This is a genomic window from uncultured Roseobacter sp. (assembly GCF_947493125.1).
GTDB lineage: Bacteria > Pseudomonadota > Alphaproteobacteria > Rhodobacterales > Rhodobacteraceae > Roseobacter.
In genome coordinates this window covers 113435-168332 of record NZ_CANLQB010000006.1, presented here as the reverse complement: position 1 = coordinate 168332, position 54898 = coordinate 113435, and the positions used below count along the sequence as shown (strand labels likewise).

Annotated in this window: 57 protein-coding genes, 1 tRNA gene and 2 riboswitches (2 of these 60 cut by a window edge); of the genes, 39 read left to right on the top strand and 19 right to left on the bottom strand. The window is 63.5% G+C overall.

The genetic code is table 11. The features are described from left to right. The 7 genes from Q1A71_RS14485 to Q1A71_RS14455 form a co-directional block, all read right to left on the bottom strand. Window positions 1-316, bottom strand: partial view of a 5-oxoprolinase subunit PxpA gene (locus Q1A71_RS14485; protein WP_299677519.1) — the 5' end (the start) only. The gene continues 455 nt to the left of window position 1, outside the view; 316 of the gene's 771 nt are visible here — the first part of the coding sequence; its start codon is at window positions 314-316; its stop codon lies off the left edge, out of view. Further along, on the bottom strand, window positions 313-1347 hold the full coding sequence (locus Q1A71_RS14480) for a biotin-dependent carboxyltransferase family protein (RefSeq protein ID WP_299677516.1): 1035 nt from the start codon (window positions 1345-1347) through the stop codon (window positions 313-315). The genes Q1A71_RS14485 and Q1A71_RS14480 overlap by 4 nt, the downstream gene beginning before the upstream one ends. Beyond that, on the bottom strand, window positions 1344-2075 hold the full coding sequence (locus Q1A71_RS14475; protein WP_299677513.1) for a carboxyltransferase domain-containing protein: 732 nt from the start codon (window positions 2073-2075) through the stop codon (window positions 1344-1346). Before Q1A71_RS14475 ends, Q1A71_RS14480 begins: the two co-directional genes overlap by 4 nt. 1 nt (window position 2076) lies before the next feature. Further along, window positions 2077-3003, bottom strand: coding sequence for a hypothetical protein (locus Q1A71_RS14470; RefSeq protein ID WP_299677510.1), 927 nt, complete (start codon window positions 3001-3003; stop codon window positions 2077-2079). Beyond that, window positions 3004-4311, bottom strand: a complete 1308-nt coding sequence (locus tag Q1A71_RS14465) for a TRAP transporter large permease subunit (RefSeq protein ID WP_299677507.1) — start codon at window positions 4309-4311, stop codon at window positions 3004-3006. 4 nt (window positions 4312-4315) lie between these two features. Next, window positions 4316-4840, bottom strand: coding sequence for a TRAP transporter small permease (locus Q1A71_RS14460; protein WP_299677503.1), 525 nt, complete (start codon window positions 4838-4840; stop codon window positions 4316-4318). 62 nt (window positions 4841-4902) lie between these two features. Continuing rightward, a complete protein-coding gene (locus Q1A71_RS14455; RefSeq protein WP_299677500.1) occupies window positions 4903-5883 on the bottom strand; it encodes a TRAP transporter substrate-binding protein in 981 nt (326 codons plus the stop codon). A 183-nt stretch (window positions 5884-6066) separates the two neighbouring features. On the opposite strand from Q1A71_RS14455, the gene Q1A71_RS14450 reads away from it, so the two are divergent. Further along, window positions 6067-6582 (top strand): winged helix DNA-binding protein, encoded by a 516-nt coding sequence (locus Q1A71_RS14450; protein WP_299677497.1) that lies wholly within the window; start codon window positions 6067-6069, stop codon window positions 6580-6582. A gap of 574 nt (window positions 6583-7156) precedes the next feature. Here Q1A71_RS14450 and Q1A71_RS14445 read toward each other — a convergent pair. The 7 genes from Q1A71_RS14445 to Q1A71_RS14415 are packed head-to-tail and all read right to left on the bottom strand — an operon-like array spanning window position 7157 to window position 13247. Continuing rightward, entirely contained in the window at window positions 7157-8419 is a 1263-nt protein-coding gene (locus tag Q1A71_RS14445) for an ABC transporter substrate-binding protein (protein WP_299677494.1), read from the bottom strand. 17 nt (window positions 8420-8436) lie between these two features. Continuing rightward, window positions 8437-9387, bottom strand: coding sequence for a branched-chain amino acid ABC transporter permease (locus Q1A71_RS14440; RefSeq protein WP_299677491.1), 951 nt, complete (start codon window positions 9385-9387; stop codon window positions 8437-8439). Continuing rightward, window positions 9384-10298, bottom strand: a complete 915-nt coding sequence (locus Q1A71_RS14435) for a branched-chain amino acid ABC transporter permease (RefSeq protein ID WP_299677488.1) — start codon at window positions 10296-10298, stop codon at window positions 9384-9386. The genes Q1A71_RS14440 and Q1A71_RS14435 overlap by 4 nt, the downstream gene beginning before the upstream one ends. Continuing rightward, window positions 10295-11026, bottom strand: a complete 732-nt coding sequence (locus tag Q1A71_RS14430) for an ABC transporter ATP-binding protein (RefSeq protein ID WP_299677485.1) — start codon at window positions 11024-11026, stop codon at window positions 10295-10297. The genes Q1A71_RS14435 and Q1A71_RS14430 overlap by 4 nt, the downstream gene beginning before the upstream one ends. Continuing rightward, a complete protein-coding gene (locus Q1A71_RS14425) occupies window positions 11019-11792 on the bottom strand; it encodes an ABC transporter ATP-binding protein (RefSeq protein WP_299677483.1) in 774 nt (257 codons plus the stop codon). The genes Q1A71_RS14430 and Q1A71_RS14425 overlap by 8 nt, the downstream gene beginning before the upstream one ends. After that, window positions 11785-12867, bottom strand: a complete 1083-nt coding sequence (locus Q1A71_RS14420) for an aldo/keto reductase (protein WP_299677481.1) — start codon at window positions 12865-12867, stop codon at window positions 11785-11787. Before Q1A71_RS14420 ends, Q1A71_RS14425 begins: the two co-directional genes overlap by 8 nt. Next, entirely contained in the window at window positions 12864-13247 is a 384-nt protein-coding gene (locus tag Q1A71_RS14415; RefSeq protein ID WP_299677478.1) for a TIGR04076 family protein, read from the bottom strand. Before Q1A71_RS14415 ends, Q1A71_RS14420 begins: the two co-directional genes overlap by 4 nt. A 108-nt stretch (window positions 13248-13355) precedes the next feature. Between Q1A71_RS14415 and Q1A71_RS14410 the strand changes: the two genes are divergently transcribed. From Q1A71_RS14410 to Q1A71_RS14360, 11 genes are all read left to right on the top strand, one after another. Then, window positions 13356-14831: an aldo/keto reductase gene (locus Q1A71_RS14410; protein ID WP_299677475.1), complete on the top strand. Its 1476-nt coding sequence runs from the start codon at window positions 13356-13358 to the stop codon at window positions 14829-14831. 695 nt (window positions 14832-15526) lie between these two features. Then, window positions 15527-15877: a hypothetical protein gene (locus Q1A71_RS14405; protein WP_299677470.1), complete on the top strand. Its 351-nt coding sequence runs from the start codon at window positions 15527-15529 to the stop codon at window positions 15875-15877. Continuing rightward, window positions 15874-16422 (top strand): hypothetical protein, encoded by a 549-nt coding sequence (locus Q1A71_RS14400; RefSeq protein WP_299677467.1) that lies wholly within the window; start codon window positions 15874-15876, stop codon window positions 16420-16422. The genes Q1A71_RS14405 and Q1A71_RS14400 overlap by 4 nt, the downstream gene beginning before the upstream one ends. Beyond that, entirely contained in the window at window positions 16419-16649 is a 231-nt protein-coding gene (locus Q1A71_RS14395; RefSeq protein WP_299677464.1) for a hypothetical protein, read from the top strand. Before Q1A71_RS14400 ends, Q1A71_RS14395 begins: the two co-directional genes overlap by 4 nt. A gap of 388 nt (window positions 16650-17037) precedes the next feature. After that, on the top strand, window positions 17038-18741 hold the full coding sequence (locus tag Q1A71_RS14390) for a terminase TerL endonuclease subunit (RefSeq protein ID WP_299677462.1): 1704 nt from the start codon (window positions 17038-17040) through the stop codon (window positions 18739-18741). Next, window positions 18732-19073, top strand: coding sequence for a head-tail adaptor protein (locus Q1A71_RS14385; RefSeq protein ID WP_299677460.1), 342 nt, complete (start codon window positions 18732-18734; stop codon window positions 19071-19073). The genes Q1A71_RS14390 and Q1A71_RS14385 overlap by 10 nt, the downstream gene beginning before the upstream one ends. Next, window positions 19070-19408 carry an HNH endonuclease signature motif containing protein gene (locus Q1A71_RS14380; RefSeq protein ID WP_299677457.1) on the top strand — a complete coding sequence of 113 codons (339 nt, stop codon included), beginning with the start codon at window positions 19070-19072 and terminating at the stop codon, window positions 19406-19408. Before Q1A71_RS14385 ends, Q1A71_RS14380 begins: the two co-directional genes overlap by 4 nt. Before the next feature lie 3 nt (window positions 19409-19411). Continuing rightward, window positions 19412-20665, top strand: coding sequence for a phage major capsid protein (locus Q1A71_RS14375; protein WP_299677454.1), 1254 nt, complete (start codon window positions 19412-19414; stop codon window positions 20663-20665). Beyond that, complete coding sequence (locus Q1A71_RS14370; RefSeq protein WP_299677451.1) at window positions 20665-21276, top strand: HK97 family phage prohead protease; 612 nt, start codon at window positions 20665-20667, stop codon at window positions 21274-21276. Before Q1A71_RS14375 ends, Q1A71_RS14370 begins: the two co-directional genes overlap by 1 nt. A 2-nt stretch (window positions 21277-21278) precedes the next feature. Continuing rightward, window positions 21279-22343, top strand: a complete 1065-nt coding sequence (locus Q1A71_RS14365; RefSeq protein ID WP_299677448.1) for a phage portal protein — start codon at window positions 21279-21281, stop codon at window positions 22341-22343. Between the two features lie 2 nt (window positions 22344-22345). Beyond that, window positions 22346-22675: a hypothetical protein gene (locus Q1A71_RS14360; protein WP_299677445.1), complete on the top strand. Its 330-nt coding sequence runs from the start codon at window positions 22346-22348 to the stop codon at window positions 22673-22675. Window positions 22676-22937: 262 nt separating this feature from the next. On the opposite strand, the gene Q1A71_RS14355 is transcribed toward Q1A71_RS14360, so the two are convergent. Continuing rightward, entirely contained in the window at window positions 22938-23165 is a 228-nt protein-coding gene (locus tag Q1A71_RS14355; RefSeq protein ID WP_299677442.1) for a helix-turn-helix domain-containing protein, read from the bottom strand. A 72-nt stretch (window positions 23166-23237) separates the two neighbouring features. Between Q1A71_RS14355 and Q1A71_RS14350 the strand changes: the two genes are divergently transcribed. The 3 genes from Q1A71_RS14350 (at window position 23238) to Q1A71_RS14340 (ending at window position 25434) form a co-directional block, all read left to right on the top strand. Then, entirely contained in the window at window positions 23238-23681 is a 444-nt protein-coding gene (locus tag Q1A71_RS14350) for a hypothetical protein (protein ID WP_299677439.1), read from the top strand. A 65-nt stretch (window positions 23682-23746) separates the two neighbouring features. Beyond that, window positions 23747-24214 carry a hypothetical protein gene (locus tag Q1A71_RS14345; protein ID WP_299677436.1) on the top strand — a complete coding sequence of 156 codons (468 nt, stop codon included), beginning with the start codon at window positions 23747-23749 and terminating at the stop codon, window positions 24212-24214. A gap of 191 nt (window positions 24215-24405) precedes the next feature. After that, on the top strand, window positions 24406-25434 hold the full coding sequence (locus Q1A71_RS14340) for a tyrosine-type recombinase/integrase (protein WP_299677433.1): 1029 nt from the start codon (window positions 24406-24408) through the stop codon (window positions 25432-25434). 82 nt (window positions 25435-25516) lie between these two features. Here the strand turns inward: Q1A71_RS14340 and Q1A71_RS14335 are convergent. Next, window positions 25517-25593: transfer RNA gene (locus tag Q1A71_RS14335), tRNA-Arg, on the bottom strand. A gap of 122 nt (window positions 25594-25715) precedes the next feature. On the opposite strand from Q1A71_RS14335, the gene Q1A71_RS14330 reads away from it, so the two are divergent. The 3 genes from Q1A71_RS14330 to Q1A71_RS14320 all read left to right on the top strand — a co-directional run bounded on the left by Q1A71_RS14330 (window position 25716) and on the right by Q1A71_RS14320 (window position 30760). Further along, entirely contained in the window at window positions 25716-26759 is a 1044-nt protein-coding gene (locus Q1A71_RS14330; RefSeq protein WP_299677430.1) for a LacI family DNA-binding transcriptional regulator, read from the top strand. Continuing rightward, entirely contained in the window at window positions 26756-27976 is a 1221-nt protein-coding gene (locus Q1A71_RS14325) for a crosslink repair DNA glycosylase YcaQ family protein (RefSeq protein ID WP_299677427.1), read from the top strand. Before Q1A71_RS14330 ends, Q1A71_RS14325 begins: the two co-directional genes overlap by 4 nt. A gap of 351 nt (window positions 27977-28327) precedes the next feature. Then, window positions 28328-30760 carry a hypothetical protein gene (locus tag Q1A71_RS14320; RefSeq protein WP_299677424.1) on the top strand — a complete coding sequence of 811 codons (2433 nt, stop codon included), beginning with the start codon at window positions 28328-28330 and terminating at the stop codon, window positions 30758-30760. Between the two features lie 108 nt (window positions 30761-30868). Here Q1A71_RS14320 and Q1A71_RS14315 read toward each other — a convergent pair whose 3' ends face one another. Continuing rightward, entirely contained in the window at window positions 30869-31954 is a 1086-nt protein-coding gene (locus Q1A71_RS14315; protein ID WP_299677421.1) for a zinc ABC transporter substrate-binding protein, read from the bottom strand. A gap of 57 nt (window positions 31955-32011) precedes the next feature. On the opposite strand from Q1A71_RS14315, the gene Q1A71_RS14310 reads away from it, so the two are divergent. The 3 genes from Q1A71_RS14310 to Q1A71_RS14300 are packed head-to-tail and all read left to right on the top strand — an operon-like array spanning window position 32012 to window position 34076. Continuing rightward, window positions 32012-32530, top strand: a complete 519-nt coding sequence (locus tag Q1A71_RS14310) for a transcriptional repressor (protein WP_299677418.1) — start codon at window positions 32012-32014, stop codon at window positions 32528-32530. Then, window positions 32527-33279, top strand: coding sequence for a metal ABC transporter ATP-binding protein (locus tag Q1A71_RS14305; RefSeq protein ID WP_299677416.1), 753 nt, complete (start codon window positions 32527-32529; stop codon window positions 33277-33279). The genes Q1A71_RS14310 and Q1A71_RS14305 overlap by 4 nt, the downstream gene beginning before the upstream one ends. Beyond that, a complete protein-coding gene (locus tag Q1A71_RS14300) occupies window positions 33279-34076 on the top strand; it encodes a metal ABC transporter permease (RefSeq protein WP_299677413.1) in 798 nt (265 codons plus the stop codon). Before Q1A71_RS14305 ends, Q1A71_RS14300 begins: the two co-directional genes overlap by 1 nt. Here Q1A71_RS14300 and Q1A71_RS14295 read toward each other — a convergent pair. Further along, window positions 34073-35038, bottom strand: coding sequence for a LysR family transcriptional regulator (locus Q1A71_RS14295; RefSeq protein ID WP_299677410.1), 966 nt, complete (start codon window positions 35036-35038; stop codon window positions 34073-34075). The genes Q1A71_RS14300 and Q1A71_RS14295 overlap by 4 nt on opposite strands. A gap of 104 nt (window positions 35039-35142) precedes the next feature. Between Q1A71_RS14295 and Q1A71_RS14290 the strand changes: the two genes are divergently transcribed. The 9 genes from Q1A71_RS14290 (at window position 35143) to cobJ (ending at window position 46824) form a co-directional block, all read left to right on the top strand. After that, window positions 35143-36120, top strand: a complete 978-nt coding sequence (locus tag Q1A71_RS14290) for a sterol desaturase family protein (protein WP_299677408.1) — start codon at window positions 35143-35145, stop codon at window positions 36118-36120. Between the two features lie 215 nt (window positions 36121-36335). After that, entirely contained in the window at window positions 36336-38291 is a 1956-nt protein-coding gene (locus tag Q1A71_RS14285) for a methyl-accepting chemotaxis protein (RefSeq protein ID WP_299677406.1), read from the top strand. Window positions 38292-38546: 255 nt separating this feature from the next. Continuing rightward, window positions 38547-38756: riboswitch (cobalamin riboswitch) on the top strand. A gap of 87 nt (window positions 38757-38843) precedes the next feature. Further along, window positions 38844-39239: a DUF1636 domain-containing protein gene (locus Q1A71_RS14280; RefSeq protein WP_299677404.1), complete on the top strand. Its 396-nt coding sequence runs from the start codon at window positions 38844-38846 to the stop codon at window positions 39237-39239. Then, window positions 39236-40294, top strand: a complete 1059-nt coding sequence (cobW, locus tag Q1A71_RS14275) for a cobalamin biosynthesis protein CobW (protein WP_299677402.1) — start codon at window positions 39236-39238, stop codon at window positions 40292-40294. The genes Q1A71_RS14280 and cobW overlap by 4 nt, the downstream gene beginning before the upstream one ends. 3 nt (window positions 40295-40297) lie before the next feature. Then, the gene (gene cobN, locus Q1A71_RS14270) at window positions 40298-43591 is read left to right on the top strand and encodes a cobaltochelatase subunit CobN (RefSeq protein ID WP_299677400.1); all 3294 of its coding nucleotides are present in this window, start codon (window positions 40298-40300) and stop codon (window positions 43589-43591) included. Next, window positions 43588-44724 carry a precorrin-3B synthase gene (gene cobG / locus Q1A71_RS14265; RefSeq protein ID WP_299677398.1) on the top strand — a complete coding sequence of 379 codons (1137 nt, stop codon included), beginning with the start codon at window positions 43588-43590 and terminating at the stop codon, window positions 44722-44724. The genes cobN and cobG overlap by 4 nt, the downstream gene beginning before the upstream one ends. After that, window positions 44721-45350, top strand: coding sequence for a precorrin-8X methylmutase (locus Q1A71_RS14260; RefSeq protein WP_299677396.1), 630 nt, complete (start codon window positions 44721-44723; stop codon window positions 45348-45350). Before cobG ends, Q1A71_RS14260 begins: the two co-directional genes overlap by 4 nt. Next, a complete protein-coding gene (gene cobI / locus Q1A71_RS14255; RefSeq protein ID WP_299677394.1) occupies window positions 45347-46075 on the top strand; it encodes a precorrin-2 C(20)-methyltransferase in 729 nt (242 codons plus the stop codon). The genes Q1A71_RS14260 and cobI overlap by 4 nt, the downstream gene beginning before the upstream one ends. Beyond that, the gene (cobJ, locus tag Q1A71_RS14250) at window positions 46072-46824 is read left to right on the top strand and encodes a precorrin-3B C(17)-methyltransferase (RefSeq protein WP_299677392.1); all 753 of its coding nucleotides are present in this window, start codon (window positions 46072-46074) and stop codon (window positions 46822-46824) included. Before cobI ends, cobJ begins: the two co-directional genes overlap by 4 nt. Here the strand turns inward: cobJ and Q1A71_RS14245 are convergent. Next, on the bottom strand, window positions 46797-47552 hold the full coding sequence (locus Q1A71_RS14245) for a cobalt-precorrin-6A reductase (protein ID WP_299677390.1): 756 nt from the start codon (window positions 47550-47552) through the stop codon (window positions 46797-46799). The genes cobJ and Q1A71_RS14245 overlap by 28 nt on opposite strands. Between Q1A71_RS14245 and cbiE the strand changes: the two genes are divergently transcribed. The 9 genes from cbiE to Q1A71_RS14200 form a co-directional block, all read left to right on the top strand. Continuing rightward, on the top strand, window positions 47551-48750 hold the full coding sequence (cbiE, locus tag Q1A71_RS14240) for a precorrin-6y C5,15-methyltransferase (decarboxylating) subunit CbiE (protein ID WP_299677388.1): 1200 nt from the start codon (window positions 47551-47553) through the stop codon (window positions 48748-48750). The two genes, Q1A71_RS14245 and cbiE, sit on opposite strands and share 2 nt — an antisense overlap. Next, a complete protein-coding gene (locus Q1A71_RS14235) occupies window positions 48741-49115 on the top strand; it encodes a cobalamin biosynthesis protein (RefSeq protein WP_366140264.1) in 375 nt (124 codons plus the stop codon). Before cbiE ends, Q1A71_RS14235 begins: the two co-directional genes overlap by 10 nt. Then, window positions 49112-49906 (top strand): precorrin-4 C(11)-methyltransferase, encoded by a 795-nt coding sequence (gene cobM / locus Q1A71_RS14230; RefSeq protein ID WP_299677386.1) that lies wholly within the window; start codon window positions 49112-49114, stop codon window positions 49904-49906. The genes Q1A71_RS14235 and cobM overlap by 4 nt, the downstream gene beginning before the upstream one ends. Then, window positions 49899-51218 carry a cobyrinate a,c-diamide synthase gene (locus Q1A71_RS14225; protein WP_299677384.1) on the top strand — a complete coding sequence of 440 codons (1320 nt, stop codon included), beginning with the start codon at window positions 49899-49901 and terminating at the stop codon, window positions 51216-51218. Before cobM ends, Q1A71_RS14225 begins: the two co-directional genes overlap by 8 nt. Beyond that, window positions 51215-51934: a uroporphyrinogen-III C-methyltransferase gene (cobA, locus tag Q1A71_RS14220; protein WP_299677382.1), complete on the top strand. Its 720-nt coding sequence runs from the start codon at window positions 51215-51217 to the stop codon at window positions 51932-51934. Before Q1A71_RS14225 ends, cobA begins: the two co-directional genes overlap by 4 nt. A 35-nt stretch (window positions 51935-51969) precedes the next feature. Further along, window positions 51970-52152, top strand: a riboswitch (cobalamin riboswitch). Window positions 52153-52201: 49 nt separating this feature from the next. After that, on the top strand, window positions 52202-52879 hold the full coding sequence (locus tag Q1A71_RS14215) for an energy-coupling factor ABC transporter permease (protein WP_299677380.1): 678 nt from the start codon (window positions 52202-52204) through the stop codon (window positions 52877-52879). 62 nt (window positions 52880-52941) lie between these two features. Then, a complete protein-coding gene (gene cobF / locus Q1A71_RS14210) occupies window positions 52942-53685 on the top strand; it encodes a precorrin-6A synthase (deacetylating) (RefSeq protein ID WP_299677379.1) in 744 nt (247 codons plus the stop codon). A gap of 108 nt (window positions 53686-53793) precedes the next feature. Then, window positions 53794-54696: a metal ABC transporter substrate-binding protein gene (locus tag Q1A71_RS14205; protein WP_299677378.1), complete on the top strand. Its 903-nt coding sequence runs from the start codon at window positions 53794-53796 to the stop codon at window positions 54694-54696. Between the two features lie 91 nt (window positions 54697-54787). Continuing rightward, window positions 54788-54898, top strand: partial view of a manganese/iron ABC transporter ATP-binding protein gene (locus tag Q1A71_RS14200; protein ID WP_299677376.1) — the beginning only. The gene runs 795 nt beyond the window's last position; the window shows 111 of its 906 coding nt (coding positions 1-111); it begins with the start codon at window positions 54788-54790; the stop codon falls past the right edge of the window.

Genomic DNA, 54898 nt, shown 5'->3' with positions numbered 1-54898 from the left:
CCTTGGCCCCCATTGATCGGGCGACACCGACCGACGCGGCGACCTGAAAGCGGATCAGATCCTGCAGTTCAGCACGCGGCAGCGTCAGCCGTCGCCGCCCGAACCCTTGTAGGTCGGCAAAGCCCGGATGCGCGCCGATCCCCACGCCGTTCTCAAGCGCGATGCGCATGGTCTGCGCCATGACACTGGGGTCGCCCGCATGGGCTCCGCAGGCGATGTTGGCTGAGGTGACGGTCTGCAGCAGCGCCGCATCGTCGCCCATGGTCCAGGGGCCAAAGCTCTCGCCCATATCGGCGTTCAGATCGACGCGGGTCATGTGGTGTCTCCCATAGTGTCAAAGGGGTCGGCGGTGGCGGATATGACGCCGCTCACCAGTTGGTAGCTGAGCAAATCGGCGATGTCATGCGGGTCGCGCACCAGGGGTGTGACGCGGGAGGGCAGGGATTTGATCTCCGCGCGGGCACGGGTCTCGATCGCGATGGCGTCCTCCAGCGAGATGAGCTCGAAGCGCAGCTCCGCCCCCACGGGCGCCTGTGCCACTTTCGGCAGATCGGAGGGGATCACTGTCCCGATACGAGGATAGCCGCCGGTGGTCTGGCTTTCACACATGAGCACATAAGGCGCACCGTCCCCGGTGACCTGTATGTCGCCGGGTGTGATGACCTCGGACACAATGCTGAGGCCGCCGTCGGCGTGAAAGCCGTCGCCTTCCATGTCCAGCCGGACGCCCTGACGGTTGGCCCGTGGATCTCGCCGGAAGCGCGTGTCGCAGAAGCGGGCCCGCGTCTCTTCAGAAAAGAGAGCGGACTGGAAAGACGGGACCATGCGGATATCCCCTCCGGCCAAACGGGTCTCTGGTACGAGCAGCAGACCGGGGCGAGCATGACCGGCAGTGATGGGCAGGCTGTCACCGGCCTGCAGCAACGCGCCAATGCCGGCGGTCAGATGCGCCGACCGTCCGCACATATTGATCGGCGTGTCAAAACCGCCCGCCACATGCAGATACCCGTAGGTGCCCGTGCGGACCCCACCGATGACCAGTTTGGCACCCGCGGGCAGCGCATGGCTCGCATTCCAGATCAGCGGCGCGCCATCCAGCGTTGCCATCATCTCGGCGCCGGTGAGCGCAACCACCGTATCGGCGTCTGTCTCGAAGGTACCGCCGAAACCCATCATCTCGACAGCTGTACGGTCGGCAGTTTGCCCCAGCAGCGCCGCACCTTCATGCAGGGCGCGCAGGTCCGCTGCCCCGCCGCGCGTCAGCCCCTTGGCCAGATAACCGCTGCGTCCGAGGTCCTGCAGGCTCAGCGCGGGCCCGGCGCTCAGGATGTTCATCGTGCCGCTCATGGCAGAGCCTCGCGGTCTGCGGCGCCATAGCTCTCGCTGGCCGAAAGTTGGTCGAACTCGGCCCGCCCGATGGCTGGAAAGACCAGCTCATCCCCGGGCGAAAGCGCAAAAGGGGCCTCCGCCTGTTGATTGAAATTGCGAAATGCCGTCTGACCCACATGCCGCCACCCCGTCGGTGTCGGCCCGGTGAAGATGATGAGCTGTCGGATCGCGGTCACCAGCGCGCCGCCCGGCACGCTCTTGGTCAACCCCTGCTGGCGTGGAATATCCCAGACCTCGGGCAGTTCACCCAGGTACGGCTGGCCCGGCGCGAAGCCCAGCGTCAGTACACGCACCCGCGCGTTGGACAGCTGCCGGATCGCCTCATCTGGGTCGAGGCCCGCGACCTCTGCCGCCTCCTCCAGTTGCGGCGCGAGGTCCGTTCCGTAGACCGTCGGCACATGCCAGAGGGTGCGCCCGCCGGGCAGGGGGGCTGCGTACCAGTCCTGTCGTCCGAGCAGATCCTGCAGCCGCGTCTCGATATCTTCGGTGGGCACGGTGACCAGATCGACGGCCACGAAGACCGAGACGAGCGTCATCATCGTTTCGCTGACCTCCGGCCAGTCTTCGGCCTCGACAGCGGTGCGGAAGGCGAGGGCGGCGCGGTTGGCAGGCTCGCTCATGGCGCTGCCGAAGCTGACCAGCAGACCGGTCAGGCCCACTCGGGCGATGGTGGGGGCGCCGCTCATCTCAAGGTGCCAGTCGATAGAGCGGCGGCAGCAGGATCGGCGTGAGATACATGGGCAGCTGCCAGCACGCGACGAAGATCATCACCGGCGCCATGACCTCGGGCGGCAGCGTGACGAGAAACAGCGCGATGTTGCGATTGCCGGCCGCAAGCGCCAGGGGCCCGCTCACATGCGCCAGGCCCGTGCCCCGCAGGATCAACAGCGCCACCAGTTGCAGCCCGAACGAGAGCCCGAACGCCGCGGCCGCCCAGAGCATCGCGGACATAGGATCGCTCCGCAGCACGGGGCCGAGGGCAGACATCAGCCCCACGACGATCACCGCAAAGAACAACACCGACGCCCCATCCATCGCTTTGATCTGCTCTGGGGCTGCCACCGGTAGGAGCCAGCGCCGCAACACGAACCCGAGACCCGCCGCACCCAGGATGATAAACAGCGCGCGCAGGCCGACGCCGAGCAGGACAGGCACGTCGACCACCACGGGCACCGCCACCAGCACTGGCAGGAGCGTTAGCGGAAAGAGTGCTGTCCCCAGCACCAGAAACTGCATCATCCGCCCCGGATCCTGCCGCAGGATGATCGCCAGCGATGCCCCGCCCGCGATCGTCGGTGCGGCGCAGGCCAGCACCAGCGCCAAGGCCAGCGGTGTGCCGCCAAGCCCCGCCAGATGCCCGAGCCCGGCAACGGCCAGCGGCACCAAGAGCTGCAGGACCAACACGGCAGGAAGGCTCCACCGCAGATCGCTCAGCGCGCCAAAAGCCGCGCGATGCCCGATCCTGAAGGCGGTGATCACCAGCAGGATGGCGACCATCTCGGGCAGCCACGGCGCCATACCCGCAGCAAGCCCTGGCAGGCCCACTCCGGCCAACAGGCCAAGGATCAAGAGGGTACGAGAGTAAGTTGCGCATAGGCTTAAGGCCCAGATCATCTACGGTGTGTTTCGGATATTGTCCGGCAGCCATGTGGCAATCCCCGGGAACCAGATCAGCACGAAGACCATGAGCACCATGATCAGGAACATCGGCAGCGCAGCGCGGGTGATGTAGCCCATCTCGTGCCGGGTCATGCCCTGCAGGACGAAGAGGTTGAAGCCGATGGGCGGGGTGATCTGCGCCATCTCGACCACGACCACGACGAAGATGCCGAACCAGATGAGGTCGATACCCGCCTCGCGCACCATCGGCTCCACAATGGCCATGGTCAGAACCACCGCTGAAATCCCGTCGAGGAACATGCCGAGGATGATGTAGAAGACCAGCAGCGCCATCAGCAGCTCGAACCGCCCCAGCTCCATCGCCGCGATATTGTCGGCCAGCGCGCGGGGCAGGCCGGTGAAGCCCATCGACAGCTTCAGGAAGGCCGCGCCCGCGAGGATCAGCGCGATCATGGCGGAGGTGCGCATGGCTCCCATCAGGCTCGCGCGGAACGACGTGGGCGTCAGGGACCCCTGCGCTGCTGCCAGCGCCAGCGCGCCGATCACCCCAATCGCCGCCGCCTCGGTCGCCGTGGCATAGCCGCCGTACATAGACCCGATCACCACCGTGATCAGCACCAACACCGGCAACAGGAACCGCGAGTTTCGCAGCTTCTCGCCGAAGTTCAGCCCCGTATCCATCTTCGGGTTCCAAGAGGGCGAAACCTTGGAGACGATGGCCACATAGGCCATGAACATCGCCGCGAGGATCAACCCCGGAAAGACTCCGGCAAAGAAGAGTTTGGTGATCGATTCATTCACTGTCACGCCATAGACAATCAGCGCAATCGACGGCGGGATCATCAGCCCCAGCGTCGCGGCGCCGGCCAGCGTGCCGATCACCATCTTCTCGGGATACTCCCGCGCCCGCAGCTCCGGGATGGCCATCTTGCCCACCGTGGTCAGCGTCGCCGCGGACGACCCCGAGACAGCGGCAAAGATCGTGCAGGAGACGATATTCGTATGCACCAGACCACCGGGCATCCGCGCAAGCCAGGGTGACAGGCCCTTGAACATGTCCTCAGAGAGCCGTGTGCGATAGAGAATTTCCCCCATCCAGATGAACAGCGGCAGCGCGGTGAGCGTCCAGCTCGACGAGGACGCCCAGATCGTGGTGATCATCGTGTCGCCTACAGGCCGCGTGGTGAACAGCTCCATCCCCACCCAGGCCACGCCCATCAACGCAAGGCCGACCCAGACGCCGGTGCCCAGCAGCAGGAAGAGAACAACGAGAAAGAGAATAATCGCGTAGAGCTCGGTCATGACATCAGGCCTCGAAGCTCTCGTCGACCGTCTCGCGGACGATCCGGTGCTCGCCCTTGAAGATCACGGCAAACAGGTTGTCCGTGAGCGCAATCGCCATCAACCCGCCGCCGATCACCATGACCGACTGGGGAATCCACAACGCCGTGGCGTCCTGCCCCTGGCTCACCTCGTTGAACTTCCACGACCAATAAACGAACCAATAGGCGTAGTAGGTGAAGTACCACGCCACCGCCGCGGCGATGGCGAAGCACCAGATCTCCAGCACCCGACGGGTTTTCGAAGTAACCGCATTCAGCAGGATCGACACGCGAATATGCGCCCCGCGGTTCAGCGCATTGGCGAAGGCAAGAAAACTCGCTGCCGCCATGGCGTAGCCTGCGTAATCCGGCGCGCCGGGGAAAATCTCACCGGTCCAGCGCGCCACCATCTGCGCCACGATCAGCCCCAGAATGGCGATCAGGCAGAGCGCCGCCGCCACCCCGGAGGCCAGATACAGAAAATCAAGCGTCTTGCGGATCGCAGTCACGGGCCCACCCTCTCACGCTGTCAGAAAGACGGGCGGTGCGTCATGCACCGCCCGAAGATCGCTTACTGCGCGGCTTTGAAGGCATCGACGAGGGCCGCACCCTCTTCACCTGCCGCTTCCAGCCACTCGGCGGTCATGGTGGCCCCGATCTCGCGCAGCTCGCCCATCAGGGTGTCACCCGCCGGTTGCACGGTCATGCCGCCCTCGGCCAGCCCGTCCATGGTGAACTGTGTGTAGTCCTTGGAGGCCTGCAGTCCGCGCGCCTCAGCCTCGGCGGCACAGGTGCGGATCGCCTCCTTGTTGGCGTCCGACACATCCGCCCAGACGTGCTGATTGACCATCACATAGTTGCGCGGCAGCCAGGCGTCGACTTCGTAGAAATGCGTGAGGCTCTCCCAGACCTTGCGGTCATAGCCGGTCGCCCCTGAGGACACCATCGACTCCGCCACGCCCGTCGCAAAGGCCTGGCTGATCTCAGCCGCCTCCACGGTCACCGGCAACATGCCCGTCAGCTCCGCCAGACGGCTCGTGGTGTTGTTGTAGGAGCGGAACTTGATGCCCGCCATATCCGCCACGCTGTTCACTTCTTTCTTGAAGTAGAGGCCCTGCGGCGGCCATGGCACGGCATAGAGCAGCTCGAGATTCTGCTCATCAAGCAGTGCCTCGATCTGCGGTTTCGCCGCTTCATAAAGCTTCTCGCTGTCCTCAAAAGAGGGCGCGAGGAAAGGGACGGAGTCAAACCCGAAGACCGCGCTTTCGTTCTGGTGGCCGGAGAGCAACCGCTCGCCGATCTGCACTTGGCCGGTCTGGATCGCGCGCTTGATATCCGCGCCTGCGAAAAGCGAGCCGCCCGGGTGCACTTCGATGGTGATCTCGCCGTTGGTCCCTGCGCCGACACATTCGGCAAAGGCGACGCCGTTCTCCGAATGGAAGTTCGACGCCGAATACGCCATCGGCATGTCCCATTTCTCCGCCGCCAGGCCCGCGCCTGCGCTCAGTGCCAGCGTGGCCGTCCCGGCCATCAGTGCTCTTGTGAATGTCATGTGATTTTCCCTTGTTGGTCGTCTGTTGTTCCGCGCGCAGAGGTTGGCCTCTGTCACACGGGCAATCCATCTCGCGGACAGCCAGCACCGTTGCGCGATGATTCCCTAGCGTCAATACTGACAAACTTTTACAACACGTCAACAAAATGTTGACAAAATGTCTGCGTTGCGGAGAATTCGGATATGTCTGATGGATTTCTGGGCCCCGTCGTCTCCTCCGCGCATCTTGCTGCCGGGTCGTTTGCCGAAATCTCCGAATTGGAGTTCGGTCTGACGCTGGCCAACAACGCCTTTCACCGCTGGATGGTGCGCGCGATCGCCATGGCAGGCTATCCCGAACTCGGCGCGCTCGACGTGCTGGTGCTGCATTCGGTCTATCACCGGGATCGGCCCAAAAAGCTCGCCGACATCTGCCTCGTCTTAAACGTCGAGGACACGCATACGGTCAACTATGCGGTGAAAAAGCTGATCAAGGCGGGTCTGGTCAAGGATGGCCGGCAAGGCAAGGAAAAGACCGTCGCAGCCACCGAAAAGGGCGCGCAGACCTGTGTGCGGTATCGCGAGATCCGCGAAGGCTTGCTGCTGCGCGCTGTGGGCGAGCTGGGGCTGGAGCCCGAGCAGGTGAGCCACGCCGCCTCGCTCCTGCGCCTGATGTCGGGGCAATACGATCAGGCGGCGCGCGCAGCGACGACCTACTGATCTTCGCGAGGCAGTGAACGGCTTGATCCGGGAGCATGCGTTGGCCATGGACCCGCACCGCCGCGTCCGAGCGGCAGGGAAGTGCCGAAGACACCTCATCTAAGGACGGCACAGTGAAAACCCCGCCGTGCCAGTCATCTGCTCCGGAAACTGAAACGGACGACGCTGTGTGCGACTTGGAAGCGAATGCTTTGAGAGACCACCGTCGAGTGCGCGATAATATGGCAAAGCCAGTGAGTATTTGCGGACGCCGCCCTGGACAGGCCTCTGATCCATCGTTCAAGGCATTGCCATGACGATCAATATATTTCTGCGTACGCCGATCACGCCAAAACGCAGCAAAGACGACGCGCAGTATCCGGAGGAACGACCCTGCCGGAGATTGGCCAACGTTAAGCACCAGAACCTGTGCCGCCCTTTTCAGAAACACTGAGGCCAAGGCGGCAACGGGTATGTCTCCCGGGGTGAGGCAGAACCTCATTGGCCGACACTCCCCTCGAGCCACACAACCAGACGTGCCGCAGCGGCCCACCGACCCGAAGGGACAGGCCGTTGGGCTGCTGCTGATCACCGCTCAGTTCAGCGACGCAATGAAACTGTCAACGTCTTCGAGAGACAGATATTCGACCTCTTCGGTGCCGCTCTCGGTAAAGGCCCAGATCACCGCGGGGGCGGAGACATCGCCATTTGCATCGAAGCGCACATTGCCTGTCGCGCCCTGATACATCACCGTCCCACCGCCTGCGAGGATGTCCTTCGCCTTTGTGAAGCCTGCCGTATCCGCAGTCACCGCCGTGCCGTTGGGGTCGGTGACCTTGCTCACGGCGGCGGCGATATCAGCGCCCGTGGCGTCCTTGCCCGCCGCTTCCATCGCCAGCAGCGCGATCATGGTGGCGTCATAGCTGTTTCCAAGGCCGGGGCCGTTGGGCTCGCTCTCGAATCGCTCGACATAGGCCGTGCGGAAGGCATCAGCGCTCTCGGAGCGCGGCGACGCGGTGTCGGTTCCGACGGTCTCGCCGAGGTACTGCAGGCCGACATTTTCGCGGAACTCGTCGGATTTGAGCGAATTGGCCAGGATCATCTTCTGCGTCCCGCCCAGTGAAATCCACTCGCGGACGGCGGCTGTGCCCTCAGCCGGATAAAGCGCGAGATAGAGCGCATCGGGCTGTGTGCCGAGTGCCTCGGTCACCTCGGCGCGATAGGAGGGCTGGCCGTCGTTGATGGCAACGGAGGCCGTGACGGCGACGCCCACAGCCTCGAAGTCAGCCGCGATCAGGCGCGCCATGTCCTGGCCCCAGTCATCGTTCTTGTAGAGGATCGCCACGGAGCCATAGCCCTTGTCCTGCGCGACCTTGGCGCCCATGGCGGACTGCACGGCCGTGGTGGCGAAGGTGCGGAACCACAGGCCCTCGGTCTTGCCCTCTTCGGCCAGGTTCGTGAAGGCGGTCGAGGAGGAGCAGCACGACATCTGCATCACACCACCGGGCACGGTGACGGAGGTGAGGATCGGCATGGACACACCGGAGGACACGGCACCCAAGAGCACCTTCACGCCTTCGAGATCGACCAGCGCCTTGGCAGCATCGACACCGACTTTCGGGTCCACCTGGGTGTCGCGCAGCACCATCTCGATGGTGCAGCCTGCCGCCCCGCCCGCCGCATTGACCTGATCAACGGCGAATTGCGCCGTCTCGGCAATCGGGCGCCCCCAGTCAACCGAGGTGGGCAGCACCGTGCCGATCTTTGTGGTGCACTCCTGCGCATGCGCTGCACCCGCAATCACCATCAGCCCAAAGACCGCGCCGATCCCGCGCACAAGATGTCTCTGCAATGTCATATTCATACTCCCTGTCCTTATTCTTTTGATCCCCGCTGCGAGACCACCAGCCGTTCCGGCAGCAGCCCCTGAGGGCGCCACATCAGCATGCCGACGATCACCACACCGATCAACACAAACTGCATCGACCCGGTGTAGAGCTGCGCTTCGATAGGCGCGAACCGCGACAGTGCCCAGCCGGACGCCGTCCAGGCGCCCCAGATCAGGAAGGCCCCGAAGACCGCGCCGCGATTGTTGCCTGCACCACCGACAATGAGCATCGCCCAGATCTGAAAGGTGAGCGTCGGCAGCACATCCTGCGGGCTGACGAAGGCATAGAAGGTGCCGTAAAGCCCGCCAGCGAGGCCGAGAATAACCGAGCCGGTGATGAAGGCCGTCAGCCGGATCCGGCTGGGGGTTTTCCCAAGCGATGCGGCGGCCTCCTCGTCTTCGCGTATCGCGCGCAGCAGGCGGCCAAAGGGCGACGCGACGAGGCGCTCGAGGAAGAGATAGACGGCAATCAGGATGATCAGGACGGTGAAGAAAAAGGCGATGTTGTAGAGGAACCCGTCACCCAACGCGTCGCGCAAGGGTCGCTCGAACCCGCGCACGCCCTTCGCACCGCCTGCGAGCCATTCGGCGTTGCGCATCAGGTTCTCGAAGGCCACGGCAACACCAAAGGTGGCGATGGCCAGATAGTCATGCCTCAACCGAAGCGTCAGCAACCCGACGACCCAGGCCATGAGGCCGGCGGCGATCATCCCGCCCAGCAGTGCGAGCGGGTAGAACAGCCCGTAACCGCCCAGATGTCCGTCTTGCGGCGTGCCGCCCAGGATCAGCGTGCCGTAGGCGCCTGCGCCGAAGAAGGCCACGACACCTCCGTTGAAAAGCCCGGTGTTGCCCCATTGCAGGTTCAGCCCCAGCACCGCGATGGCGAGGATCGACGCAGTGGTCGCGAAGAACACCAGATAGGAGATCGTGCCGATCATGCCCGCGCTTCCCCGAAAAGCCCATGCGGGCGGATCATCAGCACGATCAGGATCAGCATGAAGGGGATCGAGGGTGTATACCCCGAGGGCAGCACCACCAGCGCCAGATTGCCCGCGATGCCAACGATGAACCCCCCCAGCACCGCGCCATAGACGCTGCCGATGCCGCCGACGATGGTTGCCGCAAAGATGGGCAGGACAAGGTCGCGCCCCATGACCGGGATCACCTGATGGCTGAGCCCGTAGAAGACGCCCGCCACGGCTGCCAGCCCGCCGCCGATCAGCCAGACCGCCGTGACGGTGCGGGCGAGGTTCACGCCGTTGACCTGCGCCAGCGACGGGTTTTCCGCCACCGCGCGCAGGGCGTAACCGAAGGTGGTCCGCGACAGGATCAGGTGCAGGACGAACATCAGCGCAAGGGCTGCGATCAGCACGAACACCTGATCTGGCTTCACGAGGATCAGCGGATCGCGGCTCAGGATCATCGCGAAAGCGATGTCCTTGGAATAAAGCTCAGGCGAGAGGCCGAAGATCAGCCCGATCACATTCCGAATGATCAGCGCCATGCCGAAGCTGGCGAAGACCATCGACAGCTCCCATCCTTTCTCGCGCACCCTCTTGAAGACCAGCCGGTCGATGAGCACGGCGGAAATCCCCGTCAGCACCATGGAGATGAGGATGGCGATCAGGAGCGCATAGGTCAGGGAAAGCGGCCCCAGCTTCGCGGCCAGCACAGGCACCAGCGCGGTGACCAGCGCATCGAACACCAGTGCCGCGTAAGCGCCGAGCGACAGCAACTCCGCATGTGAGAAATTGGCAAAGCGCAGGATGTGCATGACCAGGGTGAGGCCAATCGCCCCCAGCGACAGGTAGGACCCCGTCAGCACCCCGTCGATCAGGTTCTGGATCATGCGGCCCCCATGCGCCGCCCGCCAAGGTAGATCTCGCCCACCACCTTGTCGCCCATCAGCTCAGCCGCCGGGCCGTCCACCTGGTTGCGCCCTTCGGCGAGGATGTAACAGTGATCAGCCAGCTTCATCGCCTGGCTCACGTTCTGCTCGACCAGCAGAATCGACACCCCATCGGCGGTGAGCCTGCGCGCGTGGTCCAGCACTTCCGCCGTCGCCTTGGGCGACAGCCCGGCGGAGGGTTCATCCATCAGGATAAGCCGCGGTGCCGTGGCCAGCGCCATGGCAATAGCGAGGAATTGGCGCTGCCCGCCGGACAATGTGCCGGCCTTGTCGCGCTGCTTTTCATCCAACGCCGGGAACTGCGCGAGCAGGCGGTCGCGTCGAGCCGTCGCATCCCCACCCGCCCGGCGCAGCGCCAGATCGAGGTTCTGGCGGATCGTCAGGCTGCGAAAGATGTTGTCGTTCTGCGGCACGTAGGCGATGCCATGGGCCGCAAGCTGATCCGGACGAATGTGCGTAACGTCCTGTTGCTCCAGCGCGATGCGACCGGCGCTCACCGGTATGAGGCCGGCAATCGCCTTGATGAGCGTCGACTTTCCGGCACCATTCGGGCCAATGATAAGCGTGATCTGCCCCCGTTCCGCGGTCAGTGACACACCGTGCAGGATCGGCAGATCCGGCACGTAGCCCGCCGTAACACCCGTGACCTGCAGCAGCGGATCAGGCATCGACCGGTGCGCCCAGATAGGCATCGAGCAGCTCGGCGTCGTTCATCGCCTCCTCTGCGGTCCCCTGGAAGACAATGCGGCCCTCGGCCAGCGCAATGATGGGCGCGCAATGGCGCATCACCAGGTCCATGTCGTGCTCGATGATGACAAAGGTCGTGCCCTGGCGGTTCAGCTCTTCGATCTTGCCGATCAGCGTCTCGGTCAGCACCGGGTTCACTCCCGCTGCCGGTTCATCTAGCAGAATGAGCTCCGGATCCCCCATCAGGACGCGGGCCAGTTCCAGAAGCTTCATCTGCCCGCCCGATATCTTGCCCGCTGGGTGATCGGCCAGCGCACCAAGGGTCACGAAGTCCAGCACCTCCATCGCCTTGTCTCTGATCCGCCGCTCCTGATCCCGCATCTTTCTGCGCGACAGGAATGGCCCGCGGACCGTCTCTCCCACCTGACCCGTCGGCGCCAGCATGACGTTTTCCAGCACGCTCATGCGCGCGAAGGGGCGCGGGATCTGGAAGGTGCGGCCCATACCAAGCTCGAAGAGCCGCGACGGAGGCAGCCCCGTGATGTCCTTGCCACCGAGTGTGACCGTGCCCGCATCCGGTGCCAGCGCGCCGGTCAGCAGGTTGAAAAACGTGGATTTGCCCGCCCCATTGGGACCAATGAGCCCCGTGATCGTGCCGTGTGCAATCTCCAGTGACACGCCGTCCACCGCCTTGAACGGACCGAAGCTGCGGCTCAGCCCTTCGGTGGACAGCAGCGTCTCAGCCATTGGCGTCGCCCAACACCGTGTCGTCGGGCCGGGTATTGAGATTGTACTTCATAATGCGCCCATGCCGCCCGGTGCGGTCCCGTTCCAGTCCGAAGACAGGCCCCTGCGGCCCGGGTGAACCGTCGAGAATGCCGTGGATCGCAGCCCGGTCTTCCTGGTCGAGCGCGAAGCGGAACACCTCCAGCGTCATCGGCAGATGGCGCGCCGTGCGCGCGCCTACGATGGCGGCCCCGACCTGCGGCTGGTCCAGCACCCAGCGCGTCGCCACGGACGAGAGCGAGACGCCGTGCTTGTCTCCAATCTCTTGCAGGGTGCGCAGCAATTCCTGAAACCGCTCCCACGGTCCGAATTCGTCGATGATCAGCCGGTATTTGACAAGGCTGCGGTTCTCGAAAGCAAAGCCTGGATCAGGCTCGCCCAGCCACGCCTTCGTCAGGAACCCGCCCGCCAGCGTGCCATAGCACAGAAGCTGCATGTCGTTGGCCCCGGCCCAGCCCGCCAGCCCGGCTGCGGGGCGCCGGTCCAGCACCGAATACTGGACCTGCGTCGACACAAGATCAAAGCCCGCGTCGACAAAGGGACGGGTCTCGGCCACATCCCAGTTCGTGGTGCCGAGGTAGGCGATCTTGCCTTTCTGCTGACAGTCTTTGAGCACCTCGAACCCCTCCTGCGCGTTGCCTTGCGACAGGTCCCACCAGTAGAATTGCACCAGATGCAGTTGCTCGATCTGAAGCCGCTTCAGCGAGCGGTCGATGATCGCCTCCACATCCGCAGCCTCGATATGCGCAAGCAGCCCCAGATCCGGCACTAGCTTCGTATGCACCTTCACGCGTCCTGCCACCTCGGTCCCGCGCCGCTGCCGCACATCCGCTATGAACGCGCCGATCATCTCCTCGACACCTGTGTAGATGTCGGCGCAGTCGAAGGTCGTGATGCCCGCGTCCAGAAAGACCTCCATATCGCGGATGGACGTGGCGCGGTCGACGGGTCCGTGATCACCGGCCAACTGCCAGCCCCCCTTGATCACGCGCGACATGTCATAGCCGGGGCGCAGCGCCGTGGTTTCAACGCTCATGTGCTGTCTCCGTCCTGCCAGTAAGGTGCCCCGCGCGCATCCGGCAGGCCAGTGGTCGACGCGTGAGAGAACCAGCGCCTGTCCGGCAATCGCGTGATCCGGAAGCGGCCGCCACAGTGCGGATCCGGGCAGGCAATCTCCGCGTCGGTGCTTATCCAGTCGTCCGGGTCGGTCATGCGCTGCTTTGCCGGCAGCAGCGGCAGCAGAGCGGCTATCGCATACATGGACACACGCGTTCCGGCGTCGAAAACAAGGGTCTCCCCCTCGACCGTGAAGCTCTCGCCCTCGATATGGCGGCAGACAGGCGTGCGGCCGTCGAGAACCGTCTCGACCCTCAGATCATAGAGCCAGAAGCCCCTCTCGCCGCCGTCGTTCCGCATCCCACCCCTTCTGCTGGACGGCATTGGTCGTCCAGCGTAACGATACGCATGTTACCCAAAGTGGCGCGGCCCTCAAGGACTATCGCGCGCAATGAAGGATGCCCCGCGATGCCGATCCCCGACCGCCCCGACCGTATGCGATTGTCTGACAGACTGGAGATTTCACGTGTGCTCACCGGGCTTTGGCAGGTCGCGGACATCGAGAAAGACGGTGACGTGATCGACCCGGAGACCGGGGCCGGATGGCTTGCCGCCTATGCCGAGCAGGGGTTCGATACCTTTGACATGGCTGACCACTACGGCACCGCCGAGATCATCACCGGCCAGCTCCTGGCGCGCTCCCCGAGCCCCCGCCCGCTGGCCTTTACCAAATGGTGCCCGCCCCCCGGCCCCATGACCCGTGAGGTCGTGCGCGCAGGCGTGCAGGAGAGACTGGACCGGCTGGGCGTCGACCGGGTGGACCTTCTGCAGTTCCACTGGTGGGCCTTCCAGCACTCCGCCTGGCTCGACGCGCTGCACGAACTCTCAGCCCTGCGTGATGAGGGGCTGATCGCCGAGATCGGCGTCACGAACTTCGACGCGGCACATTTGGCCCTGGCCCATGCCGATGGGGTGCCGCTCCTGACCAATCAGGTGTCCTTTTCTCTCGTTGACCGGCGGGCGGGGGGCGCGCTCTCGGCGCTGTGCGGTCAGACCGGGATGAAGCTGCTGGCCTACGGCACCCTGTGCGGCGGGTTTCTGTCGGAGCGCTGGCTGGGACAGCCCGAGCCCGTCGAGATCGCCGACTGGTCCAAGATGAAATACAAGCGGTTCATTGATACGGCCGGTGGCTGGGACGCGTTTCATCGCATCCTCGGGGCGGCGGACGAGATTGCGCGCAAAAACGCTGTGTCCATCGCCAATGTCGCGACGCGCTGGGTGCTTGAGCATGAGGCCGTGGCGGGCGTGATCGTCGGGGCCCGTCTGGGCGAGCGGGTGCATACGGACGACAATCTGAAGCTCTTCTCCTTCGCGTTGGACACCGAGGACCGCGCGCGCCTCGCCGACGCCTTCTCCGGGGCGCAGCCCGTCCCCGGCGACTGTGGCGATGAATACCGCAAACCGCCCTTTCTGACGGCGTCGGGAGATCTGAGCCACCACCTCGATACGATGCCGTTGCCATTCGAGGCCGAGCCCAACCCGGTCCGCGCAGGCGGGTCCCGCGTGATGAGCGGATCGAGATGGGAAGACATTGCCGGCTATGCCCGCGCACAACAGACAGGCCGGCGCATCCTGGTCTCAGGCACCACGGCGACTGCTGGCGAGGACAGGATCGTCGCCCCCGCTGACGCAGGCGCGCAAACAACCTTCGTCATCGACAAGATCCTTGCCGCTCTGGCCGCCTTCGGTGGTGCCGCCGAAGACGTGGTCCGCACCCGGATCTACATCACCGACGAGACAGACGTCGACGCCGTCTCCCGCGCCCACGGGCGGGTTTTCGGGTCGGTGAAACCTGCAAACACCCTGGTCGTCGTGGCGGGCCTGATTGGCGGTTACCGGGTCGAGATCGAAGCAGAGGCCCGTTTGGGTGAGGACGTGTCATAGCGGTTCGAGGGTGACCAGAACGGCGTCTGCGCGCCCCCTGAAACGGCATCGCCGCTTTGGCCGGGCGCCTTCCCGCATCTGTTGATCGGCGCCCGCACCGCCCGGGTCGGTGTGGAACCTCGCAGACCTTTGACCCAATGCGTCGCAACTTCTGAATCCGATCAACGAGCGGCGTGTCGCAGTACTGACCCAAACGTCAAGAATCTCTAACCTAGACCGGACCGTCACTGCGCCTTACGCCAAGATCGACGGAGTGGAGCAAACCCGCCGTTGGCGATAGGTTGTCCGCCAGAAACATAATGATCCGCTTGCGCGCCGCACTCCCGCTCCGCACACGCATTGGCCACCCGCCAGCTCACCGGAGGGTCCCAAACGCCGCATGGACGCTCGAATTTTGCACAGGTTTTGTAGGAAATTTCGCCCTTTTCAGGCGAGTTCCGCGTTAAAACTCTCGAGACTGTCCGCGCGCTTCTGCGCAACAGGCTGAAGATAAGCCATATTTTTCAGGCGTTTTTGGCGACCCCGGCAGAACTGCCCGAACTACCAAAAAGGCCAATAAAAGCAACGCTGCCTTGCGGGACACACACAGTGTTTGCGGAGCGTTAGAGGTCAATAGGTTAGGAAAGCGAGCGGGACACGCGAATCCTGCAAGACCCTCGACCTTATCCAAGTACATAAAGCCCCAGCACAAACGCATGGCGCGCGCTGTCGGCTATGCGCTGGCTGTGGGCAGTTCTGAAGCCTGGCTTAAACTCTCCCGAATTGCTGCAATTCGACTGGACGCGCGAGAGCGGGCTGGGTTGGCGTACGCTGCACTGTCTACGCTCTCCGACGAAGATGCCCGAGCAGTCGCCGAGACAGCTTTGACGGCGGCGGGCTACCCGCTGCCTCCGCTCCTGACACCGATGAACGACGCGCGTTGGTGGGCCAGCATTGCCAGCCGGGCCGAATGCAAGGCGTACGCCCTCGCGGCCTACGAAGCTCTTTCGCCCGCAGAGCAGATGGCCTTCCGCAATCACATCAGCGAAGTGGAGATTTCGGCATGAAGATGCTTGTTCACCGGATAGAGGAAAGCGCTGCACTTCCGTTTGATCTTGAGCAGCTCAAGTTGCATTTGCGTATTTCCGATGACGCTGAAGACGCTGCAATCCAGACCATCGGACTGACGGCGGCGGCAGAACTTGAGCAGTTTGCCCAGATTGCTTTGATCACGCAGACGATCCGGGTCACGATCTTCAGTCCTACCAAAGAGTACGGATTGCGGCTTCCCATTGGGCCGGTGGCTTTCGACCATGTACCGACCGTAGCCATTGATGGCGCGGCATTCACGGGCTTCGATTTTGACGGCGGAAATCGACCCTACATCAGATGGCTGGCCAGCTATCACGATTTGACGCCGGACCGTATCAACATCGAGTACCAGGCGGGGTTCGGCTTGGCCGAGTCCAGCGTGCCTCCCGATCTTTCCCAAGCCCTCTTGGATCAGGCCGCACTTCATTACGATGGTAGATCTCCGATGGACGCCAAGTCGCTGACCACCTCGCCGCACATGGCGCGGGTAGGGGCGCGGTATCGCGGGGTGCAGGCATGACCGACCTCGAACTGGATGAGATCCTGACCACGCGGTGGCTGCTCGTCATGCGCCGCGTCATGGCCGATGGGTCAGACGACTGGATCAAGGGCTTTGTCAAATCCATCGCGCGCCAGGGCAAGCGTTCATCTTGGCACCCCACGGTGAAGCAGGCGCAGATCATGCGACGTCTGGTGTCTGAGCTGGGCGCCACCGCCCCGTGCATTGGGGAACTGATTGAGAGGTGAGAGGAAAAGCAAAGCCCGCCGTTGCAGCGGCGGGCCTATGCGTCTGCTGGCTTTCACGGGTTAGCCGGGGCTGACGCATCACAGTGCTACCGGGAAACGGGCCACAGCACAAGGGCAGCTATTCCGCGTCACGCGGTCTCTCCACGCCCGAAGGCCCCACTGCCACCCTCTAAGGCGGTGAACATGGGAGAGCGGACCGAGCCGAGGGAAAGGCAGGTCTGGCCGCAAGCGGGGGCTCGTCCGAGTTGGCAAGCAACATCGCTGAGGTCGGGGCGGGAGGCGGGTTTGATCCCACGCCACGGTAACCCGCTTTCCGACCTCTTCGAGGGTCTGAACCGGTTGGCAATAGCATGAAGAACAACGGCTGAGCAGAGAGATAGGCAAGACGATGACGAAGAAGCAGGCGAGACGGTGGAGAAAGGCGGACGGCTCGAAGCTCGAACCGAAGCCCGAACCCGTGCGCGCCGTCGATCATCAGGATGACCTCTTTGGGAATGGTCCCAATGCCGCGACTTTGGCTGGTGGTGGTAACCGCGCTCTTGAGTTTTCAATTTTCGCGCCCGGCGGTGAGATGGAAAATTCGACGCCCGCAGAAAGAGCTATGCGCTTCATGCATGGGCTAGCTATCCCAGAGGGCCCAAACGCCGGAAAGCCGGTCGAGCTTGCCCCGTTTCAGCGCCAATTCATCGAAGGTGCCATGGCCGAAGATACGGCCAACGCCGTGTTGAGCATCGGACGTGGCAACGGCAAGTCGGCGATCACTGCAGGTCTGGCGCTCGGTGGTCTCGTCGGGATCTGGGACCGCCAGCCCAGGCGGGAAATCATCGCAGCCGCCCGGACGCGCGATCAGGGCCGTATCATCTGGGATTTCGTGGCCGGGTTCGCCGCCACGCTGCCTCTGGAAGTGCAGCGCCACCTGATCTACCGGCGCGCCCCTCGGCTAGAAATCGAATTTGGCGGTGACGGCGGCGGGCATGTGCTGCGGGTGATCGCAGCGGACGGTAAGTCGGCCCTGGGTGGCGCACCGACGATGGCCATCCTCGATGAGCGAGGGCACTGGGCATTGGACCGGGGCGATGAGCTGGAGCACGCCTTGTTATCCGGTCTCGGCAAGCGAGGTGGCCGAGCCTTCCTAATCAGCACCTCGGCCAGCGACGACACGCACCCGTTTTCACAATGGATCGATGACCCGGCCCCAGGCTGCTACGTGCAGGAACATCGCCCAGCACCGGGCTTGCCCGCCGATGACTCCGAAAGCCTGTTGATCGCGAACCCAGGCGCGCCGCACGGCATCGGCAGCTCACTCGAATGGCTCGAAGCCCAAGCGAAGCGGGCGATAGCACGTGGCGGATCGAGCCTCACAAGCTTCCGTCTCTACAATCGAAACGAACGCGTGTCCGGTGAGGCCCGCGATCTGCTGATCACGCTGGATGAGTGGTTGAGCTGCGAAACCGACGCCCTGCCACCGCGTCAGGGCGGGGTGGTGATCGGGATCGACCTGGGCGGCTCGGCCTCGATGACGGCGGCGGCATTCTACTGGCCCGAGACCGGCAGACTCGAATGCCTCGGCACCTTCCCCTCAATGCCCAGCCTTCTGGATCGCGGTCAGTCTGATGGCGTGGCCGGGCGTTACGTGGAGATGCAGGACCGAGGCGAGCTGACGGTCCTGGGCGACAAGACGGTGCCGGTCGCGCCCTGGCTCGTCGAGGTGATGCGGCAGGTCGAGGATCAGCCCGTCATCGCGATCACCATGGACCGCTACAAGCAGGCCGAGCTGGGCGAGGCCATCAGCAGGGCGGGCATTCGCGCGCCGCTGGTCTGGCGCGGTCAGGGCTTCCGCGACGGCGGCGAGGATGCGGAGCGGTTCCGGCGCGCGGCCTTCGATGGGCTGGTGAAAGCCAAACCGTCCCTGCTGCTGCGATCCGCCTTTGCTGACACGGTCTGCCTGCGAGACCCCGCCAACAATATCAAGATCGCCAAGGCGCGCTCCACCGGTCGGATCGACGCGGCGGCGGCATCGGTTCTGGCTGTCGCCCAAGGCGCCCGGATCGCAGCTCAACCAAAGTCGAAAGCGAGGATGGCATGGTTCTGAACGCCGGAAGCCTCACCAGGCGCATTCAAATACAGCGCGCATTGATGACCGACACTGCAAGCGGAGTTGTCGAATACGCCTGGACGGACCTCGGCCAGCCGATCTTCGCGCGGAGGCGAGACATATCCGACTCGGAACGACTGAGCGCCGGGCGGTGGGAGAACAAGCTGGTCTCTCGGTTCGTCATCCGGGCGACTGCCTTCGGACGCAGCATCCGCCGCACTGATCGGCTGGTGCACGAAGGGATCATCTTCGAAATCGATGGGATCAAGGAAGTCCCTGACAGCCGCGCTTTTCTCGAAATCACCGCAGAGACAGAGGAAACGCCGTGAGCATACGCAAGGAACATCATCGGCATTCCCGGACGGTCACGCGCACCAAGCGATGGAAGGTCCTGCGCGCCGAAATCCTCGAACGGGACGGATATCGCTGCCGGTCCTGCGGTTGCGGTGGCCGTCTCGAAGTCGATCACATCAAGCCGGTCAGAACGCACCCCGAGCTGTCATATGCCTCCGGCAACCTGCAGGCGCTCTGCCCAGGCTGCCACTCCCGAAAAACCCGGATCGAGTGCGGGCACCCCCCGCCCCGACAAGACCGCCTGGACTGGCGGAACGCAGTCGAGTCGCTTGAGCGGCCCGGCAAAACCCCTATTGAGCAGAAAGGATAAATCATGCTCGACAGTGTGAAAATCTCCCGGCGGCAAAGTGAGATCCGCCAAGCTCTGGCCGAGCTGGCCGGAAAAGAAACCCCGACCGAGGACGAAGTCCGCAACATGGACGAATTGGATCGCGAGTATCGGTCGAACGAAACCCGTTATCGTGCGGCTCTGATCGCAGAAGACACCGAGCGCCGGGATGCGGGGAGTGAGCTGGAGACCCGTTCCGACCAGGAATGGACCGAGATGATGGCCGGGTTCGAGTTGCGCCAGGTCGCGCTGGCCCTCGATGAAGGGCGGCAACTGGATGGCCAGACCGCCGAGATCGTGAACGAGCTGCGAGAGCAGGGCGGTTACCGTGGCGTCCCGGTTCCTTGGGAAGCGCTGGAGGTTCGCGCCGGTGAAACCGTCTCCGCCAATCTCGCGAACCCGACCCAACAGGCCCCGATCATCGACCGCCTTTTTGCCGATGGCATGGCGATGCGGATGGGAGGCCGGATGATCAACGTGGGCATTGGTGACCGGGAAATCCCGGTGACAAACTCCAACGTGACGGCGGGCTGGGCGCAGAGCGAAACCGGCAACGTGGCCGATCCGATCCCTTTCACCACCATCGAACGGATGCTGGAGCCGGATCACACCTTGGGCGTACAGATGAAGATCAGCCGGAAAGCTCTGAAGCAGACCGGTGCGGCCCTTGAGCAAGCGGTGCGGCGCGACATGAACGGGGCCATGTCGGTCGAGATCGACCGGGCAGTGTTCCTTGGGTCAGGGGCATCCGGCGAGCCCACCGGCATCATCCCAGGCGCTGCCGGATTTGGCATTGCGAGTACACCGATTGACGCCGAGGCGAACTATTCGAGGTTTGTTCCGGTGGTGACGGAATTCATCAACGCCAACGCCGCCGCAGGTCCCGGTTCGGTCAATCTCATGCTGCGCTCGGAAGTCTGGGCGTCCATGGATGACCAGTTCTTCGGCGGTACCGCTGAAACCCACTGGGACTTGCTCACCAAGCGCATGGGTAGCGTGCAGATCGCGACCAACGCGCTGGCAGCCCCGAGCGGCGATCCTGCCGAGACCACCGCGCTGATGACCACCACGGCCCGCGGGGTGCCGCCGTTCATGGTCGGGACATGGGGTGCCGTGGATCTGATCCGCGACCCTTACTCGGACGCGGCATCCGGCGGGCTGCGCCTGACGGCTCTGGCGACGATGGATGTGACGGTCTCGCGCTCGGTGCAGACACACATCCTGACAGGCATCCAGTGATGCTCTGGGGCGCGCACAGCGGGCGCTTGGAATTGCGCAATGATGGTGACGGCAACGTCACCATCGCAGGCCGCTTTCCATATAACCGGCCCGCTGTCCTGACCGATGGCGGCCGGCGTGGTCGGCCTCGCAAGGAAAAGATCGCAGCTCGGGCCTTCGGCTACCGTGTCGAGCGGCCCGAGGAAGACATTCACTTTTTGGTTGGCCACGACTATGACCGCCCCATCGCATCGCGAGGGGCAGGGAGTCTCACCCTCGAAGACAGCGACGATGCGCTGTCCTTCACCGCCTCGATCTCGCCAGAGTTGCAGAGAGCGTCCTACGTGGCGGACTTCCTGTCGGGTGTCGCGGCGGGGCTGATCTTGGGCCTTTCGCCAGGTTTCAGGATACCGCCAGAACGGGTCTCACCGAAGGCCGAGACGGTTGAAGAGGAAGATCCGCGCGAAGGCATGGCGCTCATTCGGACGGTCAATGATGCGCTTCTCTACGAGCTGTCTGCGGTGACCCGGCCAGCTTATCCAGAAGCACAGATCGAGGCCCGGAATTGGCAAACCGTTGGCAATTTGGCAAAGCGGATCACGCAGCGCCATGCCTCAAACCGTTGGAGGTGACGATGCTCGAATGGATCATGAACAAGCTGCGCCCGATCGAACAACGGTCCAGCGGATCAGGTTACACCGCCCAGGTGATGGCGGCGCGGGACAGCTACATCAGCGGGCGGCGCGGAGTGGCCGAGCTGACGGCGACGGTGCAAAGCTGCGTCAGTCTTTGGGAAGGTGGCTTCGCAATGGCGGACGTCTCAGGCACGGACTTGCTGACCCGCCAGACCATGGCGATGATTGCCCGCGCAGTCGCACTGAACGGCGAGGCGGTCTACCTCATCACCGACATGGGCCTCGTCCCGGCGACAGACTGGGACGTGACCACCCGCAGTGGCCGACCAAGCGCATACCGCCTGTCTCTTCCCGAGGCCGGCGGGGGGCGCACGATCACCGCGCTTGCGGCTGAGGTGCTGCATCTGCGGATCGGATCGGACAACCAAACGCCGTGGATCGGAACCGCGCCCCTGCGGCGATCCAGTCTTACCGGGGCCATGCTGCACGCGGTCGAGGCCGCTCTGAGCGAAACCTTCGAGAACGCACCGCTGGGAAGCCAGATTGTCCCCCTGCCTGACGCCGGTGCAGAGGATATGGAAAGCATGAGGCATGCATTCTCTGGACGGCGCGGCAAGACGCTGGTGATCGAAGGCGTAGCCCAGGCGACGGCAGCGGGCATGAACCCTCAGATCGGCCAGAAACCGGATCAATTGTCGCCCGACCTCTCGAAGAGCATGACTGCCGAGACCCTTTCGGCGGCGCGAGAGGCTGTCGCGATGGCCTACGGAGTGCTGCCATCGCTTTTGAACAGGGCCGCGACCGGGCCGGTCGTACGAGAGGCACAGCGCCAGCTTGCAATCTGGACCCTTCAACCCATCGCTACACTGTTGGCCGACGAGGCGTCAAATAAGCTGGGAGCTGAAATCGAGATCGACACGATCCGACCTCTACAGGCCTTCGACGCTGGTGGGCGTGCCAGAGCGCTATCAGCGATCATCAAGGCGATGGCCGAGGCAAAAGAGGCGGATATCCCGCCGGCCGACCTGTCCGGCGCAATGCGCATGGTGGATTGGAAGGAATAGAAATGACAGAGTTTGTAGCAATCACCGGATTGAGCCGTGTAGCCAATCCAAAACCGAACCGAGGTGGATCAATCATCATCGCCTATTTCGATTGCACCGTGCGAGGCGTGGAGCTTAAAGGCTGCGCCCTCGTGCGCACAAAGGCAAAGGGGCTCGTGGCATGGCCTCCAAATCTTGAGACTGCTGACAACCGGCGCGCCGTAAGGATCGCAGACGATTCATTGCGACATGGGATGATGATGCATGCCCGCGAGGCCTATCGCGCCCTTGGCGGCACCGACGCAGAGCAGATTGGAAAGTCCATTCCCATGCGCCCAAGAGCAGTCAGCTAAGCCATCATAGCGACATGCGAGGCCTAGAATGATCTAGGGAGATAGCCTTCGCTGTTCCTCGCTGGTATCTGAATTTGGTTTTGGCGCAGATGCTCCAGCAGTTTGCCTTCGAACATCGGCGACCAACCATCCCAGTTGCCATCGTAGCAGCTTTTACACGCCATCACTTGGTAACCGTGAACCATTTTTCCGTCATATCGATGGGGGCCGAATTGGAAGGTTGAACCACAGAGAAAGCACTGTTCTTGAAAAGAGTATTCGCTCATTTTTTCAATCTCACACCCGCACCGCCGCCGTTCTCTTCTATGAACTCGATTCCTGCTCTTTCGAGCGCTTCACGCATTGATCTAACAGCTTGCTCCGATGCAGTTGCTACCGCTGATCCCTCAGCCCTTTTGATGGTTGGCACGGAAAGCGATGCTGCATCTGCCAGCTGTCTTTGGGTCCAACCCTTGAGAGATCTCGCGGCTTTAAGTTGATTGCCTGTCATTTTCCCTTGATCCCTAAGGATCAATTTGCTTACTGATCCTTAGGGATCATATCACAAATGGAGACCATGACAATGACCAATGAACGCGCCTGCGCGAATAATAGAACTCGGCCCAAGCCAGTCACTCGCCGCGAGAACGCGAGCGTCCAAGGCCAAGCGCTCTGCGCCGACTACATCTTTCGAGAGAATATCGAGAAAGCCGAGCGTCTTCGCTCTCAGCAAGCCAACTACCTCGATAGTCTACCCGCCGAACCTTCCGACGCGATCCGTGCTGCACTCGGTTTAATGAACGGTGGCGGGCTGGGCTATCCTGAGGGCGCTGAAGAAGTGTTGCATTTTTCGGTTGCTCTCGAAGCCATGATCCAAAATGGACATATCGACGAAGAAGGTCCCGTTAGAGACGCTGCTCTCTATATGGCGGATCGGGTAGCAATGGCGGCTTGGAAGATGTCAACTCAGCTCGATCTAATATCAGACCTTCTTCAAAACCCTGGGCGTATCGAAAGAGATCGATAAACCTATTGACACTCCCAATAGGCTAAGGTTATTACCTATGGCAATTGCCAATAGGAGAACGTGCGGTGGATCTCAAGTTTCGTACGAAAGCAGCCTGCCGGATTGCAAGAATTGACCCTCAACGCTTCAATGAAGATGTTGCCTCGGGCGAGTATCACTGTGCACCAGAAACGCGCGCAGGTGTATCTCGGGTCTTTGATGAAGCTGACATTGCGGGTTTGCTGGTTTATCGGCATTTGATGGACGTGTTTGGTGACCGCGGCTTCAGCAAGAAGACTGCAGCCATGTATGCTTGCGGTGTTATCAGATCCATCCGCGAGATGAAGAGGTATCCCGATCAGACTCGGGCCGACTTTCCTGTGGATGGTTTCAACGATACTCCGATGTTGTGCAGGCCTGAAGAAGGCGCGTACTTCGGCGCGCATCAGCACCGCGCTTTGGCTGCGACCGTTTGTTTTGACCTTAGTAACATCTTGAAAGCTGTACGGCACGGAATGTCAGAAGAAGCAAAAATCCTGGGCGAAGAGGACTAGGTTTTGCCAAAGCATCCCGCCCCTTCAATGCCGACCCAGCGCCAGGTGATCGAGGCACACAAGACGGTGACCGCTTTGCATCCCAAGGCGCGCATCAAGAGCTTGGGGCCCGATGGCGTTCAATTCGATTATCCTGACCAGTCTGAAGCTGTGTCGAGTTGGCAAGATCGTCCGTTTTCCGGGGATGGGGCGTGAAGAAAGTTCCTCATCTCAAGAGCCGTCGCCGCCGCAAGACGGGCCGGTGGGCGCATTATTATCGGCGCTTAGATCGCGCGAAAGGCAAAGAGGTTGAAATCAGTCTCGGTGTTCATGGTTTGCACCCCAGTGATCCGAGAGTGCTGGCGGCTTGGGCTGCAGAACATGCGCGTTGGCAAGACATGCCACCGGGCATTGAAACCCCAAAGGCAGAGACCTTTAGCTGGGCGCTCGATCTTTACATATCTGGCAATGACAAGTGGGCCAAATACTCGGAAGAAACTAAGAAGTCCCGGCTGGCAATCTTCACCCGTTACCGGAAAGCGCAGGGCGAACGCCCGATCAAGACGATCACGAGCGATGCCATTGAACGCGCGCTGTATGCCAAGGGCGGTCACGCCGCCGTAAACGAGTACAAGGCGCTTAAGCCGGTCTTTGAGCACCTGCGTCGCCTGGGCTTCATTGCCAAAAATCCGATGGCTGGAATCGAATTGGACAGACCGAAAATCCAAGGGTTCCCGGTCGCAGATGCGGAGGATATTGCAGCTTTTCAGCAGCGATGGCCCGTCGAAACGCTTGAGAGGCTGGTGTTTGATCTTGCGCTCTACACGGGAGCTGCGCGTGGCGACCTCGCCAAGCTGGGGCGCAAGAATATCAGGGGCGATCTGCTTGTGTATCAGCGCCACAAAAGCAGGGTGAAAGCCCGCGTTCCATTGACCCGCGAACTGCGCGCGGTGATTGCTCGTACCCCGGACATCGCTCCGGCCTTCATTACAAACAGTTTTGGCCGCCCTTTCGCAAAGGAAAGTCTCGGCAACCTGTTTGGCGAGGCAGCACGGGAAGCTGGAATGTCCGCGCGCCTTCACGGTCTTCGCAAAGCATTCTGCATCTACTGGGCCGAAAACGACGCGACAACACACCAGATCGCCGCGATGGCAGGTCATATGAGCCTTTCCGAAGTGGAGCGTTATACGCGCGCTGCAGATCGGGAGCGCATGGTCAAACTTCTTGTGGGGGTCGCATGAAACGGGACACGCAAACCCAAAAACGGGACACGCTGACGCAAAGGTCTGATCTGAAAGGCGAAAAATCTACGATTTGCAGACGTGGCGACCCCGGCAGGATTCGAACCTGCAACCTGCCCCTTAGGAGGGGGCTGCTCTATCCAGTTGAGCCACGGGGCCACCGCGTCCGGGTGTAGAGCATGTTTTCCCCTTTGTCATCGCCGGAAAACCACGCGCGCAACCGCGCTTGCGGCAGGGGCTTCTCCTGCGGTACGAAGGTGCAACAATACAGGACACATGCAGTGACACGACCCAAGCAGCGCCCGTTGACCCTTCGTGATGTATCGGAAGCCTGCGGGGTGTCGGAGATGACGGTCAGCCGGGTGCTGCGCAACCGTGGCGATGTCTCCGAAGCGACGCGCACCAAGGTCCTCGAGGCGGCGAAATCACTTGGATACGTGCCGAACCAGATCGCGGGCTCGCTTGCCTCGCAGCGGGTCAACCTCGTCGCCGTGATCATTCCCTCGCTGTCGAACATGGTCTTTCCCGAGGTGCTGACGGGGATCAACCGCACCTTCGACGGCACGCCCCTGCAACCCGTGGTCGGCGTCACGGATTACCTGCCCGAAAAAGAGGAGCAGGTGCTCTACGAGATGCTGTCCTGGCGACCCTCGGGTGTGATCATCGCGGGGCTCGAGCACTCCGACCCGACGCGCGCCATGCTGCAGAACGCGGGCATCCCGGTGGTGGAGATCATGGATACCGACGGCAATCCCGTCGATGCGATGGTGGGCATTTCGCACCGCCGCGCCGGGCGGATGATGGCCGCCGCGATCCTCAAGGAAGGCTACACCCGCATCGGGTTCATGGGCACGAAGATGCCTCTGGACCATCGCGCCCGGAAGCGGTTCGAAGGGTTCACGGAAGGTCTCACAAAGGCCGGGATCGAGATCGAGGCCCGGGATTTCTACTCCGGTGGCTCCGCACTCGCCAAGGGGCGCGAGATGACGCAATCCATGCTTGAGCGCGCGCCGGATCTCGATTTTCTGTATTATTCCAATGATATGATCGGGGCAGGCGGGCTGCTCTACCTGCTCGATCAGAAGATCGACGTGCCCGGGCAGATCGGTCTCGCGGGCTTCAACGGGGTGGAGCTGCTGCAGGGCCTGCCGCGCAAGCTGGCGACCATGGATGCCTGCCGGTCCGAGATCGGGGCCGCGGCGGCGCAGATCATCCTCGACCGCAGCGCGCTCCCGGATGACGCGGATCCCGGCGCGCCCGAGCGTATCGCCCTGACGCCCACCATCACCTATGGGGACACCCTGCGCCGCAATCAACGCGGATGAAGACGGCCCAGCTCGACAATATCGCCGCGCGGCGGCTGTTTCTGGACCGCCATGCGCTGAGCGAGCCCCCTGCGGGACCTGCCAAAGGCGCGGACCTTCTTGCCCTCATCGAACGGCTGGGCTTCGTGCAACTGGACAGCATCAACACGCTGGCGCGGGCGCATGATCTGATCCTGTTTTCCCGCCGCCCGACCTATCGCCCCAAGGCGCTGAAATTGCTTTACGAGCGTGACCGGGCACTCTTTGAACATTGGACCCATGATGCCGCCGTGATCCCCATGGGCTACTACCGTCACTGGCAACTGCGGCGCGAGCGGGATGCCGCGCGGCTGCGCGAGAAGTGGAGCGCGTGGCGCCGCGACGGCTTCGAGGCACAGTTCCAGCCCGTGCTCGACCAGATCCGCGAGGAGGGGCCGCTGTGTTCGTCGGATGTGGGACTGGATGAAAAGCGCGGCTCCGGCGGCTGGTGGGACTGGCACCCGTCAAAGACGGCGCTGGAGTACCTGTGGCGCAGCGGCGCGCTCTGCGTCGTGGGGCGGGACGGGTTTCGCAAACGCTATGATCTGACCGAGCGAGTCATCGACGCCGCACTCTGTCATCCGCTGGACCCGGACGAGCGGGCGCAGATCGTGGACTGGTGCTGCGCGGGCGCGCTGGACCGTTTGGGCTTTGCCACCCCGGCCGAGCTTGCCGCGTTCTGGGATCACGTGACGCTCGAGGAGGCCAAGACGTGGTGCGCCGATGCGCGCGCGCGCGGAGATCTGCAGCCCATGTCGATCAGCTGCGCCGATGGGAAACCGCACCAATGCTACGCGCGCCCCGACGTGATGGCAGACCCCGCCCTGAGGGTCGAGCCGACATCGCGCTTGCGGGTGCTCAGCCCCTTTGACCCGGCGCTGCGCGACCGCAAGCGCGCGGCGCGGCTCTTCGGGTTCGACTACCGCATCGAGATTTTCGTGCCCGAAGCCAAGCGCACCTACGGCTATTACGTCTTCCCGATCCTGGAAGGGGATCGGCTGGTGGGCCGCGTGGACATGAAAGCCTTTCGTGACCGCGACAGGCTGCAGGTGCGCGCGCTTTGGCCCGAACCCAAGGTGCGCTGGGGCAAGGGCCGCGTTGCCGCCTTCGAGGCCGAGCTTGGGCGCCTCACCCGGCTGGCTGGTGTCAGCTCCTACGGCTTTGACGACGGCTGGCTCAGGATGCCTCGACGCGCCTAGCTGTCTCCGCGGCTGTGGATGCAAAACAAGGGCGATGCGGCCACCAGAGCCAAGCCGCGGCCCCGTTCTGAAGCCATGCCGCCACCGCGCCGAACCGTCGCCGCTTGCCCCGCTGACCAGCGGTGCGCCTCCCCATCGGTCATGGCCGAGGGCCGTTCACGGGCGCGCGCTCCAGCCACGAAAGACATGATCCGAACCCTGCCGCGTCGCCCGCCGTCCCGCCCGGGGGGGCTTGGCCCCGCCGAACGCACCGCCCAAACCTTAACTGGACAGATGCAGGGCGCGCGTGAGACGCTCCTGCCCAATTTGATAGACGTTCGGATTTTTGAAAAAGCGATAGGAGCACGGCATATGGGACAGAGCACAACACTCGGACAGCTCATCAAGGACAGATTTGGCGGAACGCTGGTCGCCACATCCGTTGGCGATATGAGCATCATCATCACCAATGACCCGGACTATGACGCAAAGACCTGGACCGTGACGGCAACCGGCGCTCCAAAGTCCTATCCCTATATGCTCTTCGGAAACGAGGCGCTGTCGCTCACGGACATATCGGTCAGCCTGACCTTCAACGGCCCGAAAAAGGCAGCGACCGGGGTGATCCGGGCGGATCTCGACTTTGGCGGCATCGACTTCGATGTCGACATCGCGCTGTCCCGGCAGGTCGAAACCTTCAGCCTGACCTCGCAGCTCGGCGCACCCGTCTCGCTGGCATCCGTTGTCAAGAAGCTGGGCGCGCGCACCGCACCGAGCGACATGAAAACCACGCTGATCGACCTGATTGCCATGTCCATCGCCTATGACGGCAAAGCCGGCTGGACGCTCTCCTCCAAGGCCCGGTTGAGCCAGACGGAGTTTCTACCCTTCGCAAGCGGCACCACCGATGCGGCGCTGATGCTGGAGTACCGGGGCCAGAAAAAGCTCAAGCGCACGACATTTGAACTGGCCGTGCAAACCCGGATCGGCCAGACCGGCCATCTCGCCCTGAGCTACGACTTCGCCGCCAAGCCAACCGCTGCGACCTCTGTCCTGAAAGGCTCGCTGCAAACCGACGCCGGCGCGCCCATCGTGTTTGAGGACATGCTCCGCGCCGTTGGTCTGAAGGCCCAGACGAAAGGCGCGACCACGGTCTCCGCTCCCAAGGGGCTCGACATTGCCGCAGGCCAGGTGGTGCTGGATTTCGCAAACCACACGCTGCTGGTCTCCGGGCAGAACTCGCTCAAGGAAGATGCCTTCGTCTATCTCGAACGCGATGCCGAAAGCCGCAATCTGGCGCTGGGCGTGGCCACGGAGAAGGGCTGGAAGATGGCCGATCTGTCGCCCGAGTTTGCGGTGGTCGACGAGGTGCTCACCTTCCGCCAATCCTTTCTCGCCGTCGCAACCGGCCATGTCTCCATCGCGAACGAGATTTTTCCCAAACTCGGCAAACATGCCTTCACGCTCGAAAAGGGTCTGAACGTCGGGTTGGATCTGGCGATGGACCGGTCGCAGACGTCGCTCCTCGGCAAGGCGGTCTCCGGCCTTCTGGGTGGCACACCCGAACTTCTGCTCCAGGCCACCCTGGGCCCCTCGGCCAAGGACACCGAGTTTTCCGCCACACTGGGCAATCTGGATCTCAGCCTCGACGTCCCCGGCGCCCGCAAACCGGCGACGATGGAAATCCGAAATGCGAGGCTGATCCTGTCTCTGCAGCCCAGCTTCGAAGTCGTGGGCGACGTGCTGTTTCCCGCTCCGCAGGGCCAGCACGTCGAGGTCTCCGGCGCGGTCCGGGTCGAGGAGACCACCGCAGGCCCCGTGCTGAGCTTCTCCGGGAACGCCAAGGATCCGTCGACAAGCCTCACGCCGCCCAAGAATGCGTCGGGCGTGAAGCTCACCGAAATCGGCGCCAGTTTTTCCGTTGAACCCGAAGCCTTCGTCATGGGCCTGCACGGCGCGATGTGGATCGGCAAGGAGAATGCGTCCTTCGGATTTGCCTTCGCGCTGCCAGAGCTTGCGCCCACATTCGTCAGCGCCACCTACAGCCATCTGGACCTGGCTCCGATGTTCAAGGCCCTGTGCCACGAGGCCAAGCTTCCCAAAGAACTCAGAAGCGGGATCAGCTTCCGAAACCTTGAGATCTGGAGCTGCACCGACCCGTCGGGCACCTGCCGGATCTCCAAGGATGTCTGCTATCGCGACGGGTTCAGGTTCACCGGCGATGCGACGGTCTTCAGGTTCCCCGCCCATGCGGATCTGAAGGTCACAACCGCGGGCATGTCCGGAAGCTTGCAAATGGGCAAGGCGCTCTCCGTGCCCGGGATCTTCACAATCGCCGACGCGAAAGACCAAGCCAAAGGGCCGCAATTCGCCTTCGACACAGATCGCTCACCCCATCTGCTCGCCGATTACTATGTCAACGTCCTTGGGGTCTCGGACACCACCACGCTGACCCTGACCAACAGCGGCTTCTGGCTCAAGACGAAGATCGACTTCAAGGGAGAGTCGATCACGCTGAAGTGCGGTCTCGGCGCTGACAGCCGCGGTCGCTTCACGGCGGCAATCTCCGCACATGCCGATTTTGGAAAAAAGCCCATCAAGCTTACTGGCAAGCTCAAGCTCAGCACGCTGGATATCTCCATGTCGTCCAAAACCGGCGTGTTCACCGTTGGGGCGACGGCGCACTACGGGCTCCTCCCGAAATCCACAACGGTCACGATCTCGCTCAAAGACATCGCGCACAAGCTGGTGCATCTGGGCAAGGAAATCGAGAAAGAGCTGCAGAAGATGCGCAACTGGTTCTGACCGTCCTTACCGCAAGCTCACGAGGGGGCGAACGCCCGCAATTGCGAGCCTCCGCCGCCCCCAAACGCCCTGGTTTCGCGCGGCGACCACGCGAGAGCGCCGCATCCGTTACGACAAACAGTCCACCAGCGCGGCGGCCAGGTTCCGCAGCAGCTGCGGGTAAAGCTCCGCACCCGGCGCGATGTCGGAGCCCAGAGGGTCGAGCACCGCGGTCTTGGCTGCGGTTCCGTCCATCACCGTGGTGACAAGGCCGGCGTTGAACTGCGGTTCGGAGAGCACGCAGGCGATGCTTTCGTCTTTCACACGGGCCTGGATTTCGGCGACGCGCGCCGGGCTGGGATCTGAGGCATCGCTCAGCGAAATGGCACCCGACGCGGGCAGGTCAAAGGCTGTCTCGAAGTACTGATAGGCATCGTGGAACGCGATGAAGTTGCCCCCGCGCACCGCTGCCAGCTGCGCGTCGATGTCCTCGGCCAGACCGGCCAGCTCCTCGCGCGCAGCCGCCGCATTGGCAAAGTAGGTGCCCGCATTGTCCGGATCCGCGCCAGAAAGCTGTGCGGCGATCAGGTTGAGCCAGGTGGCGGCGTTCTCCGGCGAGAGCCACGCGTGCGGATCACGCGCGCCGTGGTCGTGTCCGTCGTGATCGTGCCCCGCATGCGCCTCCTCGGCGTGCGTGTCCGCACCGTGGTCGTCATGGTCATGTGCCTCCTCGTGCTCCTCATGTGCGTGCTCTTCGGTCTCGCCATGATCGTGCGCGTGGTCTTCTGCATGATCGTCATGCGCATGGTCTTTCTCGTCACCGTGATGCTCGTCCTCGCCATGGGCATGCGCCTCGAAGAGCGCGCCTTCCCGGAAGTCCAGCAGCACGGTGCCATCCGCCTCCAACAGCGTGATGACACTTGCATCCGCGGCCAGGGTCTCCACCGCCTCTTCCATCCAGGGTGTGAGATCCTCGCCCATCCACACCACCAGATCCGCGTCTTGCAAGGCTGCCGCTTCGGAGGGGCGCAGGCTGTATTCATGCGGCGAGGCGCCCGGTTGCACGATCAGCTGCGGTGTCCCGATACCCTCCATGACCCGGGCCACAAGCGAATGGACCGGTGCGATGTCAACGGCCACGGTCGGGACGTCTGCGATGGCGGTGCCGCCCATCAATACGGCGGCGGCTGATGAAAAAATTAGCTTTCTGGACATTGGAGGACTCATGTGATTTTATAACATTGCGTTTTCGAGTACCCGATATGGACGATCATGACAAGTGAGACAAAACCGGGGCCGGATGATCCGAAGGCGTCTGTCGGGTTCTCGATCCATGACCATGACACCTGCGTTGCGCAGGCCCTCTCGGCGGTCGAGGCGCGCTGTGCGGAGGAGGGTCTGCGCCTGACGCCGGTCCGCCGCAAGGTGCTTGAGCTGCTGTTGCAGGAGCACAAGGCGCTGGGGGCCTATGCGATCCTCGATCTGCTGCGCGAGGCCGGGTTCGGCTCGCAGCCGCCCGTGGCCTATCGCGCATTGGATTTTCTGGCCGAGCACGGATTTGTGCACAAGATCGAGCGGCTGAATGCCTTTGTCGCCTGTACCCATCCCGGAGAGACCCATTCTCCGGCCTTCATGATCTGTCGGCTCTGCGATGCCGTGGCCGAGGCGCAGTCCGCGCCTGCGCGCGGGGCCCTGGGGGCGGCGGCGCGCGCCGCCGGGTTCCAGATTGAGCGCACCGTGCTCGAAGCCGAAGGCGTCTGCCCGGCCTGTGTCGACAAGGCCGCCCCATGACCTTGGTGTCAGTCAAGAACCTCAGCGTCAAATACGGCGCGCATACCGTGCTGCGTCACGTGGCGCTCGCCGTCCAGCCCGGAGAGATCGTGACCATCGTGGGACCGAACGGGTCGGGCAAGACCAGCCTGCTGCGCGCGATCATCGGAGCGACCCGCCCGGCCGCCGGTGAGATCACCTTGAAACCCGGCCTGCGCGTCGGCTACGTGCCGCAGAAGCTGCACATCGACCCGACGCTGCCGATCACCGTAGAGCGGTTCATGACGCTGACCGACCGTGTCCCGCGCGGCGCCTGCCATGCCGCGCTCGCCCGGGCCGGTGTGCCGGATCTCCTGAAACGACAGATGTCGCAGCTCTCCGGTGGGCAGTTCCAGCGGGTGCTGCTGGCCCGGGCGCTGATCAACCAGCCTGACATTCTATTGCTGGACGAGGCCACCCAGGGCCTCGATCAGCGGGGCTCCGCGGCCTTCTACCGTCAGATCGAGACCGTGTGCCGCGAGACCGGTTGCGCGGTGCTGATGATCAGCCACGAGCTGCACGTGGTGATGAGCGCCTCCGACCGGGTGATCTGCCTCAACGGCCACGTCTGCTGCGAAGGCTCGCCCGCAGTCGTGGCGTCCGCGCCGGAGTACCGCGCCCTCTTCGGCACCGGCACCGGCGGCGCGCTGGCACTCTACCGGCACGATCACGACCACAGCCACGACCATGATCACGACCACGGGCCGTCGGCGCATGAGGCGGCAGAGTAATGCTCGATGATTTCATGACGCGCGCGACGCTAGCGGGCATCGGCGTGGCGATTGCCGCGGCACCACTGGGCTGCTTTGTCGTCTGGCGTCGCATGGCCTATTTCGGCGATGCCACAGCCCATGCGGCGATCCTTGGCGTGGCCCTGTCGCTGGCCTTCCAGATGTCGATATTCATCGGCGCCATGGCCGTCGCCCTGATCATGGCGATGACGGTGACCCTGCTGGCCGGACGCGGCTATGCGATGGATACGCTGCTGGGCGTGCTCGCCCATTCCTCGCTCGCCTTCGGTCTCGTGGCGGTCTCCTTCCTGTCCGGCATCCGGATCGACCTCATGGCCTATCTCTTCGGCGACATCCTTGCGGTGTCGCGTCTGGATCTCGCGGTGATCTGGGGCGGTGCGGCGCTGGTCGTGGCGCTGATCGCCTGGCGGTGGTCGGCCCTGCTGACCTCGACCTTGAGCGATGAGCTGGCCTATGCCAGTGGGCGTGACCCCCGGCGCGAGCAGTTGATCCTGACCCTGTCTCTCGCCGTCACGGTGGCTGTTGCGATCAAGGTGGTCGGTGTGCTTCTGATCGCCGCCATGCTGGTGATCCCCGCCGCCGCCGCCCGTGGCCTCGCGCGCACGCCCGAAGCGATGGCCGTCACCGCAGGGGTGATCGGCGCGGTCTCCGCCGCCGCCGGGCTGCGCGCCGCCTATGTCTTCGACACGCCCGCCGGGCCCTCCATCGTCTGCGTGGCCGCGGTGCTCTTCGCGGCGCTCAACCTCGTCGGGTGGCGCAGCCAGCGTGGCGCCTAGACCCCGGAGCCTCCCCGCTCTACGACCGACCCTGTATCGGTATCTGCAACCACACAGCGTGCTGCGTCAGAGGTCGCGAAATAGGCCTTGCAGGCGTCGACAAAGCATTGCGTGATCCGCCGCGGGCGCGAGCTGTCATACCCTACCGCAAGGCTCAAGACCGGCAAGGGATCGGAAATCGGCACCGCCACAACCTCCGACCCACTATAGCTCTCCGACGTCAGCGGCCGCATGTTGAGAAGGGCACAGCCCCGCCCGGCGGCCACCAGGCTGCGCACCATCTCGGTCGAATTCGCATAGGCCACAATGGGCGCCTGCCGGACATGGCTGTCGAAGAGCCGCGCGTAATAGGCCGCAACCACGGGCCGGTTCAGCACGACGAGCGGCTCCCGGGCGATCTCGGCCATCGACACCACGGGCCGCGCCGCCAGCGGATGCGCGGCAGGCAGCAGACAATAGGGCGGGGCGGAGATCAGCACCTCGAACGCCATCGACGGGCGCACGTCTTCCGAAACGAACAGGATCGCATCGTAGCGACCGCTCAGCAGCCCGTCCTGCGCCGCATCGTTGTCACACTCTTCCAGTTGCAGATCGACGCCGCCGTCCCCAGGCAGGAAAGTCTCCAGGATCTGCGGCAGAAACGCGGGCGCGATGGGCGCGTAATACCCGACGCGAAACGTTCCGCTCAGCGCCTGCCTCAGATCCGCTCCTTCGGCCAGCACACTGCGATAGTCGTCCAGCAACCGCTCACACTTCCGGGCAACCACCCGGCCGCTGGCGGTCGCCTGAATGCCCCGCGCGCGGTGTCGTGTGACCAGGGTGAGGTCAAACGCGGCTTCGACCTGATCAATCGCAGCCGAGACCGCAGAGGCGGCGATGTTCAACTCCACCGCCGCTTTCGCGATATTTCCGTGCCGCAGGGCGGTGGTGAAGTAGTCCATGGCCTTCAGGGTCAGCGCCATCATAACCTCTGTATTTCAGATGAACTTCTTCGAGTTATACTGTTTTTCCTGTGAATGGATATATGCCACTCTCCGCTCAAACTGCAGCTTTGAAGAGGTCAATCATGTCCGACGCCCCCCTGAAAGGCTGGAACCACGTCCCCGATGTGCCCTTGCAGGTCTCGCCGTTCTTCACCTGGCCGCTGCGCCCACAGCGCATGCTGGCCTGGATCTGGAAGTCCTGGTTTCTCGTGACCGAACGGCTGATCATCGTCGGTATCGCGTTCATGTCGGTGACGTTTTTCCAGCCCCCGCTGGAAGAAGCGACATCCTTCGCGTTTGGCTGGATCGCCGAGATGTTCCTGCGCAACCTCGCGCTGATGACGCTCGTTGCGGGCGGGCTGCACCTCTATTTCTACACATTCACCAAACAGGGCCAGAGGCTGAAGTACGATTCGCGCCCTCTGATGAAAAACGGCAGGCAGTTTACGCTGGGCGGTCAGATTCGCGACAACATGTTTTGGACCCTCGCCAGCGGCGTCACCATCTGGACGGCTTATGAGGTGCTGATGATCTGGGCGCTTGCCAATGGCTATGCGCCGATGCTCACCTGGGCGGCGCATCCCGTCTGGTTCATCGCGCTCTTCTTCCTCATTCCGATCTGGGAGAGCTTCTATTTCTACTGGATCCACCGGTTTCTGCACATTCCGTTCTTCTACAAACATGTGCACGCGCTGCATCACCGCAACATCAACGTCGGTCCGTGGTCGGGCATGTCAATGCACCCGGTCGAGCATCTGATCTTTCTGGGCTCGGTGCTGATCCACTTCATCGTGCCGGCCAATCCGGTCCATATCCTGTTTCATCTGCAATACTATGCGCTCACCGCGGCGACGACGCACACCGGCTTCGAAGGGCTGCTGGTGAAGGATGAAAACGGGCTCCGGCTGGGCACGTTTCACCACCAGATGCACCACCGGTATTTCGAGTGCAACTACGGCTCGCTCGAACTGCCGTGGGACAAGCTCTTCGGGTCGTTCCATGATGGGACAGAGGCGGCGAACGCGCGAATCAAGGAGCGTCGCAAGCGGATCGCCGGCTGAACATCCAGACAGCTGACTGGTCCGCCCACGGGTCTTGGCGGCGTGGCAGCTGATCGCAGACGGGCCACAAGTGCGGAGTCCGTTGTGTTATGGACGCCGGTGCGAGATCCTGAAAAATGCGGCACGTTTTGTGCCGAAAACCGGCCCGACATTAGCAGATTTTTAAAGGGCTGATTTTATCCCTCGACGCGTAGTATTCAAAGAGGGCGTACGACATGAACTTCCTGGGTCGAATTGGCGTTGGAGGGCGTTTGTGTGCCCTCGTTTTGCTGTCCTTTGCGGGGCTTTTCGCCATGCAGAAGACGGCGGTCTTAACCTTCCAGGATGCCTCCATCGACATGAAGGAGGTGGAGTTGACGCATCTCACCGAAGTCGCGATGTCCATCCTGCGCACCTATCACGCTCAGGAAGTATCAGGCGACATGACGCGGGAGCAGGCCCAGCAGGGGGCGATCGCCGCCATCGAGGCGTTGAGGTACGAGGGCGAGAACTACTACTTCATTACCGACATGGATCACGTCATGGTCGCGCATGGGGCGAACCCGGGCCTGGCGGGTCGAGACTTCACCGATTTCACCGATCCGAACGGTGTGCCGCTGTTCCGCGATATCGTGGACAGCGTGCGCGACGGGACGCCCGGCACCGTGTGGTATCAGTGGGCCGCGCCCGGCGCGCAGGAGGGGGATCCGCCCATCGACAAAATCTCGGTGGTGATGCAGTTCGAACCGTGGCGCTGGGTGGCCGGGACCGGGGCATACCTGTTGAATATCGAGGCGGCGCAGTCGGCGGTGAACCGCGATCTCTATCAGATGCTGTTCACGCTTGGTGCAATCCTCGCGGCGATGGCAGCGCTGATCGCCTATAGTGTGACACGTCCGCTCGGTCGCCTGACCAGCCGGATGTCGGCGCTGTCCGAGGGCGACACCACGTCCGAGATGCCCTACAGCAAGGACCGCACCGCGTTTGGCGAGATTTCTCGCGCCTTGGAAGTGTTCCGCAGCGGCCTCATCGAGCGCGCCGAAATGCAGGAGGCCGCCCGGCGGCGCGAGCGCGAAGAGCACGAGCGCCAGCAGGAGGCCGTGGAGCAGGAGCGCAGACAGGAAGAGGCGCGCCACGCGGAAGAGCAGAAGGCGCAAGAAGAAAAGCGGCGGATCGAAAAACAGATGCAGGCCGAAGAGGATGAGCGCACGCGCGTTGAGATGGAAGCCCGCGAAGCGCGCGCGGCCGAGCAGGGCCGGGTGGTCGATGCGCTTGGCAAGGGTCTGCAGCGGCTCGCCAACGGCGACCTGACTGGCGAGATCTCGGAGACATTCCCCGCCGAATACGAAAAGCTGCGAGCTGACTTCAACTCGGCGCTGCTGTCCCTGCGGGACGTGGTAGGGACCGTGTCCCGCAATGTGGGGTCGATTCGCATGGAAGCGGGCGAGATCACATCAGCCGCGGATGATCTGTCGCGGCGGACCGAGAAACAGGCCGCCACGCTGGAGGAGACTGCCGCGGCACTCGATGAGTTGACCAGTTCCGTGCAATCCGCAGCCGACGGTGCCAACGAGGCCTCCCGCATGTCCGCCGACACAAAGGAGTCGGCAGACAAGGGTGGGCGCGTGGCGCGCAAGGCGGTGGACGCCATGGAAGGCATCAAAAGCTCGTCGGACGAGATTTCCAAGATCATTCAGGTGATCGAGGACATCGCCTTCCAGACCAATCTGCTGGCGCTCAACGCCGGTGTCGAGGCCGCGCGGGCAGGCGAGGCGGGGCGCGGTTTTGCCGTGGTTGCCACCGAAGTGCGCGCGCTTGCGCAACGCTCCTCCGAAGCGGCCCGGGAAATCAACGTCCTGATCTCCGATTCGAGCCAGAAGGTTCAGCAAGGCGTTGATCTGGTGGGCGACACCGGAACGGCCCTCAACGATATTCTGTCGTCCATTTCCGAGATCGCGGAGCGGATCGACACCATCGCCACCTCCGCCCAGGAGCAGGCGCAGGGCATCAAGGAGATCAATACCGCCGTGAACGAGCTCGATCACGTGACCCAGCAAAATGCCGCGATGTTCGAGGAAACCACCGCGGCGAGCCATGCCTTGACCCAGGAGACGGAAGCGCTGGCCACGGCCGTGGAACGGTTCCGTCTGGGCGACGATGCAGGGGCGTCCGCCTCCAAGACGGCGGCCTAGGCCAGGGCAGGCAGGCATCCCCTCCGTGATGGTCCGAAGCCTGCCCGTCGCCTCATCTTATCCCGTGTCCGGCCCCGGCACATCGCGTCGGGGCCGTCGTTGAGGCCTCAAGGCCAGCATTGACCGGTCCACGCCGGAGACTTGCGCGCCATTCAGGCGGTCGCGTGGCCCGCGTCGGAGCGAGATCGACTCACCCATATGATTCAAGCCGCGACCATCCAGCCGGTTCCGCTTGACAAACCTGCCCGATCCAAAGCAACTGATTGACGTGCTGGTGCTTGCCTCCGGGCAAGTGAAAAGGGAATGTGCAGCCGGCCTCAACCGGTGAAGTACAGCCGCCCCCGCGACCGTGAACGGAAATGGGCTGCCAAAGCCACTGGAGCATCGCTTCGGGAAGGTGGGCAGACCGCAGGCGACAGCCGGGATCCGTGAGCCGGGAGACCTGCCAGTGCGCTGCGAAAACCGGACGGGGTGCTCCGGTGTCGAGACGCGACCCAGGCTGGGCCTCTCTCGCCATCTGACCCGCGTCCCATGACAGATGGGACATGGACCATGACAACCAGGGCAACCGAGCCTGATCCGCCTCCAACCGAGCTGCTGGTCTGCATCAAATGCCGCCGGGGGCAGGAAATCCCCGAGGACGACCGCCGCCCCGGCCAGCGCCTCTATGACACGCTCGCGGCCAACACGCTGCCGGACGGCATTCGGGTGACCGCTGTCGAATGCCTGCAGAACTGCGATCACGGCTGCACCATTGCGCTCAGAGGCGGCGCGCGCTGGACGTATATCTACGGAAATGTCGATGAAGTGTCGCATGCCGACATGCTGCTCGACGGGGCCGCCCGCTACAACGCCACGGAGGATGGGCTCATCCCGTGGCGCGAGCGCCCGGACCACTTCAAACGCAACTGCATCGCGCGCATCCCGCCGCTGGAGGCCGACCAATGACTGACCTTGCAAAACTCCCCGTGACCGTGATCACCGGCTTCCTCGGCTCGGGCAAAACGACGCTGATCACGCAACTCATGCAGAACCCCGGAGGCAAGCGCCTCGCAGTCGTCGTCAACGAGTTCGGCGATGTGGGCGTGGATGGCGATATCCTGAAAAGCTGCGCAATCCCCGATTGCCCGGCGGAAAACATCATGGAACTCGCCAATGGCTGCATCTGCTGCACCGTGGCCGACGACTTCATCCCCACGATCGAAGCGCTCATGGCGCTCGACCCGCGCCCTGATCACATCCTGATCGAAACCTCCGGCCTGGCGCTGCCCAAGCCGTTGCTGAAGGCCTTCGACTGGCCCGACATCCGCTCCAGGATCACCGTGGACGGCGTGATCGCCCTGGCCGATGCCGAAGCCGTGGCCGCAGGACGCTTCGCGCCCGATGTGGCCGCAGTGGACGCGCAGCGGGAAGCGGATGAGAGCATCGACCACGAAACCCCGCTGTCGGAGGTTTTCGAAGACCAGATCTCCTGCGCCGACATCATTCTACTCACCAAGCCGGACCTCGCCGGTCCGGACGGCGTCGCGAAGGCTAAGGAGATCATCGCCGCCGAAGCCCCGCGCCCCCTCCCCGTGGTCGAAGTGGCCGAAGGCGTGGTCGATCCCCGCGTGATCCTGGGGCTGGAGGCCGCCGCCGAAGATGACATGGACGCGCGCCCCAGCCACCATGACGGGCCGCATGATCACGACCATGAGGAGTTCGACAGCATCGTCGTCGACATTCCGGAGCTGGCCGATCCGGCGGAGCTCGTCCGTGCGGTCCAGACCCTCGCCAACGACCACAACATCCTGCGCGTCAAAGGCTACGCCGCCGTCACCGGCAAACCGATGCGCCTGCTGGTCCAGGCGGTGGGCGCGCGCGTGCGGCACCAGTACGACCGCCCGTGGCAACCGGACGAGGCGCGCCGGGGCCGCCTGGTGGTGATCGCCGAACATGACGACATCCACCGCGCCACCATCGAAGCGGTGCTGGGCGCGAAAACCCCCGAACCGGCCGAGTAACCGATGCACGTCGTCTTCCGCGAAAGCCACGGGCTCGAGGAGACCGAGACGCCTACCGATCTGGGGCAGACGCCCGCAGATCTGGTGGTGCTGTCCTTCTCCGACAGCGATCTTGGCGCATTCGCGGAAGCCTGGCGGCGTGGCGGCGGGCCGGAAGGCAGGCTGCCCACACTGCGGCTCGCCAATCTCGCGGCCCTCAAACATCCGCTCTCCGTTGACACCTACGTCGAGCAAACGCTGGAGGGCGCCAAGGGCATCCTGATCCGTCTGATCGGCGGCGTACCCTACTGGTCCTATGGGCTGCAGCAGGTGCGCGCGCTTGCGATGCGCAAGGGCATCGCGCTCGCGGTGCTGCCCGCCGACGGGCGCATCGACACCCGGCTCGACGATTATGCGACGCTGCCGGTCTCAACGCTGCGGCGGCTCGCACATCTCTGCGACACCGGCGGTGTCGTGGCCGCCCAGGCCGGAGTGGCGCAGATGGCGCTGGCCGCCGGGCTCTATGCTGGGCCCGTACGCGGCGCCAAGTCCTTGCCGCTGGTCGGCGCCTGGACACCAGAGCATGGTGTGACCTGTCCGCTTCTCGCGCAACCGGCGTCTGACAAGCCCCGGCTTCTGATCACCTTTTACCGCTCCTATCTGGTCGCCGCTGACCTTGCCCCGATCGAGGCGCTCTTCGACGCCTTCCGCGCACGCGGCTACGAGGTGCTCGGCCTCTTCGCCCCTTCGCTGAAAGCGCCTGAAGCCGCAGGCTGGCTGCGCCGTCAGGTGGCATATCTCAGACCTGCCGCCATCGTGAATGCCACCGCGTTTAGCGGCAAGGGAGAGAATGGTGCCTCGCCGCTGGATGCAGGCAATGTGCCGGTTTTCCAGGTCGCGCTGGCGACCTCGACCCGCGAGGCCTGGGAACAGGCCGAGCGTGGCCTCTCCGCTGCCGATCTGGCCATGCATGTCGTGCTGCCCGAAGTCGATGGCCGGATCATGGGAGGGGTCGCCTCCTTCAAGGAACCCGGGGTGCGGGACCCGCACCTGGAGTATGCCCGCTACGCCCATGCGCCGGTTGCAGACCGCATCGACGCCATCGCAGACCGCGTGCACGGTTGGGTGAACTTGGCGCGGACGCCTGCTGAGGATCGGCGCGTCGCGCTCGTGCTTTCCACCTATCCGGGCAAGGACTGGAACCGGGGCCATGCGGTTGGTCTCGATGCGCCGGCCTCCGCGGAGGCCATCCTCGCAGACCTTCAGGCCGCAGGTTACGATATACCGACGGCGCACCGACGCAATACCGACGTAATACCGACGTTATACCGACGTTGGAGTCTGGCGGATTATCGCGCCGCGCTGGCGCGCCTGCCGGAGGCCCTGTGCACTGACCTCATGACGGTATGGGGCGCCCCTGAGGATGACCCGCTGGTGCAGGATGGCGCCTTCCAGTTCCCCGTGACCGAGGCTGGCAAGGCGATGGTGCTTCTGCAGCCGGAGCGGGGCCAACCCGAGACACGACGTGATGATTACCACGACCTCTCCCGCACGCCCCGCCATGGCTACGTCGCCTTCTATCTTTGGCTGCAGTCGGAGACCGACGCGCTGATCCACATCGGCGCGCACGGCACGCTGGAATGGTTGCCGGGGAAATCCGTCGCTTTGTCGAATGCCTGTTGGCCGGAGGTTCTGACCGGCAGCCTGCCGATCATCTACCCCTTTATCGTGAACGACCCCGGCGAGGCGGCGCAGGCCAAACGGCGCATCGGCGCGATCACCCTCGGCCATGTGCCACCGCCCCTGCGGGAAAGCGGCACGCCCGATCGGCTGGTCCGTCTGGAAGCCTTGCTGGATGAATTCTCCAATGCCGATGGCCTGGACCCGCGCCGCCGGGACCGTCTTCAGATCGACATTCGCGACGAGGCGCAAGCGCTTGGTGTCGAAGATGACCTCGGTCTGGATCGCGCCGGATGCGATGCCGAGGCGATCACGCGAATTGATCGTTTTGTTTGCGATATCAAAGAGATGCAGTTTGGTGAAGGGCTGCATATCTGGGGCCGGTCGGCACGTGGCGCGGCTCCCTTCGAGACCAGCGCCTCCGTCGCCGCCGAACGTCAGGCGCTGCTCGATGCCCTGGCTGGCAGACGGATCCCGGCGGGACTTTCGGGCTCACCCTACCGGGGTCGCATGGATGTGCTGCCCACGGGGCGCAATCTTTACACCACCGATCCGCGCGCAGTCCCGACCCGCGCGGCCTATGCGCAAGGCATAAAGCTCGCCGACGAACTGATCCGCCGACATCTGCAGGAGGCAGGCGACTGGCCGCGGGGTCTGATTGTCGACCTCTGGGGGTCGGCCACCATGCGCACCGCTGGCGAGGAGTTTGCCATGGCGCTGCATCTGCTTGGGACGCGCCCGGTCTGGGACAGCGGATCCGAGCGCGTCTCCGGCATCGAAGTGCTGCCGATCACCGACCTCGACCGCCCCCGCATTGACGTGACCCTGCGCGTCTCCGGCCTTTTCCGCGATGTGTTCCCGACGCTCTCGGCGCTGTTTTCACAGGCGGTCCGTGTTCTGGCGATGCGGGATGAAGCGGCGGACTGGAACCCCTACGTGGGTCGCGAGGATCTCGCACGGGTCTACGGCCCGCGACCGGGCAGCTTCGGCGTTGGCATGGTGGATGCAGCCGAGACCTATGGCCCGGCCGGGCGCGTGGCAGCAGGGCAGGCTTGGCTCAACGCCAGCGCCTGGGCCTTGGACGGCGAGGACGCGACCCACCGGGAGGCTGGTCTCCGGGCCCGCGTGGCGGCTGCAGACAGCTTCGTGCACGCGCAGGACCTGCCGGAGACGGACCTTCTTCTGGCCGCCGACTACGCCGCGCACGAAGCCGGGTTTGCCGCAGCGCAGGCCGTCACCGGCGGCGCCGCCGCGCTCTATCATCTGGACAACACCGATCCCAACAGACCCCGAGCGCGGGCGCTGTCAGAGGAGGTGGCCCGGGTGGTGCAGGCACGCGCTGCCAACCCCGCCTGGATCGCCGGGATGCGCGCACATGGGTTCCGCGGAGCGGCTGAAATTGCCGCCACCCTGGATCACATGGCAGCCTTCGCGCACCTTGCTGGTGTCGTCTCGCCGCATCTCTTCGACCTCTATCATGACGCGACGCTGGGCCATTCGGAAACCGAGCACTTTCTGCGAGACGCCAATCCGGAGGCTCATGCGGCGATGCAGGCACGCTTTGCGGAACTGCACGCTGCGGGGCTCTGGGCGACGCGGCGCAATTCCATTCTGGCACAGCTGGAGGCCGCGCAATGACACCGGCTCCGACGGTGAAGGGATGGTGTCCCGGTGCCTATCGTCCGATGATGTCGGGCGATGGGCTGGTGGTCCGGGTGCGCCCCTTTTTTGCGCGTCTTACGGCAGACCAGGTGCACGGGCTCTGCGACACGGCGCTGAACTATGGCAACGGGTTTATCGACCTGACCAGCCGGGCAAATCTGCAGATCCGCGGTGTCGCCGAAGGTGATCACGAGCAGGTTCTGCTGGCGCTGCGCGACCTGCGACTGCTTGATGATAGCCCCCAGACCGAAGCGCGGCGGAACATCCTCATCACCCCTTTCTGGAGACCCGGCGACATCAGCCACCGGATCGCCGGTGATCTGTTGGCGGCACTTGCACAGCTTCCAGATCTCCCGGCGAAGTTCGGCTTCGCGGTCGATACGGGCGCGGCACCGCTGCTGCAGGACGCCTCAGCAGACATCCGCGTGGAGCGTGTGGCATCCGGTCTGAGTGTGCGGGCGGATGGCGCAGAGGCCGGACGGTCGGTGCGACCCAATGGTCTCGTCTCCGCCATCTCGGAGGTGATCGCCTGGTTTCTGCAGCGTCGCACCGACGGTGAACGCCGGTTGGCACAGACTGTTCGGCGTGTGGGCCTGCCCGCGGAGTGGGAAACGACGACGAAGCAACCGCCCGGGTTACGGCCAGCGCCCGGCCTGCATCCCATGGGGTGCCTCGCCGGGATTGCGTTCGGGCAAGTCGATGCGCGCGCGTTGCAGCGCGTCATGACCGGGAGCAAGGCGCAAGCCCTGCGGGTCACCCCCTGGCGCATGGTGCTTCTGGAGGGCGCTTCCGATGTTGTCGATGCCGAGTTCATAAGTCGGCCCGGATCGCCGCTGCTGACCGCCCATGCTTGCCCCGGGGCTCCGTTCTGCACCAGCGCCCCGGTCGAAACACGCGCGCTGGCGAGGCGTCTGGCGGCGGAAACCCCCGGCAGCGTGCATGTTTCGGGCTGCGCCAAGTCCTGTGCCTATCGAAAGCCTGCGAACCTGACCCTGATCGGGCGGGACGGGCGTTTTGACCTTGTTCGCGACGGCCACCCGTGGGATGCCCCGCACAAAACGGGGCTACGGCCCGAAGAAATCCTGGCAGAACTGAAGACCCACGTATGACCTATGTCTATGAAACCGACGGCGCTGCGATCTACAAGCAGTCCTTCGCGACAATCCGGGCAGAGGCCGATCTGGAGCGGTTTGGGCCCGACGAAGAGCAGATCGCAGTGCGCATGATCCACGCCGCGGGGTTGGTTGGCCTGGAGGAGCACATCCGGTTCTCACCCGGGTTTGCCGTGGCCGCGCGGGCGGCCCTGGACGCCGGTGCACCCATTCTCTGCGATGCGCGTATGGTCAGCGAGGGGGTGACACGACCCCGCCTGCCAGCGCGAAACAGGGTCATCTGCACCCTGCACGACGAGGGTGTGAAAGACCTTGCCGCGCAAATGCAGAACACCCGGTCTGCCGCGGCCCTTGAGTTCTGGCGCCCGCATTTGAGTGGTGCGCTGGTTGCCATCGGCAACGCACCCACGGCTCTCTTTCACCTTCTGAACATGCTGCAGGATCCTGAATGCCCGCGACCTGCGGCAATCATCGGCTGCCCAGTGGGCTTCGTGGGTGCCCTGGAAAGCAAGGATGCGCTCTGGGCGGATCAGCCCGTGCCCTGCTGCATCGTAAAGGGTCGGCTCGGTGGCAGCGCCATCACGGTCGCTGCCATAAACGCGATCGCGAGCCGCGCGGAATGAGCACGGGCATCGTCTATGGTGTGGGTCTGGGACCCGGCGATCCCGAGCTGATGAGCGTGCGCGCTGACCGATTGCTGCGGACTGCCAAGCATGTCGCGTTTTTTCGCAAAGCTGGTCGATCCGGTCAGGCGCGGCGTATCGTCGACGGTCTGCTGCCGGACGATGCCATTGAATTTGCGATGGAATATCCGGTGACGACTGAAGTCCCGCTCGAAGACCCGGCCTATAACAAGATGCTCTCCTCTTTCTATGCCGAATGCACGGACCATCTGCGCAAGATCGCGCAGACGGGCGAGGACATCGTCGTGCTTTGCGAGGGCGATCCGTTCTTCTTCGGCTCCTTCATGCATCTCTACACTCGGCTGAAAGACCGATTGACGGTCGAGGTTGTCCCCGCAATCACCGGCATGTCGGGCGCCTGGACCGCCACCGGCCAGCCCGTCACCTGGGGTGATGACATCCTGACCGTTCTCATGGGGACTCTGCCCGAAGCGACCTTACGCGAAGCGATGACGCGCAGTGATGCGCTTGTGGTCATGAAAATCGGGCGGCACATCGAGAAAGTGAAATCAGCATTGAAGGCCGCGGGAAAGTTCGACGCGGCCTGGTTGATCGAATATGCCAGCATGCCGCAACAGAACGTTCAAAAACTGTCCGATGCGGGTGAGAAGGTGACGCCGTACTTTTCCATCATTGTCGTGCATGGACAGGGCCGCAGACCATGAGCGGCTGGCTGGTCATCGCGGGTCTGGGACCGGGAGACCCCGAGTTGATCACCCCTGAGGTTCAACACGCCCTGGACGCGGCCACCGATGTTGTCGGCTATGGCCCGTACGTTGCGCGGGTCGCGGAGCGAGACGGGCTGCGTCTGCATCCCAGCGACAACCGCGCGGAGATCGACCGCTCGCGGCATGCACTGGAGATGACGGCTGACGGACGGCGGGTCGTTGTGGTCTCTTCCGGCGATCCCGGTGTCTTTGCCATGGCTGCCGCGATTTTCGAGGCAGTGGAGGCGGGCCCCACCGACTGGCGGACCCTCGATATCCGCGTAGCCCCGGGCATCACCGCGATGCTGGCCGCGGCAGCGCGCGTCGGGGCGCCGTTGGGTCATGACTTCTGTGCCATCAATCTCAGCGACAATCTCAAACCCTGGAGCCTCATTGAGCGTCGCCTGAGGCTGGCGGTGGAGGCCGACTTTGCGATGGCGTTCTACAATCCTCGCTCGAAGGCACGACCCGAAGGCTTTGGGAAGGCGCTGACTCTTCTCAAGGAGATCTGCGCGACCGATCGCCTGATTGTCTTTGCGCGGGCCGTGTCGACGCCGGACGAAGATATCCGCGTTGTGCCGCTCGTCCAAGCGACTGCTGAGATGGCGGACATGCGCACGATGGTCCTTGTCGGTGCCTCCAACACGCGTCTGATCCCGCGTGATGGCGCTCCGATTGTCTACACTCCGAGATCGGTGGGCGCATGAGCGATCCAGTCCAGAACCGCGCTGATCTCATGCAGCTCCGGGCGCGGCGGCACATATGGTCGGTCGATCATAATCACCTGCAGGCCCAGAATCCGTGCGGCGGCGATCTTTGCATAAGCACCTGTGCCACCAGCATTTTTGGAGACGACAAGGCTGATGCCGTGCTCCTTCATCAAGGCCAGGTCGCTCTCGACGCAGAACGGCCCGCGATCAATGATGACGTGATGATCCGGAAACGGCGGCGGCGACGCCGGGGGGTCGACCAGACGCAGAAGATAGCGGTGCTGCGGTCGCACGGAGAAGGCGGGCAGGTTCTGCCGGCCGATCGCAAGCATCACATGCTCTGCGGGCTGGTCCAGCGCGGCAACCGCCTCGGGGATGCCCGGAACATGGGTCCAACAGTCACCCGGCCCCGCGACCCATGGGGCACGCGTCAGCGCGACCAGCGGCAACTGCGCGGCACGGCAGGCCGCAATCGCGTTGCGGCTCATCTGTGCGGCAAAGGGATGGGTGGCATCGACGACATGCGTGATACCGTGACGATGCAAATACCGCCCCAGCCCATCGACGCCGCCGAAGCCACCGACCCGCTGGGGCAGGGGCTGGCGCACGGGTCGGGCCACCCGCCCTGCAAAGGATATGGTGCCACGAAGCCCGGTCTCGGCCAGCGCGCGACACAGTGCGGTGGCTTCGGTTGTGCCGCCAAGAACCAGCAGGTTGGGCGCCATGTCTGAGGCTCCTTGGTTGACCATCATCGGGTTGGGCGAAGATGGCCTCAAAGGTCTGAGCGCCGCAAGTCGAACCGCACTTGAAGCCGCAGAAATCGTCATTGGCCCATCGCGACATCTGGCGCTGATCGGTGACATGCCTTGCGAAACGCGGGCCTGGCCCGTCCCGTTTTCCGACGGCATCGCGCCACTTCTGGACCTGCAGGGCAGGCAGGTTGTCGTGTTTGCCTCCGGTGATCCCTTCTGGTTTGGCGCAGGCGGCACGCTGGCGCGGCACTTGGCGCCGGAAGAGTGGCAAAGCCTGCCCGGCCCATCCAGTTTTTCACTGGCCGCCAACGTCTTGGGATGGTCTCTGGAGCAGGTGACGTGCCATGGGCTGCATGCGGCGCCTCTGACGCGGCTGCGCCCCTATCTTGCGCCCGACTCGCGGATCATTGTGCTGTTGCGCGATGGTGCAGCCGTGCCGGAGCTGGCGGTCTATCTTTCGGATGAAGGGTTCGGACAGTCCGAGATGATCGTGTTGGAAGCGCTCGGAGGGTCACGCGAGCGGGTGACGCGGGTCCGCGCCGACGCGCTACAAACCGGTGGCTTCGATCATCCCGTCTGTGTTGCGGTACAGGTCGCGGGCGAAGGGTCTGCGCTGCCTCTGGCCAGCGGGCGCCCGGATGCCTGGTTTGACGCCGATGGCCAGATCACCAAGCAGCCTGTGCGCGCAATGACGCTGGCAGCTCTCGCTCCGCAGCGGCACGAACTGCTGTGGGACATTGGCGGTGGTTCAGGGTCCATTGCCATCGAATGGCTTCTGGCGCATCCAACCTGCGAGGCCATCAGCTTCGAACGTCGCGCGGACCGGGCCGCAAGGATCTCGGCCAATGCCACCCGGCTCGGCGTTGACCGGCTCTCCGTTGTCGAGGGTGGCGCGCCGCACGCGCTTGAAGCTCAGGCAAAACCGCAGGCTGTTTTCATCGGAGGCGGGCTTTCCGCCGATCTTTTGCATTGGCTCGAACGGCATCTTGAACCGGGAACAAGACTGGTGGCCAACGCGGTAACGCTGGAGACCGAGTCGCTTTTGCTGCAAGCTCAGCAAAGACGGGGCGGGTCGTTGACCCGGCTTGAGTTGTCGGCGGCTGAACCGCTGGGATCGAAGCGGGGCTGGAAGTCCAGCTACCCCATTGTTCAATGGAGCGCATGTTTATGATCGTGGCAGGCTTTGGGTTCCGGAAAGAGGCAACGGCGGGCAGTCTGGAGGACGCCTATAAACGGGCTTGTGAAGCGGTATCACCTGCCTTTCTGGCCACCGTCGATGACAAAGCGGCGGCAGAGGCGTTTCGGCTTTTCGCAGAGGATATCGGATTGCCGGTGAAGGCTGTGCCCGCCGATATCCTGAAACAGCAGACAACCATCACGCAATCCACGGCATCCAAGGAGAGGTTTGGGACGGGGTCGGTGGCGGAGGCCGCGGCGCTTGCGGTGGCAGGTGATGGGGCGCGGTTGCTGACTGCCCGACAGGTGTCTGCCGACAAACTTGCAACCTGCGCACTGGCCATCAGAGAGAACACATGACAGTCCACTTCATTGGCGCCGGTCCTGGCGCGCCTGATCTTCTGACGCTGCGGGGGCGGGATCTGATTGCAGCCTGCCCCGTGTGCCTCTACGCCGGATCGCTGGTGCCCGAGGCGATCCTCGGTCACTGTCCTGAAGGGGCGAGGATCGTGAATACGGCGTCGATGTCGCTGGACGAGATCGTTTCAGAGATCATTGCTGCTGATGATGCGGGACAGGATATCGCCCGGTTGCACTCTGGCGATGTCTCCGTCTGGTCCGCAATGGGCGAGCAGATCCGCCGGTTGCGGTCCGCCGGTGTCCCGGTCTCAGTCACCCCCGGGGTCCCGTCGTTCTCGGCAGCCGCCGCTGCTCTGGGTACGGAACTGACCCTGCCGGGGCTCGCCCAGTCAGTGGTTCTGACCCGGACGCCCGGTCGCGCGTCGTCCATGCCGGAGGGCGAGACGCTGACGAATTTCGCTGCAACGGGGGCGACGCTTGCGATCCATCTGTCGATCCAAAACCTCGAGGCCGTGATCCGTGATTTGACCCCGGCCTATGGCATAGACTGTCCGGTGGCGGTCGTGTATCGCGCCAGTTGGCCCGATGAGCGGATTGTCCGCGGCACGCTGGCTGATATTGCGACGCGGCTCGATGCCGCCATTTCGCGCACTGCGCTTATCCTGGTGGGCCCCGCGCTGGCCGGAGAGGGCTTCGAGGAGAGCTGTCTCTACGCTGCCGACTACGACCGTCGTTACCGACCGCAAACTGCGGACAGCCCTTGGGCAACGTGGAGCCATGGCGATGACTGAGCGGCCGGGCATCCTGATCTCTGCACCATCGTCGGGCACAGGCAAGACCACCGTTATGCTGGGGCTGCTCAGGGCGTTTGCGGAGGATGGTCTGCGCGTTCAGCCGTTCAAGTCCGGGCCCGACTATATCGACCCGGCCTTTCATCAGGCGGCTTGTGGGCGCGCATCCTTCAATCTCGATACCTGGGCTATGGGACCGGCCCTTTTTGCTGCAATTTCGGCAGAGGCCAATAGCGCGGACATCTGTGTCGCCGAAGGCTCCATGGGTCTTTACGACGGTGTGGCGACGCAGGGCCAGATCGGCTTTGGCAGCAGCGCCGAGACCGCGCAGGCCATGGGATGGCCCGTCGTTCTGGTTGTGGATGTCAGCGGGCAGGCGCAGTCAGCCGCGGCGACAGCGCTGGGGTTTCAGGCCTACAATCCCGACATTCCCTTTGCCGGGGTCATCCTGAACCGCTGCGCATCGCCCCGGCATGAGCGTCTCGCGCGCCTGGGGATGGAGGCAGCGGGCGTGCGTGTCCTTGGTGTCCTGCCACGGCGCGGAGATCTGACCTTGCCGGAGCGTCATCTCGGCCTCATCCAGGCCATCGAGCATCCAGACCTTGATGCTGCGATTGCGGGCTACGCGGCTTTTTTGAAAGAACACGTGGATATCGCCGCACTTCGAAACGCGGCGCAGGGCCGGGAAACAGTGGTCGGTGCCACGGCCCTTCCGCCCCCTCCGGCGCAACGTATAGCGCTCGCGCAGGATGCTGCGTTCTCGTTCACCTATCCCCATATCCTTGAAGGCTGGCGGCGTGCCGGCGCAGAGATCACGCCGTTTTCGCCACTGGCTGATGAGTCACAAGATCCCTCTGCGGATCTGGTCTGGTTGCCCGGTGGGTATCCGGAGTTGCACGGCGCGACCCTCGCCGCCGCTACCCGCTTCAAGACAGCGCTGCGCACTCATGCCGAGACGCGGCCAATCCACGGCGAATGCGGTGGCTACATGGCCTTGGGCGCCGCCCTCATCGACAAGGACGGGGTGCGGCACGAAATGGCGGGTTTGCTCGGGCTGGTGACAAGCTATGAGAAGCGCAAATTCCACCTTGGTTACCGTCGAGCGGTCTTGCGTGCCGGGCTGCCGGGGCATGAGCCCGGCACGGCTCTGCGAGGGCATGAGTTCCACTACTCAACCATTCTGGAGCAACCGGATGCTCCGCTGGCTGAGGTGGCGGATGCCGATGGCAATCCTGTTCCCGAGACGGGCTCTGCGCGCGGCATGGTGACGGGGACGTTTTTCCATCTGATCTCTGCGGAGGACGCCGCGTGACAGGTTTTGTCAGTTTTGTCGGCTCGGGCCCTGGCGATCCCGAACTGCTGACCCTGAAAGCCGTCGACCGTCTGAAACGCGCGGACGCCGTGCTCTTTGATGATCTCTCTTCTGGCCCGATCCTCACCCATGCGCGCGCGGGTGCTGATCTTGTGGGTGTCGGAAAACGGGCAGGACGGCCTTCCCCAAAGCAGCATCACGTGAGCAGGCTTCTTGTGGACTATGCGCAGTTGGATCAGCGCGTCGTTCGCCTGAAGTCCGGCGACGGTGGCCTTTTCGGGCGTTTGGAAGAAGAGCTTGTGGCGCTGCGAGAGGCGGATATCCCGTACGAGATCGTGCCCGGTGTGCCATCCGCCTGCGCCGCCGCGGCGGCGGCCGGGATTCCGTTGACGCGCCGCCTGACAGCGCGGCGGGTGCAATTCGTCACTGGACATGATGTGAGCGGGCACCTGCCGGAGGACCTTGATCTCGCGGCTCTGGCCGATCCGAAGGCATCCACCGCCGTCTTCATGGGAAAGCGTACCTTTCCCAAGCTGCTCGAGGCACTCAGGGCGCGTGGATTGCCCGCCGATACCCCGGCCATTCTCGCCGAGAGTGTAAGTACACCCAATCAGAACATTCAGCGCACGACTGTTGCGAAGTTGGCCCATCAGTTGGCGGAAGAGATCAGCGATCAACCTGCTCTGATTCTCTATGGGCCGTTTGCCGAGAGTTGAAAGTCGCTTTTGCGCTTGTTCGCGCGTGTGCATCGGGGATACGACTAAGACACGGTGCCACGGCATGTGGCTGAAAAGGGAACTGGGTGAAAGTCCCAGACTGCCCCCGCAACTGTAAGCGATGAGCGCTCAGGATGATCCACTGGCTGTCGTGCTGGGAAGGACCTGAGTGCCGAGACCCGCAAGTCAGGAGACCTGCCGTAAAGCGCCAACCCGTGAAGCCACGGATATTTATCTGCCGGAGGGGCAGGACAGAAAGGATCAGACATGCATATCGAACCAGGGGTCGTCGACGGAGCGAAAATGGCCTTTGCCTACGCAACAGCCGCCGGAGCGGCGGGATACACGGCGAAGCTCGCGCTTCAGGACCTAAAAACGCACAATGTCGGCTCTTTCGCCGTGCGGACGGTTCTCGCCGCAGCTGGCACGTTCATTTTCTTCGAAGTGCTGCCTCATTTCCCGGTCGGGATTTCCGAAGTGCATTTCATCTTGGGCACCACACTTTTTCTGCTTATGGGCGCCGCACCCGCAGCACTCGGCCTTGCGGTGGGCTTGTTGATCCAGGGCGCGTTCTTCGCGCCAAGCGACCTTCCGATGTACTTCGTGAATGTCACGACGCTGCTTGTCCCGCTGTTTGCGATTTCTGCGTTGGCGCATCGGCTTATCCCCAAAGGCAAGGCCTACGTGGATTTGGCCTACTCTGACGTCTTCAAGCTGTCCGTGATGTATCAGGGTGGGGTTGTCGCCTGGGTCGCGTTTTGGGCTTTTTATGGTCAGGGCATGGGCGCGGACACGTGGCAGTCGGTCTGGACCTTCGGCGTGGCCTATATGCTGGTTGTGATTATTGAGCCGATCGCCGATCTGGCTGTTTTGGCTGGAGCCAAGGCAGTCCGAGACCACAAGCTGTCCGGCCTCTTCACCCGTCGCCTTTACAGCGCAACCTGATCGATGCGCACGGCCAGCCCGGATCTCTTGAGCGGGTTCGGGCTGTTTTTGCGGGTAGAATGATGATCGGGACGCTCTGGCTGATCGGGATCGGGACAGGATCGCTCCGACACGTCACCCTTGAAGGGTTGGAAGCGATCCGGGAGGCCGCGGTCATCCTGGTCCCGCAAAAGGGTTCTGGAAAGGACGATCTGGCCCAGCTCCGCTATCAGATCATCGAAGCGGCGGGCTCCTCTGCGGAGGTCATACCGTTCGACTATCCGGAGCGGGATCCCGCGTTGCCCTATCTGGAGAGGGTGGCGCGCTGGCACGATGAGATCGCCCGGCGCTGGCAGGCGGCAGCCGCGGGCGCCATGCGCCAAGGTCCTGTGGCGCTTTTGGTGTGGGGGGATCCTTCGCTCTACGACAGCACGCTGCGCATCGCGGAGCGGCTAGCCCCGCGAGCAGCGATCCGCGTGATACCTGGGATCACTGCGGTGCAAGCCCTGACCGCGGCCCATGTGATCCCGCTCAATCAGGTGAATGGGCCGATCTGCATCACCACAGGCCGGCGCCTGCGGGATGATGGCTGGCCAGTTGGTGCTGATCGTCTCGTTGTGATGCTGGACGGAGAGGCGAGCTTTCAGACCCTCGATCAATCTGATCTGCGGATTTGGTGGGGCGCCTATCTCGGCATGCCGGAGCAGATCTTGGAACACGGCCTTCTAGCGGATGCGACCGGTCGGATTCTAGCAGCGCGAGAGGCTGCGCGAGCGCGGCACGGCTGGATCATGGACACCTATCTTCTCAGCCGCAATACGAACTGATGCGTCGTTGATATCGGACAATCTTGCGACTCATTCTCAAAAACACTTGACAGTTGCGAGTGATTTGCATTTACAGATACAAGATCGTGTTCAATCCAGGAGAGTTGGATGCTCAAAAGACTATTCAAACTGTGTTCGGTTGCCCTTACGGCTTCGGTTTTGGCGACCAATGCCTTTGCGGACGACAAGATGAAGGTCGTGACGACTTTTACCGTGCTTGCTGACATGGCTTCGAACGTGGCGGGAGAGGCCGCGGAGGTGGTCTCCATCACCAAGCCGGGCGCGGAAATCCACGGGTACGAGCCGACGCCGCAAGACATCGTTCGCGCCTCGGACGCGGACCTCATCCTGTGGAACGGAATGAACTTGGAGCTGTGGTTCGAGCAGTTCCTGTCCAATATGGACGATATCCCGTCGGTTACCCTGACCGATGGGATCAACCCCATCCCGATTGCCTCGGGGTCGTACGAAGGCAAGCCGAACCCCCATGCCTGGATGGGATTGGATAACGCCTTGGTCTACATTGACAATATAACGGCTGCTTTTGTCGAGGCGGACCCTGAGAACTCTGAAACCTACAGGCAAAATGCGGCGGATTACAAAGACGAACTGCGCGCCACGATTGAACCGTTGCGCGCAGCTGTCGCAAAAATTCCCGAGAACCGCCGCTGGCTGGTGACCTGCGAAGGGGCCTTTAGCTACCTGGCGCGCGACTTCGGACTGAAAGAACTCTACCTGTGGCCGATGAATGCGGATCAGGTGGGCACACCCCAGCAGGTGCGATCGGTTATCGACGGAGTCCGTGACAACGATATCCCGGTCGTCTTTTGTGAGAGCACCGTGAACACCGCACCGGCCGAGCAAGTCGCTAGGGAGACGGGAGCGGCTTATGGCGGTGTTTTGTATGTGGACAGCCTCAGCGACGCGGACGGCCCGGTGCCCACATATCTGGACCTCTTGAAAGTCACCTCGAGCACACTTGCACAGGGACTTGCGGAGGCGATGAATTGATTGCTCGACGACAACGAACCAAGTGCATGCCATGAGTGGCGATCTGAGGCGCATCGGGGAAACCGGTGCGCCTTTACGCAAGGACAAAGAGATGCGTGACGACTTGGCCCAATCGGAGTGGCCGCCGGGACATGGCGCCGGCGGCAAAGGGCTTTGCGCGCAGGATGTGACCGTGACCTACCGCAATGGTCATACGGCCCTT

What these genes read in the sequence shown, in the direction of transcription:
- Q1A71_RS14480 (WP_299677516.1), bottom strand. Translation starts at nt 1,347, where the DNA reads ATGAGCGGCACGATGAACATCCTGAGCGCCGGGCCCGCGCTGAGCCTG.
- Q1A71_RS14475 (WP_299677513.1), bottom strand. Translation starts at nt 2,075, where the DNA reads ATGAGCGGCGCCCCCACCATCGCCCGAGTGGGCCTGACCGGTCTGCTG.
- Q1A71_RS14470 (WP_299677510.1), bottom strand. Translation starts at nt 3,003, where the DNA reads ATGATCTGGGCCTTAAGCCTATGCGCAACTTACTCTCGTACCCTCTTG.
- Q1A71_RS14465 (WP_299677507.1), bottom strand. Translation starts at nt 4,311, where the DNA reads ATGACCGAGCTCTACGCGATTATTCTCTTTCTCGTTGTTCTCTTCCTG.
- Q1A71_RS14455 (WP_299677500.1), bottom strand. Translation starts at nt 5,883, where the DNA reads ATGACATTCACAAGAGCACTGATGGCCGGGACGGCCACGCTGGCACTG.
- Q1A71_RS14450 (WP_299677497.1), top strand. Translation starts at nt 6,067, where the DNA reads ATGTCTGATGGATTTCTGGGCCCCGTCGTCTCCTCCGCGCATCTTGCT.
- Q1A71_RS14445 (WP_299677494.1), bottom strand. Translation starts at nt 8,419, where the DNA reads ATGACATTGCAGAGACATCTTGTGCGCGGGATCGGCGCGGTCTTTGGG.
- Q1A71_RS14440 (WP_299677491.1), bottom strand. Translation starts at nt 9,387, where the DNA reads ATGATCGGCACGATCTCCTATCTGGTGTTCTTCGCGACCACTGCGTCG.
- Q1A71_RS14435 (WP_299677488.1), bottom strand. Translation starts at nt 10,298, where the DNA reads ATGATCCAGAACCTGATCGACGGGGTGCTGACGGGGTCCTACCTGTCG.
- Q1A71_RS14430 (WP_299677485.1), bottom strand. Translation starts at nt 11,026, where the DNA reads ATGCCTGATCCGCTGCTGCAGGTCACGGGTGTTACGGCGGGCTACGTG.
- Q1A71_RS14425 (WP_299677483.1), bottom strand. Translation starts at nt 11,792, where the DNA reads ATGGCTGAGACGCTGCTGTCCACCGAAGGGCTGAGCCGCAGCTTCGGT.
- Q1A71_RS14420 (WP_299677481.1), bottom strand. Translation starts at nt 12,867, where the DNA reads ATGAGCGTTGAAACCACGGCGCTGCGCCCCGGCTATGACATGTCGCGC.
- Q1A71_RS14415 (WP_299677478.1), bottom strand. Translation starts at nt 13,247, where the DNA reads ATGCGGAACGACGGCGGCGAGAGGGGCTTCTGGCTCTATGATCTGAGG.
- Q1A71_RS14410 (WP_299677475.1), top strand. Translation starts at nt 13,356, where the DNA reads ATGCCGATCCCCGACCGCCCCGACCGTATGCGATTGTCTGACAGACTG.
- Q1A71_RS14405 (WP_299677470.1), top strand. Translation starts at nt 15,527, where the DNA reads ATGGCGCGCGCTGTCGGCTATGCGCTGGCTGTGGGCAGTTCTGAAGCC.
- Q1A71_RS14400 (WP_299677467.1), top strand. Translation starts at nt 15,874, where the DNA reads ATGAAGATGCTTGTTCACCGGATAGAGGAAAGCGCTGCACTTCCGTTT.
- Q1A71_RS14395 (WP_299677464.1), top strand. Translation starts at nt 16,419, where the DNA reads ATGACCGACCTCGAACTGGATGAGATCCTGACCACGCGGTGGCTGCTC.
- Q1A71_RS14390 (WP_299677462.1), top strand. Translation starts at nt 17,038, where the DNA reads ATGACGAAGAAGCAGGCGAGACGGTGGAGAAAGGCGGACGGCTCGAAG.
- Q1A71_RS14385 (WP_299677460.1), top strand. Translation starts at nt 18,732, where the DNA reads ATGGTTCTGAACGCCGGAAGCCTCACCAGGCGCATTCAAATACAGCGC.
- Q1A71_RS14375 (WP_299677454.1), top strand. Translation starts at nt 19,412, where the DNA reads ATGCTCGACAGTGTGAAAATCTCCCGGCGGCAAAGTGAGATCCGCCAA.
- Q1A71_RS14370 (WP_299677451.1), top strand. Translation starts at nt 20,665, where the DNA reads ATGCTCTGGGGCGCGCACAGCGGGCGCTTGGAATTGCGCAATGATGGT.
- Q1A71_RS14365 (WP_299677448.1), top strand. Translation starts at nt 21,279, where the DNA reads ATGCTCGAATGGATCATGAACAAGCTGCGCCCGATCGAACAACGGTCC.
- Q1A71_RS14360 (WP_299677445.1), top strand. Translation starts at nt 22,346, where the DNA reads ATGACAGAGTTTGTAGCAATCACCGGATTGAGCCGTGTAGCCAATCCA.
- Q1A71_RS14355 (WP_299677442.1), bottom strand. Translation starts at nt 23,165, where the DNA reads ATGACAGGCAATCAACTTAAAGCCGCGAGATCTCTCAAGGGTTGGACC.
- Q1A71_RS14350 (WP_299677439.1), top strand. Translation starts at nt 23,238, where the DNA reads ATGACCAATGAACGCGCCTGCGCGAATAATAGAACTCGGCCCAAGCCA.
- Q1A71_RS14325 (WP_299677427.1), top strand. Translation starts at nt 26,756, where the DNA reads ATGAAGACGGCCCAGCTCGACAATATCGCCGCGCGGCGGCTGTTTCTG.
- Q1A71_RS14320 (WP_299677424.1), top strand. Translation starts at nt 28,328, where the DNA reads ATGGGACAGAGCACAACACTCGGACAGCTCATCAAGGACAGATTTGGC.
- Q1A71_RS14315 (WP_299677421.1), bottom strand. Translation starts at nt 31,954, where the DNA reads ATGTCCAGAAAGCTAATTTTTTCATCAGCCGCCGCCGTATTGATGGGC.
- Q1A71_RS14310 (WP_299677418.1), top strand. Translation starts at nt 32,012, where the DNA reads ATGACAAGTGAGACAAAACCGGGGCCGGATGATCCGAAGGCGTCTGTC.
- Q1A71_RS14305 (WP_299677416.1), top strand. Translation starts at nt 32,527, where the DNA reads ATGACCTTGGTGTCAGTCAAGAACCTCAGCGTCAAATACGGCGCGCAT.
- Q1A71_RS14300 (WP_299677413.1), top strand. Translation starts at nt 33,279, where the DNA reads ATGCTCGATGATTTCATGACGCGCGCGACGCTAGCGGGCATCGGCGTG.
- Q1A71_RS14295 (WP_299677410.1), bottom strand. Translation starts at nt 35,038, where the DNA reads ATGGCGCTGACCCTGAAGGCCATGGACTACTTCACCACCGCCCTGCGG.
- Q1A71_RS14290 (WP_299677408.1), top strand. Translation starts at nt 35,143, where the DNA reads ATGTCCGACGCCCCCCTGAAAGGCTGGAACCACGTCCCCGATGTGCCC.
- Q1A71_RS14285 (WP_299677406.1), top strand. Translation starts at nt 36,336, where the DNA reads ATGAACTTCCTGGGTCGAATTGGCGTTGGAGGGCGTTTGTGTGCCCTC.
- Q1A71_RS14280 (WP_299677404.1), top strand. Translation starts at nt 38,844, where the DNA reads ATGACAACCAGGGCAACCGAGCCTGATCCGCCTCCAACCGAGCTGCTG.
- cobW (WP_299677402.1), top strand. Translation starts at nt 39,236, where the DNA reads ATGACTGACCTTGCAAAACTCCCCGTGACCGTGATCACCGGCTTCCTC.
- cobN (WP_299677400.1), top strand. Translation starts at nt 40,298, where the DNA reads ATGCACGTCGTCTTCCGCGAAAGCCACGGGCTCGAGGAGACCGAGACG.
- cobG (WP_299677398.1), top strand. Translation starts at nt 43,588, where the DNA reads ATGACACCGGCTCCGACGGTGAAGGGATGGTGTCCCGGTGCCTATCGT.
- Q1A71_RS14260 (WP_299677396.1), top strand. Translation starts at nt 44,721, where the DNA reads ATGACCTATGTCTATGAAACCGACGGCGCTGCGATCTACAAGCAGTCC.
- cobI (WP_299677394.1), top strand. Translation starts at nt 45,347, where the DNA reads ATGAGCACGGGCATCGTCTATGGTGTGGGTCTGGGACCCGGCGATCCC.
- cobJ (WP_299677392.1), top strand. Translation starts at nt 46,072, where the DNA reads ATGAGCGGCTGGCTGGTCATCGCGGGTCTGGGACCGGGAGACCCCGAG.
- cbiE (WP_299677388.1), top strand. Translation starts at nt 47,551, where the DNA reads ATGTCTGAGGCTCCTTGGTTGACCATCATCGGGTTGGGCGAAGATGGC.
- Q1A71_RS14245 (WP_299677390.1), bottom strand. Translation starts at nt 47,552, where the DNA reads ATGGCGCCCAACCTGCTGGTTCTTGGCGGCACAACCGAAGCCACCGCA.
- Q1A71_RS14235 (WP_366140264.1), top strand. Translation starts at nt 48,741, where the DNA reads ATGTTTATGATCGTGGCAGGCTTTGGGTTCCGGAAAGAGGCAACGGCG.
- cobM (WP_299677386.1), top strand. Translation starts at nt 49,112, where the DNA reads ATGACAGTCCACTTCATTGGCGCCGGTCCTGGCGCGCCTGATCTTCTG.
- Q1A71_RS14225 (WP_299677384.1), top strand. Translation starts at nt 49,899, where the DNA reads ATGACTGAGCGGCCGGGCATCCTGATCTCTGCACCATCGTCGGGCACA.
- Q1A71_RS14215 (WP_299677380.1), top strand. Translation starts at nt 52,202, where the DNA reads ATGCATATCGAACCAGGGGTCGTCGACGGAGCGAAAATGGCCTTTGCC.
- cobF (WP_299677379.1), top strand. Translation starts at nt 52,942, where the DNA reads ATGATCGGGACGCTCTGGCTGATCGGGATCGGGACAGGATCGCTCCGA.
- Q1A71_RS14205 (WP_299677378.1), top strand. Translation starts at nt 53,794, where the DNA reads ATGCTCAAAAGACTATTCAAACTGTGTTCGGTTGCCCTTACGGCTTCG.